The 54,305-nt window shown below is 67.7% G+C and carries 57 protein-coding genes, 2 tRNA genes and 1 pseudogene (2 of these 60 cut by a window edge); 26 read left to right on the top strand and 34 right to left on the bottom strand.

Features of this window, described 5'->3' with window-relative positions; translation table 11 throughout:
• The 4 genes and pseudogenes from LRH25_RS19385 to hrcA all read right to left on the bottom strand — a co-directional run.
• Positions 1-232: pseudogene (locus tag LRH25_RS19385) on the bottom strand (PDDEXK nuclease domain-containing protein); it reaches 802 nt to the left of the window's first position.
• 259 nt (positions 233-491) lie between these two features.
• A tRNA-Ile gene (locus tag LRH25_RS19380) sits at positions 492-568 on the bottom strand.
• Between the two features lie 47 nt (positions 569-615).
• Entirely contained in the window at positions 616-2,676 is a 2,061-nt protein-coding gene (locus LRH25_RS19375) for a secretin GspD/PilQ domain-containing protein (protein ID WP_231011975.1), read from the bottom strand.
• 139 nt (positions 2,677-2,815) lie between these two features.
• A complete protein-coding gene (gene hrcA, locus LRH25_RS19370) occupies positions 2,816-3,844 on the bottom strand; it encodes a heat-inducible transcriptional repressor HrcA (RefSeq protein ID WP_141290085.1) in 1,029 nt (342 codons plus the stop codon).
• 94 nt (positions 3,845-3,938) lie between these two features.
• Here hrcA and LRH25_RS19365 point away from each other — a divergent pair, with 94 nt between their 5' ends.
• Genes LRH25_RS19365 through LRH25_RS19350 form a run of 4 tightly spaced genes read left to right on the top strand, consistent with a single transcriptional unit; the run spans position 3,939 to position 8,127 of the window.
• Complete coding sequence (locus LRH25_RS19365; protein ID WP_141290084.1) at positions 3,939-4,814, top strand: NAD kinase; 876 nt, start codon at positions 3,939-3,941, stop codon at positions 4,812-4,814.
• Between the two features lie 2 nt (positions 4,815-4,816).
• The gene (gene recN / locus LRH25_RS19360; protein ID WP_231011973.1) at positions 4,817-6,529 is read left to right on the top strand and encodes a DNA repair protein RecN; all 1,713 of its coding nucleotides are present in this window, start codon (positions 4,817-4,819) and stop codon (positions 6,527-6,529) included.
• A 58-nt stretch (positions 6,530-6,587) separates the two neighbouring features.
• Positions 6,588-7,475, top strand: coding sequence for an RNase adapter RapZ (gene rapZ, locus LRH25_RS19355; RefSeq protein ID WP_141291520.1), 888 nt, complete (start codon positions 6,588-6,590; stop codon positions 7,473-7,475).
• Between the two features lie 19 nt (positions 7,476-7,494).
• Positions 7,495-8,127 (top strand): LON peptidase substrate-binding domain-containing protein, encoded by a 633-nt coding sequence (locus tag LRH25_RS19350; protein WP_231011971.1) that lies wholly within the window; start codon positions 7,495-7,497, stop codon positions 8,125-8,127.
• A 21-nt stretch (positions 8,128-8,148) separates the two neighbouring features.
• Here LRH25_RS19350 and mutY read toward each other — a convergent pair whose 3' ends face one another.
• From mutY to mutM, 3 genes are all read right to left on the bottom strand, one after another.
• Positions 8,149-9,207, bottom strand: a complete 1,059-nt coding sequence (mutY, locus tag LRH25_RS19345; protein WP_231011969.1) for an A/G-specific adenine glycosylase — start codon at positions 9,205-9,207, stop codon at positions 8,149-8,151.
• An 18-nt stretch (positions 9,208-9,225) separates the two neighbouring features.
• Entirely contained in the window at positions 9,226-11,274 is a 2,049-nt protein-coding gene (locus LRH25_RS19340; RefSeq protein WP_231011968.1) for a dynamin family protein, read from the bottom strand.
• 174 nt (positions 11,275-11,448) lie between these two features.
• Positions 11,449-12,360, bottom strand: coding sequence for a bifunctional DNA-formamidopyrimidine glycosylase/DNA-(apurinic or apyrimidinic site) lyase (gene mutM / locus LRH25_RS19335; RefSeq protein ID WP_231011966.1), 912 nt, complete (start codon positions 12,358-12,360; stop codon positions 11,449-11,451).
• 70 nt (positions 12,361-12,430) lie between these two features.
• Here mutM and LRH25_RS19330 point away from each other — a divergent pair, with 70 nt between their 5' ends.
• The 6 genes from LRH25_RS19330 (at position 12,431) to LRH25_RS19305 (ending at position 17,893) form a co-directional block, all read left to right on the top strand.
• On the top strand, positions 12,431-14,353 hold the full coding sequence (locus LRH25_RS19330; protein WP_141287962.1) for a tetratricopeptide repeat protein: 1,923 nt from the start codon (positions 12,431-12,433) through the stop codon (positions 14,351-14,353).
• A gap of 77 nt (positions 14,354-14,430) precedes the next feature.
• Positions 14,431-14,967, top strand: coding sequence for an outer membrane lipoprotein LolB (locus tag LRH25_RS19325; RefSeq protein WP_141287961.1), 537 nt, complete (start codon positions 14,431-14,433; stop codon positions 14,965-14,967).
• Positions 14,968-14,980: 13 nt separating this feature from the next.
• Complete coding sequence (ispE, locus tag LRH25_RS19320) at positions 14,981-15,955, top strand: 4-(cytidine 5'-diphospho)-2-C-methyl-D-erythritol kinase (protein ID WP_141287960.1); 975 nt, start codon at positions 14,981-14,983, stop codon at positions 15,953-15,955.
• A gap of 39 nt (positions 15,956-15,994) precedes the next feature.
• Positions 15,995-16,071 (top strand) — tRNA-Gln (locus LRH25_RS19315).
• Between the two features lie 137 nt (positions 16,072-16,208).
• The gene (locus LRH25_RS19310; RefSeq protein WP_141287959.1) at positions 16,209-17,171 is read left to right on the top strand and encodes a ribose-phosphate pyrophosphokinase; all 963 of its coding nucleotides are present in this window, start codon (positions 16,209-16,211) and stop codon (positions 17,169-17,171) included.
• A 101-nt stretch (positions 17,172-17,272) separates the two neighbouring features.
• Entirely contained in the window at positions 17,273-17,893 is a 621-nt protein-coding gene (locus tag LRH25_RS19305) for a 50S ribosomal protein L25/general stress protein Ctc (protein ID WP_141287958.1), read from the top strand.
• 83 nt (positions 17,894-17,976) lie between these two features.
• Here the strand turns inward: LRH25_RS19305 and ald are convergent, their stop codons facing one another.
• A complete protein-coding gene (gene ald, locus LRH25_RS19300) occupies positions 17,977-19,089 on the bottom strand; it encodes an alanine dehydrogenase (protein WP_141287957.1) in 1,113 nt (370 codons plus the stop codon).
• A gap of 231 nt (positions 19,090-19,320) precedes the next feature.
• On the opposite strand from ald, the gene LRH25_RS19295 reads away from it, so the two are divergent.
• From LRH25_RS19295 to LRH25_RS19280, 4 genes are all read left to right on the top strand, one after another.
• Entirely contained in the window at positions 19,321-20,745 is a 1,425-nt protein-coding gene (locus LRH25_RS19295; RefSeq protein ID WP_141287956.1) for a pre-peptidase C-terminal domain-containing protein, read from the top strand.
• A 93-nt stretch (positions 20,746-20,838) separates the two neighbouring features.
• Entirely contained in the window at positions 20,839-21,810 is a 972-nt protein-coding gene (locus LRH25_RS19290; protein WP_231011965.1) for a LysR family transcriptional regulator ArgP, read from the top strand.
• Positions 21,807-22,463 (top strand): aminoacyl-tRNA hydrolase, encoded by a 657-nt coding sequence (gene pth / locus LRH25_RS19285; RefSeq protein WP_141284882.1) that lies wholly within the window; start codon positions 21,807-21,809, stop codon positions 22,461-22,463. The genes LRH25_RS19290 and pth overlap by 4 nt, the downstream gene beginning before the upstream one ends.
• Positions 22,464-22,524: 61 nt before the next feature.
• Entirely contained in the window at positions 22,525-23,040 is a 516-nt protein-coding gene (locus tag LRH25_RS19280; protein ID WP_141284884.1) for a hypothetical protein, read from the top strand.
• A gap of 4 nt (positions 23,041-23,044) precedes the next feature.
• On the opposite strand, the gene LRH25_RS19275 is transcribed toward LRH25_RS19280, so the two are convergent.
• From LRH25_RS19275 to hisF, 4 genes are read right to left on the bottom strand one after another with little or no spacing between them, the layout of a single operon-like run.
• Positions 23,045-23,335 carry a YfhL family 4Fe-4S dicluster ferredoxin gene (locus tag LRH25_RS19275; RefSeq protein WP_141284886.1) on the bottom strand — a complete coding sequence of 97 codons (291 nt, stop codon included), beginning with the start codon at positions 23,333-23,335 and terminating at the stop codon, positions 23,045-23,047.
• Between the two features lie 43 nt (positions 23,336-23,378).
• On the bottom strand, positions 23,379-23,885 hold the full coding sequence (gene coaD / locus LRH25_RS19270) for a pantetheine-phosphate adenylyltransferase (RefSeq protein ID WP_141284888.1): 507 nt from the start codon (positions 23,883-23,885) through the stop codon (positions 23,379-23,381).
• A 30-nt stretch (positions 23,886-23,915) separates the two neighbouring features.
• On the bottom strand, positions 23,916-24,569 hold the full coding sequence (gene rsmD / locus LRH25_RS19265; RefSeq protein WP_141284890.1) for a 16S rRNA (guanine(966)-N(2))-methyltransferase RsmD: 654 nt from the start codon (positions 24,567-24,569) through the stop codon (positions 23,916-23,918).
• Positions 24,566-25,348 carry an imidazole glycerol phosphate synthase subunit HisF gene (hisF, locus tag LRH25_RS19260; RefSeq protein ID WP_141284892.1) on the bottom strand — a complete coding sequence of 261 codons (783 nt, stop codon included), beginning with the start codon at positions 25,346-25,348 and terminating at the stop codon, positions 24,566-24,568. Before hisF ends, rsmD begins: the two co-directional genes overlap by 4 nt.
• Before the next feature lie 136 nt (positions 25,349-25,484).
• Between hisF and LRH25_RS19255 the strand changes: the two genes are divergently transcribed.
• On the top strand, positions 25,485-26,063 hold the full coding sequence (locus LRH25_RS19255) for a DJ-1/PfpI family protein (RefSeq protein WP_141284894.1): 579 nt from the start codon (positions 25,485-25,487) through the stop codon (positions 26,061-26,063).
• A 125-nt stretch (positions 26,064-26,188) separates the two neighbouring features.
• Entirely contained in the window at positions 26,189-26,626 is a 438-nt protein-coding gene (locus LRH25_RS19250) for a ribbon-helix-helix domain-containing protein (protein ID WP_141284896.1), read from the top strand.
• On the opposite strand, the gene hisA is transcribed toward LRH25_RS19250, so the two are convergent.
• The 6 genes from hisA to LRH25_RS19220 form a co-directional block, all read right to left on the bottom strand.
• Entirely contained in the window at positions 26,560-27,306 is a 747-nt protein-coding gene (gene hisA, locus LRH25_RS19245) for a 1-(5-phosphoribosyl)-5-[(5-phosphoribosylamino)methylideneamino]imidazole-4-carboxamide isomerase (protein WP_141284898.1), read from the bottom strand. The two genes, LRH25_RS19250 and hisA, sit on opposite strands and share 67 nt — an antisense overlap.
• A 93-nt stretch (positions 27,307-27,399) precedes the next feature.
• Entirely contained in the window at positions 27,400-28,047 is a 648-nt protein-coding gene (gene hisH / locus LRH25_RS19240; RefSeq protein WP_259372421.1) for an imidazole glycerol phosphate synthase subunit HisH, read from the bottom strand.
• 95 nt (positions 28,048-28,142) lie between these two features.
• A complete protein-coding gene (gene hisB / locus LRH25_RS19235) occupies positions 28,143-28,754 on the bottom strand; it encodes an imidazoleglycerol-phosphate dehydratase HisB (protein WP_375140554.1) in 612 nt (203 codons plus the stop codon).
• Between the two features lie 13 nt (positions 28,755-28,767).
• The gene (gene hisC / locus LRH25_RS19230; RefSeq protein WP_141284906.1) at positions 28,768-29,853 is read right to left on the bottom strand and encodes a histidinol-phosphate transaminase; all 1,086 of its coding nucleotides are present in this window, start codon (positions 29,851-29,853) and stop codon (positions 28,768-28,770) included.
• Positions 29,853-30,338, bottom strand: coding sequence for a PIN domain-containing protein (locus LRH25_RS19225; protein ID WP_141284908.1), 486 nt, complete (start codon positions 30,336-30,338; stop codon positions 29,853-29,855). The genes hisC and LRH25_RS19225 overlap by 1 nt, the downstream gene beginning before the upstream one ends.
• Positions 30,335-30,568 (bottom strand): CopG family transcriptional regulator, encoded by a 234-nt coding sequence (locus tag LRH25_RS19220; protein WP_141284910.1) that lies wholly within the window; start codon positions 30,566-30,568, stop codon positions 30,335-30,337. Before LRH25_RS19220 ends, LRH25_RS19225 begins: the two co-directional genes overlap by 4 nt.
• A gap of 110 nt (positions 30,569-30,678) precedes the next feature.
• On the opposite strand from LRH25_RS19220, the gene LRH25_RS19215 reads away from it, so the two are divergent.
• Together LRH25_RS19215 and LRH25_RS19210 are read left to right on the top strand one after the other, a co-directional pair.
• Positions 30,679-30,939: an antitoxin gene (locus LRH25_RS19215; RefSeq protein WP_141284912.1), complete on the top strand. Its 261-nt coding sequence runs from the start codon at positions 30,679-30,681 to the stop codon at positions 30,937-30,939.
• Positions 30,936-31,346 (top strand): type II toxin-antitoxin system VapC family toxin, encoded by a 411-nt coding sequence (locus LRH25_RS19210; RefSeq protein ID WP_211361281.1) that lies wholly within the window; start codon positions 30,936-30,938, stop codon positions 31,344-31,346. Before LRH25_RS19215 ends, LRH25_RS19210 begins: the two co-directional genes overlap by 4 nt.
• 24 nt (positions 31,347-31,370) lie before the next feature.
• Here LRH25_RS19210 and hisD read toward each other — a convergent pair whose 3' ends face one another.
• The 6 genes from hisD to LRH25_RS19180 form a co-directional block, all read right to left on the bottom strand.
• On the bottom strand, positions 31,371-32,690 hold the full coding sequence (hisD, locus tag LRH25_RS19205) for a histidinol dehydrogenase (RefSeq protein ID WP_141284914.1): 1,320 nt from the start codon (positions 32,688-32,690) through the stop codon (positions 31,371-31,373).
• A 15-nt stretch (positions 32,691-32,705) separates the two neighbouring features.
• Positions 32,706-33,344: an ATP phosphoribosyltransferase gene (gene hisG, locus LRH25_RS19200; protein ID WP_141284916.1), complete on the bottom strand. Its 639-nt coding sequence runs from the start codon at positions 33,342-33,344 to the stop codon at positions 32,706-32,708.
• Between the two features lies 1 nt (position 33,345).
• A complete protein-coding gene (murA, locus tag LRH25_RS19195) occupies positions 33,346-34,644 on the bottom strand; it encodes a UDP-N-acetylglucosamine 1-carboxyvinyltransferase (protein WP_141284919.1) in 1,299 nt (432 codons plus the stop codon).
• Between the two features lie 106 nt (positions 34,645-34,750).
• Positions 34,751-35,035: a BolA family protein gene (locus tag LRH25_RS19190; RefSeq protein WP_141284921.1), complete on the bottom strand. Its 285-nt coding sequence runs from the start codon at positions 35,033-35,035 to the stop codon at positions 34,751-34,753.
• A 110-nt stretch (positions 35,036-35,145) separates the two neighbouring features.
• Positions 35,146-35,901, bottom strand: coding sequence for an ABC transporter permease (locus tag LRH25_RS19185; protein WP_141284943.1), 756 nt, complete (start codon positions 35,899-35,901; stop codon positions 35,146-35,148).
• A gap of 35 nt (positions 35,902-35,936) precedes the next feature.
• On the bottom strand, positions 35,937-36,875 hold the full coding sequence (locus LRH25_RS19180) for an ABC transporter ATP-binding protein (protein WP_141284923.1): 939 nt from the start codon (positions 36,873-36,875) through the stop codon (positions 35,937-35,939).
• A 183-nt stretch (positions 36,876-37,058) separates the two neighbouring features.
• Between LRH25_RS19180 and LRH25_RS19175 the strand changes: the two genes are divergently transcribed.
• Positions 37,059-37,313 carry an acyl-CoA-binding protein gene (locus LRH25_RS19175; RefSeq protein ID WP_141284925.1) on the top strand — a complete coding sequence of 85 codons (255 nt, stop codon included), beginning with the start codon at positions 37,059-37,061 and terminating at the stop codon, positions 37,311-37,313.
• A gap of 22 nt (positions 37,314-37,335) precedes the next feature.
• Here the strand turns inward: LRH25_RS19175 and LRH25_RS19170 are convergent, their stop codons facing one another.
• From LRH25_RS19170 to LRH25_RS19160, 3 genes are all read right to left on the bottom strand, one after another.
• A complete protein-coding gene (locus LRH25_RS19170) occupies positions 37,336-37,641 on the bottom strand; it encodes a polyhydroxyalkanoic acid system family protein (protein WP_141284927.1) in 306 nt (101 codons plus the stop codon).
• A gap of 92 nt (positions 37,642-37,733) precedes the next feature.
• On the bottom strand, positions 37,734-38,885 hold the full coding sequence (locus LRH25_RS19165; RefSeq protein WP_141284929.1) for an aminopeptidase: 1,152 nt from the start codon (positions 38,883-38,885) through the stop codon (positions 37,734-37,736).
• A 19-nt stretch (positions 38,886-38,904) separates the two neighbouring features.
• Positions 38,905-40,983 (bottom strand): molybdopterin-containing oxidoreductase family protein, encoded by a 2,079-nt coding sequence (locus LRH25_RS19160; RefSeq protein WP_141284931.1) that lies wholly within the window; start codon positions 40,981-40,983, stop codon positions 38,905-38,907.
• A 243-nt stretch (positions 40,984-41,226) separates the two neighbouring features.
• Between LRH25_RS19160 and LRH25_RS19155 the strand changes: the two genes are divergently transcribed.
• Both LRH25_RS19155 and LRH25_RS19150 read left to right on the top strand, forming a co-directional pair.
• Positions 41,227-42,393 carry an ABC transporter substrate-binding protein gene (locus tag LRH25_RS19155; RefSeq protein WP_141284933.1) on the top strand — a complete coding sequence of 389 codons (1,167 nt, stop codon included), beginning with the start codon at positions 41,227-41,229 and terminating at the stop codon, positions 42,391-42,393.
• A gap of 152 nt (positions 42,394-42,545) precedes the next feature.
• The gene (locus LRH25_RS19150; RefSeq protein WP_141284935.1) at positions 42,546-43,748 is read left to right on the top strand and encodes a M20 aminoacylase family protein; all 1,203 of its coding nucleotides are present in this window, start codon (positions 42,546-42,548) and stop codon (positions 43,746-43,748) included.
• 24 nt (positions 43,749-43,772) lie between these two features.
• On the opposite strand, the gene LRH25_RS19145 is transcribed toward LRH25_RS19150, so the two are convergent.
• Positions 43,773-44,162, bottom strand: coding sequence for a hypothetical protein (locus LRH25_RS19145; protein ID WP_141284937.1), 390 nt, complete (start codon positions 44,160-44,162; stop codon positions 43,773-43,775).
• A 295-nt stretch (positions 44,163-44,457) separates the two neighbouring features.
• Between LRH25_RS19145 and LRH25_RS19140 the strand changes: the two genes are divergently transcribed.
• From LRH25_RS19140 to LRH25_RS19130, 3 genes are all read left to right on the top strand, one after another.
• Positions 44,458-45,066: an isochorismatase family protein gene (locus LRH25_RS19140; RefSeq protein ID WP_141284939.1), complete on the top strand. Its 609-nt coding sequence runs from the start codon at positions 44,458-44,460 to the stop codon at positions 45,064-45,066.
• Between the two features lie 109 nt (positions 45,067-45,175).
• Positions 45,176-45,859, top strand: coding sequence for a DJ-1/PfpI family protein (locus LRH25_RS19135; protein WP_231011963.1), 684 nt, complete (start codon positions 45,176-45,178; stop codon positions 45,857-45,859).
• An 8-nt stretch (positions 45,860-45,867) separates the two neighbouring features.
• Positions 45,868-46,905: a GlxA family transcriptional regulator gene (locus tag LRH25_RS19130; protein WP_231011961.1), complete on the top strand. Its 1,038-nt coding sequence runs from the start codon at positions 45,868-45,870 to the stop codon at positions 46,903-46,905.
• 5 nt (positions 46,906-46,910) lie between these two features.
• Here LRH25_RS19130 and LRH25_RS19125 read toward each other — a convergent pair whose 3' ends face one another.
• The 3 genes from LRH25_RS19125 to tal are packed head-to-tail and all read right to left on the bottom strand — an operon-like array spanning position 46,911 to position 50,150.
• On the bottom strand, positions 46,911-47,588 hold the full coding sequence (locus LRH25_RS19125; RefSeq protein ID WP_231011959.1) for an HAD family hydrolase: 678 nt from the start codon (positions 47,586-47,588) through the stop codon (positions 46,911-46,913).
• 7 nt (positions 47,589-47,595) lie between these two features.
• The gene (gene pgi, locus LRH25_RS19120; protein WP_141285326.1) at positions 47,596-49,200 is read right to left on the bottom strand and encodes a glucose-6-phosphate isomerase; all 1,605 of its coding nucleotides are present in this window, start codon (positions 49,198-49,200) and stop codon (positions 47,596-47,598) included.
• Complete coding sequence (tal, locus tag LRH25_RS19115; RefSeq protein WP_141285328.1) at positions 49,197-50,150, bottom strand: transaldolase; 954 nt, start codon at positions 50,148-50,150, stop codon at positions 49,197-49,199. Before tal ends, pgi begins: the two co-directional genes overlap by 4 nt.
• A gap of 213 nt (positions 50,151-50,363) precedes the next feature.
• On the opposite strand from tal, the gene zwf reads away from it, so the two are divergent.
• Positions 50,364-51,809 carry a glucose-6-phosphate dehydrogenase gene (gene zwf, locus LRH25_RS19110; protein ID WP_141285330.1) on the top strand — a complete coding sequence of 482 codons (1,446 nt, stop codon included), beginning with the start codon at positions 50,364-50,366 and terminating at the stop codon, positions 51,807-51,809.
• A gap of 70 nt (positions 51,810-51,879) precedes the next feature.
• Complete coding sequence (locus LRH25_RS19105) at positions 51,880-52,746, top strand: MurR/RpiR family transcriptional regulator (RefSeq protein ID WP_141285352.1); 867 nt, start codon at positions 51,880-51,882, stop codon at positions 52,744-52,746.
• A gap of 73 nt (positions 52,747-52,819) precedes the next feature.
• Here LRH25_RS19105 and LRH25_RS19100 read toward each other — a convergent pair whose 3' ends face one another.
• The 3 genes from LRH25_RS19100 to LRH25_RS19090 all read right to left on the bottom strand — a co-directional run.
• A complete protein-coding gene (locus tag LRH25_RS19100) occupies positions 52,820-53,095 on the bottom strand; it encodes an STAS domain-containing protein (protein WP_141285332.1) in 276 nt (91 codons plus the stop codon).
• Between the two features lie 6 nt (positions 53,096-53,101).
• Positions 53,102-53,734: an MlaC/ttg2D family ABC transporter substrate-binding protein gene (locus LRH25_RS19095; protein ID WP_141285334.1), complete on the bottom strand. Its 633-nt coding sequence runs from the start codon at positions 53,732-53,734 to the stop codon at positions 53,102-53,104.
• Between the two features lie 104 nt (positions 53,735-53,838).
• Positions 53,839-54,305: the 3' end of an MlaA family lipoprotein gene (locus LRH25_RS19090; protein ID WP_141285336.1), read on the bottom strand. It continues 520 nt past the right edge of the window; 467 of the gene's 987 nt are visible here — the last part of the coding sequence; its start codon lies beyond the right edge, outside the window; the stop codon is at positions 53,839-53,841.

Raw genomic sequence — 54,305 nt, 5'->3', positions numbered from 1 at the left:
TGGCGCTGAAGCTGCGGCCAAAATCGGCCGTCAATTGTCGCGACACCGTCGAGACAATCTCCTCGCCGTAGCCGGCCCGCTGGCCGCCCAGCACCTCGACACGGATGCGCTGGCCGATTCGCCAGTACATCAGGGTCAGGCCGGCATTGACCGCCGCGACGGCCGCGCGACGTGCCTCGTCAATGAGCTGCCGAAGCTCGGCCAGCAGCACGGCTGCATCCGATACCGACATCGGTGTGACAACCGCAGTAGCACCAGGCTTTGGAGGCTCGGCTACTTTGCGTGTGCTCATGTCACCCCTTTGCATGGCCGCCTCTGCGGCATCACCCAGCCAAGGCACTCAGATAGGCATCGATGAATTCGCGTGCCTTCGCTTCCGGTGTCATGCGCCCTGCCCTCCGCTTGGTAGCGTTGGCTCAGGTCTGCGCGTCAGAAAGCAATGGCAACCGAGCTGCCACGGCCGCACGTCACAGCCCAAGCACTGGTGTGAGTGGTAGGCCGTGTTGGACTTGAACCAACGACCAAAGGATTATGAGTCCTCTGCTCTGACCAACTGAGCTAACGGCCCCCTACCGAAGGGGCGCATTGTAGAAGCTGCGGCGGGCCGCTGGCGGGTCACTCGATGCGCCAGCGCCCCGCGTCTGGCGCGAGGGGCATTTCGGGGCCGGGGAGGACTTGCCTGACGTCTTCGGGCAGGGCTTGCTGGTGGGCGCGGATGAGGTCGTAGCGGTCCAGCGAGAGCTTGGTGCTGCTGTCTTCATCGGGCATGACGACCGGGCGGAGGAAGACCATCAGGTTGGTCTTCTTGCGGGTGCGGCTGAGGGTACGGAAGAAGGCGCCGAGGTAGGGGATGTCGCCGAGGACTGGCCATTGGTCGGCGTCGCTGGTGTACGTGTCTTCGATCAGACCGCCAAGCACGATGATCTTGCCGTCGTTGACCATGACCGTCGATTCGATGGAGCGCTTGTTGGTGGCCGGGCCGGCGTTGGTGGTGCCGGGCGTGGTGGTGCTGGAGACGGACGAGGATTCCTGCAGGATGGTCAGGCGGATGGCGCCGTTCGGGCCGATCTGCGGGCGGATGCGCAGCGTGAGGCCCACATCTTTCCTCTCGATGGTCTGGAACGGGCTGGAGCTGGTGGTGGAGGTGTACGAGCCGGTGACAAAGGGCACGTTCTGGCCGACGACGATCTTGGCTTCTTCGTTGTCCAGCGTGATGAGGTTCGCGGTGGACAGGATGTTGGTGCCGGAGGTGGACTGGATGGCCTGGGCGACGGTGGCCAGCGTGATGTCGGTCGTGGTGGCGGCGATGTTGAAGATCTGCTTCCACTGGATGCCCACGTCCATGGCCTTGCTGGCGTCCACCTCGACGACCAGCGACTCGACATAGAGCTGGGCGCGGCGCGTGTCCAGCTGCTCGACGACGGCGCGCAACTGGCGGAACAGCGGCTCGGGTGCGGTGACGATCAGCGAGTTGGTGGCCGGGTCGGCCTGGATGTTGCCGCCGGTGGCCGGTGCCGCGGTGCTGCTGAGCGGCGTGGTGGCGGCCGTGCTGGTGCTGCCGCTGCTGCTTGAGCTGGTGCTCGATGGCGTGCTGGCGTTCAGGCTGGACGAGCCACTGCTGCTGGGGCCGCTGCTGCGCGACTGGGACGAGGCGCCGCCACTGCTGGTGGCGCCCTGCCCGGTCGCGTCGCTGCTGAAGGCGGCGCGCAGCACGGTGGCCAGGCGCGTGGCTTCGGCGTGCTGCAGGTAGATGACGTGCACGTTGCTGCCGGCCAGGCCTGCGGCACCGGGCTGGTCCAGCCGGGCGACGAGCGCGCGGACGGCGGCCAAGCGGGCGGGGTTGGCGGCACGGACCAGCAAGGCGTTGATGCGGCTGTCGGCGACGATGGATGCGGCGCCAGCGCCGCTGCTTGCGCTGGCGTTGCTGCGCTGGGCTTGCGCGCCGGGGGTTGGACTGGCGGATGATGAGCCGCCAGCCTCTTCGCTGAGTCGCTGCACCAGCACGGCCATGTCCACCGCCAGCGCATGCTGCAGCGGGATGACTTCGACGTCGGTGGCGCTGGGCTGGTCCAGCGCGCTGATGATCTGGCCCAGGCGCTGCAGGTTGCTGGCGTAGTCGGTGATGACCAGCGCGTTGTTGCCGGCGCTGACGTTGATGGTGTTGTTCGCGGTGATCAGCGGGCGCAGCACCGGCAGCAGGTTGGCGGCGCTTTCGTAGCTGGGGCGGAAGATCTGCGTCTGCACCGTGTCGCCTGCGCGCGAAGCCCCTTCTACGGAGACGGTGCCGCTCTGCAGCTTGGCATCGGCCTCGGGCAGGATCTTCAACAGGCCGTTGGACTCGATGATGGCCAGGCTCAGGCCACGCAGGCCGGCGACGAAAATGGACAAGGCCTGGGCCTGGCTGACCGGCTGCTCGGTGTAGAGCGTGAGCTTGCCCTTGACGCGCGGGTCGACCAGGATGGGCCGGTTCAGCAGGTCGGCCATCACGCGGGCGGCGGCCTCCACTTCGATGTCGGGGAAGTTCAGCGTGGCCCCGCCCGCGTGCGCGGCCACTTTGGACGAGGCACGGTTGGTGGACGCAGCATGCGAGGCGGCGGCGCCAGCGAGGAGGCAAGCGGCCAGCAGGCACGGCCAGGCGCGCAAGCACGCGGGCCGCGTCATTCCAGAAAGGTTCACAGCAAGGACTTCAGCAGAGCAGGACGGGACAGCGCCGAACAGCGCAGGCCGCGATGCTGGAAGCCTTGTGTCAAGCGCGCTTGTGGCGCCGGTAAGTGCGCAGCAACATGGCTGCGCCGTCTTGCTCAGTGCTGGCTGTTCAGCGCTGGCTCAGGGCGTTGCCGACCAGCTTGGACGTGATGTCGACGATCTGGATCATGCGGTCGTAGGCCATGCGGGTGGGGCCGATCACGCCCAGCGTGCCGACGACGTGGCCGTCGACCTCGTACGGCGCCGAGACCACCGACAGCTCTTCGTACGGCACCACCCGGCTCTCGCCGCCGATGTAGATGCGCACGCCTTCGGCGCGGCTGGAGGTGTCCAGCAAGCGCATCAGCTGGGTCTTCTGCTCGAACAGATCGAACAGCTTGCGCAGCGAGCCCATGTCGTGGCCGAAGTCCTGCACGCCCAGCAGGTTGCGCTCGCCGCTGACGATGACCTGGTCCTCGTTTTCGGCCAGCGCCTCGGAGCCTGCCTTCACCGCCGCATGCATCAGCACGCCAATCTCGCCGCGCAGCACTTCGACCTCGCCTTGCAGCCGCTCGCGGACTTCCTCCAGGCTGAGGTTTGCGTAGTGGGCGTTGAGGAAGTTGGTGGCCTCTATCAGTTCGCCCTGGCTGTAGTCGTGCGCGGTGAACAGCACGCGGTTCTGCACGTCGCCATCCGGTGCGACCAGGATCACCAGCACCCGCTTGTCGCCCAGGCGCATGAACTCGACGTGGCGGAACACGCTGGCCTTGCGCGGCGCGGTGACCACGCCGACAAAGCTCGACAGGTTGGACAGCAGCTGCGCGGCCTGGGCGATCACGCGCTGCGGCTGGTCCGGCTGCAGCTGGCCGCGGGCGGCGGCAAATTCGGAGGCGCTACCGGCCAGGTCCAGCGGGCGGGCAGTGAGCATGGTGTCGACAAACAGCCGGTAGCCGCGGGCGGTGGGAATGCGGCCGGCAGAGGTGTGCGGGCTGATGATCAGGCCGGCGTCTTCCAGGTCGGACATGACGTTGCGGATGGTCGCGGGCGACAGCTCCAGACCTGAGGCTTTGGAGAGCGTGCGCGAGCCCACGGGCTGCCCGTCGGCAATGTAGCGTTCAACCAGGGTTTTCAGCAGTGATCGGGCGCGATCGTCGAGCATGTTTTTCATTGTACGGACATGCACTTGTGCAGGGCGCCAACGAGGGCAGCCCAGGGGGTCTCACAGAAGGGCGTGTGGTGTAATTCTTCGCACCATGCCAACCCGTTTTCGCCACGCCGCGCTGATAGGCAAGTATCAGGCCCAGGGCATCCGACCGATGCTCGAAGCCATTGCCGACTTCCTGGGGCGCCAGGGCTTGGAAGTCTCGATCGACCACGAGACCGCGCACAACACCGACTGGACCGAACACACGGCCTTGAGCCCGGCAGAGATCGGCGCGCAGTGCGACATTGCGGTGGTGGTGGGCGGCGACGGCACCATGCTGGGCATTGCCCGCGAACTGGCAGCGCACAACCTGCCGCTGGTCGGCATCAACCAGGGCCGGCTGGGCTTCATCACCGACGTGCGCCTGAGCGACTGGGCCGAGGCACTGGGCCCCATCATCCAGGGCGACTACGAAGAAGAGCGGCGCGCGATGATCGAAGGCGCCGTGTGGCGCGACGGCGCGACCATCTTCGAAGGCCTGGCGCTGAACGACGTGGTGGTGAGCCGAGGTGCCACGTCCAGCATGGTCGAGCTGCGGGTGGACGTGGGCAGCGACTTCGTCGCCAACATGCGCGCCGACGGCCTGATCCTGGCATCGCCCACCGGTTCCACCGCCTATTCGCTGTCGGCCGGCGGGCCCATCCTGCACCCGTCCATCGGCGGCTGGGTACTGGTGCCGATTGCCTCGCACACCTTGTCGAACCGGCCCATCGTGCTGCCGGACTCTCAGGAAGTGACCATCACCATCGTGGCCGGGCGAGACGCGAGCGCCAGCTTCGACATGCAAAGCCTGGCCAGCCTGCTGCACGGCGACCAGGTGCGCATGCGCCGCTCGTCGCAGATGGTGCGCTTCTTGCACCCGCGTGGCTGGAGCTACTACGCCACGCTGCGCCGCAAGCTGCGCTGGTACGAAGGCACGGTCTGATCATGCTCAAGCACCTGACCCTGAAGGATTTCGTGATCGTCAGCGAGCTGGACCTCGCGTTCGATGGCGGTTTTTCCGTGCTGACCGGCGAGACCGGCGCCGGCAAGTCCATCCTGATCGACGCGCTGCAGCTCGCGCTGGGCGCCCGGGCCGAGAGCCAGATGGTGCGCGAAGGCGCTTCGCGCGCCGAAATCACCGCCGGCTTCGACTCACCCGCCTCGCTCGCCGCCTGGCTGGAAGAAGCCGGCTTCGAGCAGGACGACGACCTGCTGCTGCGCCGCGTGGTGGACGCCCAGGGCAAGAGCCGCGGCTTCATCAACGGCAGCCCGGCCACCGCCAGCCAGCTGCGCGAAGTGGCCGAACACCTGGTTGACATCCACGGCCAGCATGCCTGGCAGGGCCTGACCAAGCCCGCCTCGGTGCGCGCGCTGCTGGACCAGCAGGCCGGGGCAGACACCACGCCGGTGGCCCGCGCCTACGCCGCCTGGAAAGCCGCGGCCGACGCGCTGGCGCAAGCCCGCGAACACCAGGGCGAGCGCGAGGACGAACGCGAACGCCTGCAGTGGCAGCTCGGGGAGCTGGACAAGCTGTCGCCCGGAGAGACCGAATGGCCGGAGCTGAACCACGAGCACCAGCGGCTGGCGCACGGCCAGGCGTTGATTGAGGCTGCGCACCAGGCCGGCCAGTGGCTGGAAGAAGACGAGGCCAGCGCCGCGCGGCTGCTGGGCAAAGCCTTGAATTCACTGCAAGCCGTCAGCGACTACGACGAGCGGCTGGCACCGGTGATCGAAGGGCTGCACAGCGCCAGCGTGCAACTGGACGACGCCACGCACACCTTGCAGGCCTACCTGGGCCGCGCCGAGCTGGACCCTTCCCGCCTGGGCGAGCTGGACAGCAGGCTCTCGGCCTGGATGGGCCTGGCCCGGCGCTTTCGCCGCCAGCCCGAAGACCTGCCGGCGCTGCGCGAGGAATGGCGCGCGGCGCTGGCACAGCTCGAAGCCGCAGCCGACCTGCAAGGCCTGGAACAGCGTGTGCAGCAGGCCGAGCAGCAATGGCGCGAACAGGCCAGCACGCTGAGCCGCGCCCGCCAGCAGGCTGCCGGGCCGCTGGGCCAGCGCGTGACGGCAGCGATGCAGCAGTTGGGCATGGCCGGCGGCAAGTTCGAGGTGGCGCTGCTGCCGCAGGACACGCCGCAGGCCTTCGGGCTGGAGACGGTGGAATTCCTGGTTGCCGGGCATGCCGGGAGCGCGCCTCGGCCGCTGGCCAAGGTCGCCTCGGGCGGCGAGCTTTCGCGGCTGGCGCTGGCGATTGCCGTGACCACAGCGCAGCGCCGCGGCAGCGCGCCCAAGACTGCGGCGACAGACCTCAACCCCAGCACGCTGATCTTCGACGAGATCGACTCCGGCGTGGGCGGCACGGTGGCCGACGCCGTCGGCCGGCTGATGAAGCAGCTGGGCCAGAGCGTGCAGGTGCTGGCCGTGACCCACCTGCCGCAGGTGGCGGCATGCGCGGACCAGCACTTCGTCGTCGCCAAGGCCACGCGCCAGGGCAGGACGCACAGCCAGGTCACGCCCGTGAGCGGCGAGGCACGAGTGGCCGAGGTCGCGCGCATGCTGGGTGGCGACAAGCAGTCTGGCACCAGCCTGGCGCATGCGCAGGAGCTGATCAACCAGGCGGTGGCCGAGGCGGCACCGCGCGCGGCGCGCTTCCGCTGAGATGGCCATGAACGATTTGCCCGACCCGTCCGAGGACGATGTGGTGCCGGTGCCGGTCATGCCACCGGCATTGGAAGAGCGCGAGGTGGTGCTGGTCACTGGCATTTCAGGCTCGGGGAAGTCGGTCGCGCTGCATGCGCTGGAAGATGCCGGCTACTTCTGCGTGGACAACCTGCCGCCCGAGCTGCTGCGCGACTTCATCCGCGTCGAGCGTGGCCACGGCGTGCGGCGCATGGCGATTGCGGTCGACGTGCGTTCGGCCAATTCGCTGCCGGTGCTGCTGCCCACACTGTCGGCACTGAAGGCCGAAGGCGTGCGGGTGCGCAGCGTGTTCCTGAACTCGCACACCACCGCGCTGGTGAAGCGCTTTTCCGAGACCCGCCGGCCGCACCCGCTGAGCAAGCCGCTGGAAGGCGGCGACGACCCTCACCGTGCGCTGGTGGACGCGATCGAGCTGGAGCGCAACCTGCTGGCCGACCTGCGCGAGCAGTCCACCGTGCTGGACACCAGCGAACTGCGCCCGGCCCAGCTGCGACTGTGGGTGCGCGACCTGGTGGGTGCGACCAGCAGCCGGCTCACCCTGGTGTTCCAGTCCTTTGCCTTCAAGCACGGCGTGCCGCTGGACGCGGACCTGGTGTTCGACGTGCGCGTGCTGCCCAACCCGTTTTACCTGCGCGAGCTGCGGCCGCTGACCGGCCAGGACGCGCCGGTGGCGGCCTACCTGCGCGAGCAGCCCGAAGTGCTAGAGATGATGAGCCAGATCGAGGCCTTTGTGCGGCGCTGGCTGCCGGCCTTCGAGCAGGACCAGCGCAGCTACCTGACGGTGGCCATTGGCTGCACCGGTGGCCAGCACCGCTCGGTGTTTTTTGTCGAGACGCTGGCGCAGCGTTTCGCCGACCAGGTGGCCACGCTCAAGCGCCACCGTGAACTCGACGCGCGCAGCTAGGCGCGCCACACCAGAACCAATGCCTTTTCCGACCCAGGACCTGCCGCTGTTCCCGCTGCAGTCCGTGCTGTTTCCCGGGGGCCGGCTGGCCCTGAAGATCTTCGAGGCCCGTTACCTGGACCTGATCAGCCGCTGCCTTCGCGAGGGCACCGGCTTTGGCGTGGTGGGCCTCAGCCAGGGCAGCGAAGTGCTCCAGCCAAGTCAGGCCGGGCAGCCGGTGCGTTTCGAGCCCGTGGGCGTGCTGGCCCGGCTGCAGGCGGCCGAGGCCGAAGGCACCAACCTGCTGAAGATCTGGTGCGAAGGCGGCCCGCGTTTCAAGCTGCTGGGCGACGCCGTGCAGCAGCAAGGCCTGTGGGTGGCACCGCAGGTGGCCTGGCTGGACGATGACCTGCCCACGCCGCCGGGCGATCGATTCGCCGAAGCCGCCGCCGCGCTGGGCCGCGCGCTGGACGCGCTGGAGGCCATGCAGCCGCCGGTGCCAGCGCTGGCCCAGACCCCACGCCGGCTGGAGGACGCCGGCTGGGTGGCCAACCGCTGGTGCGAGCTGCTGCCGATCAGCCGCGTGGCCAAGCAGAAGCTGATGGAACTGGACGAGCCGCTGACCCGGCTGGGCCTGGTGGACGATTTCCTGCGCAAGCAGAAAGTGATCTGAAGCGCGCGATCTGACCGGAAGTCAATCCGGCCGCAGCAACTTGCGCACCGGCGTTGGCAGCCCATAGCTGGGCAGCTCTTCCATCGCCACCCAGCGCCCGGTGGGCCACTTCAGCGGCAAGGCCTGGGCCAGCGGCGAGCGCTCGGGCAGGCTGGCGCGCACGGGGCTCAGTGCCCAGTCGAAGTGCGTCAGCACATGCGAGATGGTGGGCAGCGGCTCGCCCTCGCCAGGCCCGTCCGCCAACCAGGCTTGCAGCGTGGCCACGTCCTCGAATTCCGGCAGGCTGAACAGCCCCGCCCACACGCCCGTGTCCGGCCGCTGCTGCAGCCACACTGCGTTGCCCTGCTGCAGCCACAGCAGCGCATGCGCACGCTTGCTGCGCTTGAGCTTGCGGGTCTTGACCGGGTAGTCGGTTTCCCGGCCCTCGCGGTGGGCCACGCACAGCGTTTCCCACGGGCACAGCAGGCAGGCCGGCGAGCGCGGCGTGCAGACGGTGGCGCCCAGGTCCATCAGGCCCTGGGTGTAGGCCGTCATGTCTTCACCGGCCGTGGGCAGCATGGCATCGGCTTCGGTCCACAGCAGGCGCTCGTTGCGCGGTGACGAGAGGTCTTCGCCAAAGCCCAGCGCGCGGCTCAGCACGCGCCGCACGTTGCCGTCCATGATGGACACGCGCTCGCCGTAGCAGAACGCAGCCACCGCCGCAGCGGTGCTGCGGCCGATGCCGGGCAAGGTTTCGAGCAGCGCGGCGGTGGGCGGGAAAGCGCCGCCGAAGTCGCGCATCACGGCCTGGGCGCAGCGGTGCAGGTTGCGGGCGCGGCTGTAGTAACCCAGGCCGGCCCACAGTGTCAGCACATCGTCCAGCGGCGCGGCGGCGAGTGCGGCGACATCGGGGAAACGGTCCAGGAAACGCTGGTAGTAGCCCAGCACGGTGCTGACCTGGGTCTGCTGCAGCATGATTTCCGACAACCAGACGCGGTAGGGGTCACGCGTCTGCTGCCAGGGCAGGTGGTGGCGGCCGTGCTGGCGCTGCCAGTGGATCAGCGCAGGGGCCAGCGCCGCGGCATCATTGACGTCAGGCAAGGGAGATGTCAGTCCGGATCAGTTGGCTCTTGCCGCGGTGCCGGGCTGCCAGCCGTCGGTCGTGATCATCTGCATGCCGGCATCGTCCTCGGCCGCTTCAGGCTCGAAGCTGGGGCCTTGCTCGGCGCGGCTGCGCAGCGCCGAAGCCAGCGAATACGCACGGTCCACCAGCTCCAACAGCTTGGCGTCCTGGTTCTCCACTTCGAGCAGGCGCTGCTCCAGCTCGCCGGCCGCGCTCTGGATGCGCTCCAGCGATTCGCGGCGGCGCTTGAAGCTGCGGCGCCGCTCGCGGAACTGGCCGTCGATCTGGCCGGAGGCCGCCTGGTTCCAGGCCTCGATCTCGCCGCTGGCGTTCTCGAAGATCACGCGCAGCTTGGAGACCAGCATGCGCTGGAACTGTTCGCTGAAGGCCGTGGAGTTCAGCCGCATCGAGCGGGTGACGCTGAAGTAGCGGCCGTAGCTGCGCTCGATCAACATCAGCTCCTGCTTGAACGGCGACAGCTCGGGCGCAGGCGACGGCACCAGCGAAAAGCCGAACTCGGTGTTGAGCTGGGTGAACAAGGCGTTCAGCATCTGGCCGGCTTCGGCGCACAAGGCCGTCGCCTGGTCCAGCTGTGCCGACAGGCGCTGGCAGAGCTTGGCGAAGGCCGCGCGGGCGCGCAGGTTGAACCAGCCGCTGCCGATGGCCTGCTGCAGCTCGGCGACGGCATCGCGAACACGGTCTGCGTCCAGCGCCTTCAGCGCGCTGCGCTGCAGGCGGGCGTGCACCGTGCGCAAGGCGGTCAGGCGAGCGGTGCAGCGCTCGAACTCGGCCGTGTCGGCATGCACACGTTCGAGCATCTGCGTGACGCGGCCGGCGCTTTTGCCGCGCAGGCCGCGCAGTTCCAGCATCTGCTCGGCGTTGTGGCGGCGCTGGTCGCGCAGGCGGCGAGTAGAGTGTTCCAGCAGCGACTGCACGCCGCTGATCACGGCGCGGGCCAGCACACGCTGGCGCTGCGGCAGCAGGTCGGCATTCAACGCCGCTTCCAGGATGGGCAGGCGGCTGGCTTCCAGGCCGGCGGCGTCGCCCTGCAGGCGCGCACTGAGGGCCTGGCGGGCCGACACCGGGAACACGCGTTCGCGCGGAATGCCCAGCGTCTGTGCGGTGCTCACGCGCTGGCGCTCGATGATGGCCAACTGCTCCTGCGGCGTGGCCAGCGGGTCGGCCAGCGTGTCCATCTTGTTCAGCACGACGAAGCAGGCCAGGCCCTGGCCGCCCAGGTGGTCGGTCCAGATGTCCAGGTCGGAGCGGGTCACGCCTGTGTCTGCCCCCAGCACGAACAGCGCGGCATGGGCGCTGGGCAGCAGGCCCAGCGTCAGCTCGGGTTCGGTGCCGATGGCGTTCAGGCCAGGCGTGTCGATCACCACCAGCCCGCGCTGCAGCAGCGGGTGCGGGTAGTTGATGACGGCGTGGCGCCAGGCGGGGATCTCGACCAGGCCGTCTTCGGTGGTCGGCGGGTTGTCGGCGGTGTGCTCCTCGGACCACAGGCCCAGCGCCTGCGCCTCGTCGCGGCTGACCTTCTGGGTGTAGGTGACCTGCTGCAGCGAGGCGGCCAGTGCGTCGGGGTTGCTCGGGTCCAGTGGGACGCGGTGCCATTTGTCGCGCTGGTCGCACCATTCGGCCAGCGTGGCCTTGTGGCGCCGGGTCGCGATGGGCAGCAGGTCCAGCGTCGGCAGCTCGGCGCCGTCCCAGGACAGCTCGACCGGGCACATCGTCGTGCGACCCGGCGTGGCCGGCAGGATGCGGCGGCCGGCGTCGGCAAAGAAGATGGCGTTGATCAGCTCGCTCTTGCCGCGCGAGAACTCGGCGACAAAGGCGACCACCAGCTTGTCGGTGGTGAGCCGCCGGCGCAGCGCGACCGAAGCCGCCGCCGCCGAAGGCGCCAGCAGGTCGCTGTGGGCCAGGAAGCTTTCCAGCCGGGCCAGCTCGCCTTCCAGCGCCAGGCGCCAGTCGGCCAGTGCGTCCAGCCCGGGCACAAGCGACGGTTGCATGTCCAGGCGCTGGGAGGGAGTGGCGGAGGTGAGCATCGGCTTGGGGCGGGCAGTCTTGCGTCGGTGTGACGGCGGTGGCGACGGTAGCTTTGGGATGCTAGCGCGAAATGCCCGGCAACTGCCTTGCAACACCGGGCTGGCGCCGCTGTTTCTCGCAGGCGGGTCGCCCGACGGTAGGCGATGGCACCTCAGCGGCGGTCTGCGGCAGATTCAGCGGCGTTGGCAGCCGGCGCAGAAATAGGTGGCGCGCTGGCCTTGCATGATGCGCTGGATGATGCCGCCGCAGCGGCTGCAGGCCTCACCGGCCCGGCCATAGACCCGCGCCCGGCCCTGGTACTGGCCAGTGCTGCCGTGGGCGTCCTTGAAGTCGCGCAGCGTGGAGCCGCCAGCGTCAATCGCCTCGGCCAGCACCTGACGCACAGCCGCCAGCAGCCGCCCGGCGCGCAGCGGGCCGATGCGGGCGGCGGGCGTGCGGGGGTCGATGCCAGCTTCGAACAAGGCGTCGCTGGCGTAGATGTTGCCGGCGCCGACGACGATGTCGCCCGCCAGCAGCACCTGCTTGATCGGCGTGCGCCGGCCACGCAGCGCGGCGTGGAAATCCGCGGGGCCGAAGGTGGTGTCAAAAGGTTCCACGCCCAGCCCGGCCAGCAGCTTGGCGGCCGGCGCCATGTCCAGCGCGGGCGACCAGACGACGGCGCCGAAGCGGCGCGGATCGGTCAGCCGCAGCACACCGCGTTCGGTGGTGATTTCGGCGTGGTCGTGCTTGCCGGCCGGGCCGGGCGCCTCGGTGAAAGACAAGGAGCCGGACATGCCCAGGTGCCACAGCAGCCCGCCGGCGCTGGCGCCATCCCGGGGAAGCGCAGGGCCGCCCCAAGTTTCCCCATCCCCCGCGGGGGGCGGGCTGGGCGCAGCCCGGTCCTGGGGGCTGTCAGATTGCATCAGCGGCAGCCAGAGGTACTTGCCGCGCCGCTGCCAGGTGCCGGCAGTGAGGCCGACCAGCGAGGCGGGCGCGACGCCCAGCGGCCAGCGCAGCGGTTTGCCCATCTGCATGGCCAACACGCGGGCGCCGGCCATGCCGACCAGGCTGCGCCGCGTGACTTCCACCTCAGGTAATTCCGGCATGGGGGCCATTATCGGCAGCAATCCGGGCTTGACAGGCCGACACTAGAATCCTTCGGACTTTGGAGAAAAGATGAAGCTTCGTCCTGCCCGCCCGGTTTCCCGTCCCTCTACGGGTGTTCCGGCCTCTCCTGGTCTGCGTGCCTGGGCCTGGCTGGGTGCCGGGCTGCTGGCTGCCCTGCCAGCGCTGGCGCAGAACCGCAACGTGCCGGCCGATGCGCCACCGCCGGCTTCGGCACCCGCCTCCAGCCCCGAAGAAGCCGCGGCGCAGCCTGAGCCGGTGAACAACTCGCTGCTCGACGCGCCGATGTTCTACCAGCTGCTGATCGGCGAGATGGAAGCCCAGGCCGGGCGCGGCGGCAATGCCTTCGAGGTGATCCTGGACGCCGCGCGGCGCTCCAAGGACAGCGTGCTGTTCCAGCGGGCCATCGAGATCGCCGTGCAGGGCCGCTCAGGCGACCGTGCATTGGTCGCAGTGGAAGCCTGGCGCGCCACGCTGCCAGGCTCCACCGAGGCGGTGCGCACGCAGGTGCAGCTGCTGGTGGCGCTGGAGCGGCTGGATGAGCTGGCCGAGCCGCTGAAGCTGCTGGTCGAACAGGTGCCGCCGGAAGAACGCTCGGCGGTGATTGCCGGTGTGCCGCGCTTCCTCGGTGGTGCGCACGACAAGGCCGCGGTGCTGGGCTTGAGCGAAACAGCGCTGGCGCCGTTCGTCAACGCCGAGGGCACCCGCACGGCATCGCGCACCGCGCTGGGCCGGCTGGCGCTGGCGGCGGACCAATCCGAAAAAGCGCTCGGCCTGATGCGCCGCGCCAATGAAGACGACCCGAGCGCCCCCGGCCCCATCCTGCTGGCGCTGGACCTGATGGCCAGCCAGCCGCCGGCCGAGGCCGTGGTGCGTGCCTACCTGGCCCGGCCGGACGCGCTGGCCGCGCTGCGCCTGGCCTATGTGCAAGCGCTGGACCAGCGCCAGCGCATTGGCGAGGCAGTCGACCAGCTGAAGCTGGCACTGGCCCAGCAGCCAGAAACCTCACAGGCCTGGCTGACGCTGGGTGCCTACCTGGTCGAGCTCGGTGAACCGAAGGAAGCCATCAAGGCCTTGATCCGCTTCCTGGACAGCGCCGACGTGAAACGCGATGCAGCCGAGCGCGCCGCCAACGCCGGCCAGCAAGCCGCCACCACGCCCGCCGTCGGCGACGATGACGAGGACCACGAGGACCGGGCGCAGCGCCGCATCGACTACGCCTACCTGTTGCTGGCCCAGGCCAACGAACAACTGCGCCAGTACCCCGAGGCGCTGGGCTGGCTGGACAAGGTCGACCCGGATCGCAGCGACCTCGCACTGGTCAGCCGCCGCGCTTCGTTGATGGTGCACCAGGGTCAGCTCGACGCCGCCCGCAAGCTGGTGCGCGAAGCGCCGGTGCGCGGCACGCTGGAGCCGCGCACCCGCGTGCTGGCCGAATCGCAGCTGCTGCAGGAAGGCAATCGCTGGCAGGCGTCGTACGACCTGCTGCTGGGCGCCGTGCGCGCCGCGCCGGAAGACAGCGTGCTGATCTACGAACTGGCGATGACCGCCGAGCACCTCAAGCGCTACGACGACATGGAAGCGCTGCTGCGCCGCGTCATCACGATCAAGCCGGACGATGCCCACGCCTACAACGCGCTGGGCTACTCGCTGGCCGAGCGCAATGTGCGGCTGGACGAGGCCCAAACCCTGGTCGACAAGGCCGCGTCGCTGGCACCGGACGATCCTTTCATCACCGACAGCCTGGGCTGGGTGGCCTTCCGCCGCGGCGACACCGCCAGCGCGCTGCGCCTGCTGCGCCAGGCCTACAACGCCCGGCCACACGTGGAAGTGGCCGCGCACCTGGGCGAGGTGCTGTGGGCCGCCGGCCAGCGCGACGAAGCGACCCGCGTCTGGCGCGAAGGCCGCTCGCGCAACGGCAGCGACAACGAAGTGCTGCGCGACACCTTGCAGCGGCTCAAGGCCTCTTTGTGAGAGCCCCCAGACCTGCCGCTTCGCGTCAGGCCCCCCGAGGGGGTCAAGAAAACTCGGGAACGGCCCTTCGTTTCCTTGTGAGCCCGGCACCCTCCGGGCTGCGCCGCGCATGCCTGCTGGCCGCGATGGTGCTGGCGGGCTGCGTGAGCGCCCCGCCCGCGCCACCCGATCTCGGGCCCATCACCACCGGCCGCATGGTCGTGCGGGTGGCCGCCACGGCCAACCAGATCGCCAAGGCCGAAAATGCAGCGTTCGAGCTGGCTGGCACCGAACAACAAGGCCAGCTGAAGCTGCTGAGCCCGCTGGGCACGGTGGTGGCCGATGCGCACTGGCAGGCCGGCCAGGTCACGCTGCAGACCGGCGATGGCACGCGCCAGTTCGAATCGATGGAAGCGCTGGCCAGCGAAACGCTGGGCGAGGCGATTCCGCTCGGTGCGCTGCTGCACTGGCTGGCCGGCAAACCCTGGCCGCAGGCACCTGCCCAGCCCACCGCGCAAGGCTTCGAGCAGGCCGGCTGGCTGATCGACACCTCGGCGCTGGCCAACGAAGGCCTGCTGCTGGCCCGTCGCCCGGCCGCGCCAGCGCTGGAATTGCGCGTGAAGCTGGACCGCTGACCCCCGTTTTCGCATGAGCCTCCAATCGCTTTACGACTTACCGGCACCGGCCAAGCTGAACCTGTTCCTGCACATCGTCGGCCGGCGTGCCGACGGCTACCACTTGCTGCAGTCGGTCTTCCTGCTGATCGACTGGGCCGACACGCTGCACCTGGAACGCCGCACTGACGGCCTGCTGCGGCGCCATGACCTGACGACACCGCTGCCCGCGGACGACCTGTGCATGAAGGCCGCACGCGCGCTGCAGAAGGCCAGCGGCTGCACGCTGGGCGCCGACATCTCGGTTGCCAAGCAGCTGCCCTCGGGCGCAGGCATGGGCGGCGGCAGCTCGGACGCCGCCACCGTGCTGCTGGGCCTGAACCGGCTGTGGCAGCTCGGCTGGTCGCGTGCGCGACTGCTGGCGCTGGGCGCGACACTGGGCGCCGACGTCCCGTTTTTCGTTGGCGGGCACAACGCCTGGGTCGAAGGCATTGGCGAGCTGCTGACGCCCACGGCCCTGCCGGAACTGGAAAATGCCCACTGGGCCGTGGTCAAACCAAGCGCATCCATCGCGACCCCAGAAATTTTTTCCAGCCCTGAGCTGACACGCGATACAAACACTGCTACAGTAGCGGGCTTACTTGCTGACATTGAGCAGCGACGAAAAACAGACGAAAGTCAGCTGGGCAACCAGCAAACTGCGAGTCCATTTTTCGGCCGCAACGATCTGCAGCCTGTGGCCGAGGCCTTGTGCCCGGACGTGGGACGCGCAGGCCGCTGGCTGGATCAGCGCTTCGGCAACAGCCGGATGACGGGTTCAGGCAGCGCAGTGTTTGCGCAGGCCGGCAAGTACGAGAATTTTGGAAAAGGCGCAGGAAATTCACCTGTGGCGACCGGGCTGAATGGCCAGGTTCTGGGAGATGATGTCTTTCAGGATTTGCCAAACGGTTGGGTGGGTCGAATGTGCCGCGGTTTGCCGCATCATCCGCTGGTCGGGTGGGCAGACTGAAAAGGTTTGAGGGTGTGACCGTCAGGTCATGTCCTGTGTAGGGGAGTCGCCAAGTTGGTCAAGGCATCGGATTTTGATTCCGACATGCGAGGGTTCGAGTCCTTCCTCCCCTGCCAAATATTGCTTGTTCCGCGAACGCCGCGGATGCCTACTGCGCCTTCGGGCGCAGTTTGTGTTTTCAGAGCCTGCGTCCGCGCAGGTCTTGCCAGCATCTCTTCTGCCCGTGCCGCCTGCCCACCCTGGAGCCAATGACGTGCTGTTCAACACCGTCCTCTTCACTGGCAACGCCAATCCCGTCCTGGCCAAGGAGATCGCAACGCACCTGGGTGCGGAGCTTGGCAAGGCGTCCATCGGCCGCTTCTCAGATGGTGAAGTCACCGTCGAGATCCAGCAGAACGTGCGCGCCCGGGACGTCTTCGTCGTGCAGTCCACCTGCGCGCCGACGAACGAAAACCTGATGGAACTGCTGATCATGGTCGATGCGTTGAAGCGCGCCAGCGCGCGCCGCATCACCGCCGTGATCCCCTACTTCGGCTATGCCCGCCAGGACCGCCGCCCGCGCTCGACGCGCGTGCCGATCTCGGCCAAGGTCGTGGCCAACCTGCTGGAAACCGTGGGCGTCGAGCGCGTGCTGACGATGGACCTGCACGCCGACCAGATCCAGGGCTTCTTCGACATCCCGGTCGACAACATCTACGCCTCGCCGGTCCTGCTGACCGACGTGAAGTCCAAGAACTACAACGACCTGGTCGTCGTGAGCCCGGACGTGGGTGGCGTGGTGCGCGCCCGTGCGCTGGCCAAGCAACTGGGCTGCGACCTGGCCATCATCGACAAGCGCCGCCCGAAGGCAAACGTGTCGGAAGTGATGCACGTGATCGGCGAGATCGATGGCCGCAACTGCGTGATCATGGACGACATGATCGACACCGCCGGCACGCTGGTGAAGGCAGCCGAAGTGCTGAAGGACCGTGGCGCCAAGCACGTGTTTGCCTATTGCACGCATGCGGTGTTCTCCGGCCCGGCCATCGAGCGCATCAAGGGCTCGCACCTGGACGAAGTCGTCATCACCAACACCATTCCGCTGAGCGAAGCCGGCCAGGCCTGCAAGAAGATCCGCCAACTGTCGGTAGCCTTCCTGTTTGCCGAGACGATCCGCCGCATCTCGGACGGTGAGTCGGTGACCTCTTTGTTCTCGGAACAAAACAACAACTTCTGATCGCGGCCTCCGGGCTTCGATCCGTTTCGTGGCAGCCCCCGGGCTGCCTTTTTCGAATGGGGCAGCCTGGTCGCGGGCGCCCCGACTCATTGGAGAGATTCATGCAATTCACCGCTTTTGAGCGCAATCTGCAGGGGACCGGAGCGAGCCGCCGCCTGCGGAGCGCTGGCAAGGTTCCCGGCATCGTGTTTGGTGCCGGCACCCCCACCATGATCGAACTCGATCACAACGCCCTGTACTTCGCCCTGAAGAAGGAAGCTTTCCACTCGTCCATCCTGACGATGGAACTGGCCGGCGCGACCACCAAGGTCCTGCTGCGCGACTTCCAGATGCACCCGTGGAAGCAGCAAGTCCTGCACGTGGACTTCCAGCGCGTGGACGAAACCACCCGCCTGCACAAGAAGGTGCCGCTGCACTTCTCGGGCGAAGAAAACTCGGTGGCTGTGAAGACCGACAAGTGCGTGGTCAGCCACGTCCTGACCGAAGTCGAGATCGAATGCCTGGCCGTTCAGCTGCCGGAATTCATCGCCGTGGACCTGAACGGTCTGGTCAAGGGCAAGAGCCTGCACGTGTCTGACCTGGTCCTGCCGACCGGCGTCAAGGTCGTCACGCACGGCAAGAAGGATCCGGTCCTGGTGTCCGTCGCCGAGCCCAAGGTCGAAGAAGAAATCATCGTCGCCCCCGTGGTCGTCGAAGACAAGAAGGGCAAGAAGAAAAAGTGATCCCCTGCGGGATCCGCAACTTCTTCGGCTCGCCGACAAAAAGCCCCGCACTGCGGGGCTTTTTTCATGGGCGGCCGGCTGACTCAGAGCAGCGTATCGGCATGCGTCATTGGCAGGTTCAGCGCTGCAGCCACCGGCGCGCAGGTGACCTTGCCAGCGGCCACGTTCAGGCCGGCCTTCAGGTGCGGGCTCTCGCGCATCGCCTGCTGCCAGCCCAGATCGGCCAGCGCCAGGCCATGGCCGATGGTGGCGTTGTTCAGCGCGAAGGTCGAGGTGCGGGCCACGGCGCCGGGCATGTTGGCCACACAGTAGTGCACCACGTCGTCGACCACGAAGGTCGGCTCGGCATGCGTGGTGGCATGCGAGGTCTCGAAGCAGCCGCCCTGGTCAATGGCCACATCCACAAGCACCGCGCCCTTTTTCATGCAGCGCACCATCGGCCGGGTCACGAGCTTGGGCGCCGCGGCGCCGGGGATCAGCACGCCGCCGATCACCAGGTCCGACTCCAGCACCTTTTCCTCCAGCGCCTGGGCGCTGGAATACAGCGTCTTGATGCGGTTGCCGAACACCAGGTCCAGCTGGCGCAGCCGCTCGACGTTCTTGTCCAGCACCGTGACCCGCGCGCCCAAGCCCACGGCCATCTGCAGCGCGTGCGTGCCGACCACGCCCGCGCCAATGATCAGCACGTGCGCCGGCTCCACGCCCGGCACGCCGCCCAGCAGCACGCCCATGCCGCCCTTGGACTTTTCCAGGTGCGCAGCACCCGCCTGGATGCTCATGCGGCCAGCCACCTCGCTCATCGGCGCCAGCAGCGGCAGGCCGCCTTGCGGGCCGGTGATGGTCTCGTAGGCGATGCAGATGGCGCCGGAGCGCAGCAGCGCGTCGGTCTGCTCCGGGTCCGGTGCCAGGTGCAGGTAGGTGTAGAGGATCTGGCCTTCGCGCAGCATCGCGCACTCGGCCGGCTGCGGCTCCTTGACCTTGACGATCATCTCGGCCCGGGCGCAGACCTCGGCCGCGTCCTTCAGCAGCGTGGCGCCAGCGGCAGCGTAATGCTCGTCCGCCAGGCCGATGGACGCGCCCGCGCCACTCTGCACGAACACCTCGTGCCCGCGGGCCGCGAACTCGCGCACGCTGGCCGGCGTCAGGCCGACGCGGTATTCATGGTTCTTGATTTCCTTGGGTACACCGACACGCATGGCTTGTCTCCTATGTTTGTGTTGGGATGAAGGCCCATTTGGAAACAGCCGGGCGCGCTTGACCAGCGGCATTGCCAAGTCTCCAGCCGCATTAGCGGCGCTGATGCAGCGCTGCGCGCTCCGGCGCTGTTTCTCTTCGATGCAAATTTCCCTCGCGATGCGGGGCTGCGCAAGGCGCTGCGGTGGCTAGCATCGCCGACCTATCCACCCCACACAAGACAAGGACATTGCATGCGCCGCCCGACCCTTCGCTCCGCCGCCCTGACGGCCACCGCCCTGCTCTGGCTGATCCAGCCGGCAGCGGCCGCCACGGCAGAGCGAACCAGCTTCCCGCGCCTGGAGCTGGCCGAAGCCGATGCTTCCGGCCAGCGCGCCATCGACCTGCTCGGGTCCAGGCTGGATGAAGTGGCCGCCTGGTACCGCCGCAGCCCTCAGGCCTTCCGCGAAATGCTGCTGCGCGACCCGCTGATGCGCCTGGACCGCCACGGCCGGCTGTACGCCGTTGACGAGCTGGAAGCCCCACTGATCGCACCGGCGGAAGAAGCCAGCCTCGCCGCCACCGCCACGCCCACCACGCTGGACAAGACCTTCAAGCTGCACAGCCTGAAAGGCGCCAAGCGCATGCTGTACCTGGACTTCAACGGCGCCACGCTGACCGGCACCGCCTGGAACAGCAACGGCAACACACTGACCGCCCAGCCCTTCGACATGGACGGCAACCCGGGCACGTTTTCCGATGCCGAGCTGGAACGCATCCAGTACATCTGGCAGCGCGTGGCCGAAGACTACGCCCCCTTCGGCATTGACGTGACGACCCAGGAGCCGGCCGCCGACAAGCTGACCCGCGCCAGCACCGACGACCAGATCTACGGCAGCACTGTGGTCATCACGAACAACAGTGGTGTCTACAACTGCTCCTGCGGCGGCGTGGCCTACGTGGGCGTGTTCGACAACGTGGGCGACTTCTACAAGCCCGCGCTGGTGTTCTGGAACATGCTCGGCCCGAGTGGCGAGAAGTACGTGGCCGAGGCCATCTCGCACGAAGCCGGCCACAACCTGGGCCTGAGCCACGACGGCAATGCCACCAGCGGCTACGACACCGGCCACGGCAGCGGCGCCACCGGCTGGGCCCCCATCATGGGCGCGGGCTACTACCAGCCGGTCACGCAGTGGAGCATCGGCGAATACAGCAGCGCCAACAACCAGGAGGACGACCTCGCGGTGATCGCAGCCAACGGCGGCACGCTGCGCAAGGACGACCACGGCAACACCACCGCCAAGGCCACGCCGCTGACCGTCACCGCCAATGGTGTGACGCTGACCGTGTCCGGCCAGGGCGTGATCGAGCAGCGTGGCGACAAGGACGTGTTCTCGTTCACCGCCGGCGCCGGTCCGGTGTCCATCACCGTCTCGCCGGACAGCCGCGCGCCCAACCTGGACGTGCTGGCCAAGCTGATAGACGTCAATGGCACGCTGCTCTTGAAGTCCAACCCTGTGGACGCGCTGGGCGCGACGCTGAGCTTCACGCTGCCGGCTGCCGGCACCTACTACCTGCTGATCGACGGCATCGGCTTCGGCGATCCGCTCACCAACGGCTACAGCGACTACGCCAGCATTGGCCAGTACAAGATCAGCGGCACCGCACCGGCGCCCTGAGTCCCGCGCCCGGCACTGCGGGCAACACCTCTGCAGGCGCGGCAGCGACGCCGCTACATTAGCCAGACTGATGAACGCCCTGTCCCGCCTGAGATGAACGTCCTGGACCCTGCCGGCCTGGACTGCCTGGCCGCGCTGGCCGAGGCCGGCAGCTTCGAAAAGGCCGCGCAGTTGCTGGCCATCACCCAGTCGGCCGTGTCGCAGCGGCTGCGCTCGCTGGAGAGCCACGTTGGCCACCTGCTGGTGGTGCGGGCCCGGCCACTGCGGCTGACCGAGCCCGGCAAGGTGCTGCTGCGCTACGCCCGGCAGATGCAGGCGCTGCGCGCCGACGCGGCACGCGAGCTGGGCGCCACGCTGGGCCGCGAGGAACGGCTGCCGATCGCCGTCAACGCCGACAGCCTCGCCACCTGGGTGCTGCCCGCGCTGGACCCGCTGGTGCGCGCCGGCCAGCGCCAGGGCTACGGCGTGGAGTTGATCGTCGACGACCAGGACTTCACGCACGACTGGCTGCGCCAGGGCGAGGTGCTGGGCTGCGTCAGCACCGTCTCGCAGGCCTTGCGCGGCTGCGCCTGCCTGCCGCTGGGGCGCATGCGCTATGTGGCCGCAGCCAGCCCAGCCTTCATTGCCAAGGCCCTGCCGGGCGGGCTGCACGCCGGCAACTTCGCCCACCTGCCCTTCATCGTCTTCAACCGCAAGGACGACATGCAGGCGCAGTGGGTCTCGCAAGCCTTCGGCGTGCGCGAGCCGCGGCTGCAAGAGCGCTACGTGCCCAGCAGCGAAGCCGGCGCACGCGCCGCGGCCATGGGCTGGGGCATTGCGGTGCTGCCGGAGCTGCTGGCCAGGCCGATGATGGACGACGGCCGGCTCACACCGCTGAAGCCAGAGATCACGCTGGATGTGGCGCTGTACTGGCACCAGTGGAAGCTCAGCGCCGAGCAAGGACTGGAGCCAGGCGCAGACCAGTCCTGGGGGCGCTCCCCTGCCAGCCTGATGGACCAGATCGGCCATGCGCTGCTGCAGGGTGCGGGCGCCGTGCTGGCACCACCGGATAATGCCACCCCATGATTCGACTGATCGTGGGCCTGGGCAATCCTGGGCCGGAATACGAAGACACCCGGCACAACGCCGGTTTCTGGTGGGTGGACCAAGCCACGCGCCAGCTGGGCGGCAGCCTGCAGCCGGACCGGGCCTACCACGGCATGGTCGCGCGGGTGAACGGCGCGGCGGCAGATGGCAGCCCGGTGTGGCTGTTGCAGCCCATGACCTACATGAACCTCTCGGGCAAGTCGGTCGCGCCGCTGGCGCGCTTCTTCAAGATCCTGCCCGGCGAGATCCTGGTCGTGCACGACGAGCTGGATGTTCCGCCCGGCCAGATGAAGCTGAAGCTGGGCGGCGGCAATGGCGGCCACAACGGGCTGAAGGACATCCAGGCCCAGCTCGGCAGCGGCGACTTCTGGCGCCTGCGGCTGGGCATTGGCCATCCGGGCGTGAAAAGCGAAGTCGCGGCCTATGTGCTGCGCAAGCCGCCGCAGGCCGAACGCGATGGCATCGAAAAGATGATCGACGACTCGCTGGCCACGCTGCCGCTGATGCTGGCCGGCAGCATGGACAAGGCGATGGCCAAGATCCACGCCAAGCCGCCCCGGCCCAAGCCGCCGCGCCCCGAACCGGCCGCACCGAAACCCGAACTGGCCGCACCCCCACCTGTGGGTGAATGACAGCCCGCCGGCGCCACGAAAGAATCGATCGCTGAGGGATGTCAAAAAAGGGAGGACAGAGATGCACACCGGATGCTCGAAGGCGCTGGCCCTCGCGGCCAGCCTGCTGGCAGTTGCCGGCGGCAGCCAGGCCGCGATGATTTACCGCTGTGGCCAGACTTACCAGCAAGTGCCTTGCGAAGGCGGCAAGGCCTTGAACACCGCGCCGGCGCCCAGCGAGGAACAGCGCCGCCAGGCGCAGGAACGCGCAGACGCCGAGCAGCGGCTGGCCAACGACATGGCCGAGGACAGGCACCGCCAGGAAGCGGCGGACGCCAAGGCCCGCGCGAAAGACGAAGCCGCCTCCGAGCGTGAGCGCAAAGCCGCCGCCAAGTCCGCCAGGAAGGACGCCGAAGCCAGCGAGCAAGTTGTGCTGGCCTGCCCTAGCCCGGTCTACGTGGAACTCGCCCCAGGCGAGAAAAAGAAGGCAGGCAAGTCGAAGTCAGGCTGCCCGGCGGTCATCTACGTACCGGCACCGGCCAAGCCCGCGGCTTCGGCTGCCGTGGTCGCACAGCAGCCTGCGCCCAAGAAGAAGTAGATCTTCAGCTCTGCGAGCCCGCCGGCAGCGGCTCACCGGGCCGCAGCGCCAGCGCCACCAGGTTCAGGTACTTGCGGTGCAACTGGTCCTGGGTTTCGACATGCTCCGGATTGACCGGGATGCACTCGACCGGGCAGACCTGCACGCACTGCGGCTCGCCGAAGTGGCCGACGCATTCGGTGCACTTGGCCGGGTCGATGACGTAGTAGAGCTCGCCCATCGAGATCGCCTCGTTGGGGCATTCGGGCTCGCAGACGTCGCAGTTGATGCACTCGTCGGTGATCATCAACGCCATTTCATCGCTCCCGGGCGGTCATTGTGCGGATCGCCGTGCGGTTTCATGCGTCCTTCGTTCGGGCGACCCGTTCCTTGAGACGCTCCAGCACCGAAGGTGCCACAAACTTGGAGACATCGCCGCCGAGGGTGGCAATCTCGCGCACAAAAGTACCGCTGACGAACTGGTACTGGTCGCTGGGCGTGAGGAACAAGGTCTCGACGTCGGGCATCAGCTGGCGGTTCATGCCGGCCATCTGGAACTCGTATTCGAAGTCGCTGACCGCACGCAGCCCGCGCACGACGACGCGGCCGCCCTTGTCGACGACAAAGTCGCGCAGCAGCCCGCTGAAGGGAATCACTTCGACGTTGGGATACGGCCGCGCCAGCTCGGTCGCAATGTCCAGCCGCTCTTCGGCGGAGAACATCGTGCGCTTGTGGTGGCCGGCGGCGACCGCGAGGATCAGCCGGTCGAACAGCTTGCTGGCCCGGCGCATCAGGTCCTGGTGGCCCAGCGTCATCGGGTCGAAGGTACCGGGGTAGACGGCGGTGACGGGGGGGGTGGCGCTCATCGGGTCAGTCCTTCAAGGCAAAAGACGGCTTCAGGCGGGCTGCTCGGCGACACGCTGCAGCAGCGCATGGTGCACCGCGCCGGCACGGCCCTGGCGGTACAGCACAAGACCGTCCGGCAGCGGCTCGGCCAAGGCTTCGCCGGACTCGACGTAGACAAAACCATCCGGCACCACGACACGCGCGGCAGCCAGCAAGGCCGGCGCCAGCAGCACGCTGTCGAACGGCGGATCCAGCAGCACCAGCTCCAGGCTTTGTGGCGCCGCGCCGCGCAACCAGGCCAGCGCATCACCGCGCTGCACGCGGAGCACGGCTTCGGCCTTGAGGCGGATGCGCGAGGCATTCAAGGAGGTGACCAGCGCCGCGTCCTGCTCCATCAGCAGCACTTCGGCTGCGCCACGCGACGCGGCCTCGAAACCCAGCGCGCCGGTGCCGGCAAAAGCGTCCAGCACGCGCCATCCGCTCAGGTCCTGGCCCAGCCAGTTGAACAGGGTTTCGCGCACGCGGTCAGGCGTGGGCCGCAGGCCAGGCTTGTCGGCCACCGGCAGCAGGCTGCGCCGCCATTGGCCGCCGACGATGCGCACCTCGTGCCTTGCATTCGGCGCGCCTTTGGCAGCCGCCTGCTTGGGGGATGCGGCAGGCGGTTTGCCGCCCTTTGAAGCGGACTTGGTCACCGGGGGCTTCATGCGGGCCTCACTGGCACGCCGGCCCGCGCCAGCTGGGCCTTGGCCTGGCCGACGGTGAACTCGCCGTAATGAAAGATGCTGGCCGCCAGCACCGCGTCGGCACCGCCGATCTGGATGCCTTCGACCAGGTGCTCCAGCGCGCCGACGCCGCCGGAGGCGATCACCGGCACAGGCACGGCGTCGGAGACTGCGCGGGTCAGCGCCAGGTCGAAGCCGCTCTTGGTGCCGTCGCGGTCCATGCTGGTCAGCAGGATCTCGCCCGCGCCCAGCGTCGCCATGCGGCTGGCCCATTCGACGGCATCCAGCCCGGTGTTCTTGCGCCCGCCATGGCTGTAGACGTCCCAGCCCGGGCCTTTGGCAGCCAAATCCTCGCCCACGCGGCGCTTGGCGTCGATGGCGACGACGATGGCCTGCGCGCCGTACTTGTCGGACGCGTCGCGGATGACCTGCGGGTTGGCGATGGCGGCCGAGTTGAAGCTGACCTTGTCGGCGCCGGCATTCAGCAGCCGCCGCACGTCTTCGACCGCCCGCACGCCGCCACCCACCGTCAGCGGAATGAAGACCTGGGACGCGACCGCCTCGATGATGGGCAGGATCAGATCCCGGCCGTCGCTGGTCGCGGTGATGTCCAGGAAGGTCAGCTCGTCGGCGCCCTGCTCGTTGTAGCGCGCGGCGATCTCGACCGGATCACCGGCATCTCGCAGTTCGACGAAGTTGACGCCTTTGACGACACGGCCGCCGGTGACATCGAGACACGGAATGATTCGTTTGGCCAGCATGGGCCGGATTGTCGCCGATGCCTCGCAAACCAGCGGCCGGGCGGCGACACAACCGGCTATTACCCGCCGCGGCTTCCGGGCGCGAAAAATGGCTGTCACCAGCCACCGGCTGGCCCCTCATTCCAAGGAGACGACAATGGCCAAGAAGATCCTGATGCTGTGCGGCGACTACGGCGAAGACTACGAAACCATGGTGCCCTTCCAGGCACTGCAGGCCGTGGGCCACACGGTGCACGCGGTGGCGCCGGACAAGAAGATCGGGGAATCGGTGATCCTGGCGATCCATGACTTCGAAGGCGCGCAAACCTACAGCGAAAAGCCCGGCCACCGCTTCGCGCTGAACGCGAATTTCGCCGACGTGAAGCCCGAGCAGTACGACGCGCTGGTGATCCCCGGCGGCCGTGCGCCCGAATACCTGCGCATGAACGCCCGCGTGGTCGAGATCACCCGCCACTTCCTGAAGGCCGACAAGCCCATCGCCGCGGTCTGCCACGGCGCGCAACTGCTGGCCGCCACCGGCATGATCAAGGGCCGCATCATTTCGGCCTATCCGGCCTGCCAGGTGGAAGTGGAACTGGCCGGTGCCGAGTACAAGGGCATTGCGATGGACGCGGCCGTCACCGACCGCAACCTGGTCACCGCACCAGCCTGGCCGGCACACCCGGCCTGGATCTCGCAGTTCCTCACCGTTCTGGGCACCCGCATCAGCCTGTGAAAACGAGCTGCCGGCCTGCTGACCCGCCGGCCGGCAGGGACCCGATTGAAGCGATGCGGCGGCCGGCGTAGAGTGCTTCTCGCCGGCCCTTCATGGCCTGGCGCGCTTCAACAAAGGGTTCATCGATGTGCGAGATCTTCATCGGCGCCGATCCCGAGGGCTATGGCAGCCGCACGCGTTCGGTGCGGCTGCATGGCGTGGTCACCAGCATCCGGCTGGAAAACCTGTTCTGGGACGTGCTGAAAGAGATTGCCGGGCGCGACGGCATGGGCGTGGTGCAGCTGATCGAAAAGCTCTATGACGAGCTGATCGCCGCCCGCGGCGAAGCCGGCAACTTCGCTTCGTTCCTGCGGGTCAGCGCCTTGCGCTACGAGGCGCTGCTGGCGCACCAGGGCATTCCGGCGGACACCAGCGTGCCGATCCGCACGCTGAACCCGCAGCAGGTGCTGCAGGCCCTGCCGCCGCACTGGCGCGGCAGCAGCTCAGCGGCGGGTGTTCAGGCCACGTCCTTCAGCGCGTCGGCCCGGGCTTGCGCGGCGGCAAAGTCCAGCGCACCGGTGTAGATCGAGCGGCCGCAGATCACGCCTTCCACGCCTTCGCTTTCGACGGCGCAGAGCGCGTCGATGTCGGCCATGCCGGCCAGACCGCCGGAGGCGATGACCGGGATGGTCAGCGCCTGCGCCAGCTTCACCGTGGCATCGATGTTGATGCCGGTCAGCATGCCGTCGCGGCCAATGTCGGTGTAGATGATGCCTTCGACGCCGTAGTCCTCGAACTTCTTCGCCAGGTCCACGACCTCGTGGCCGGTCAGCTTGCTCCAGCCATCGGTCGCCACCTTGCCGTCCTTGGCGTCCAGGCCAACGATGATGTGGCCGCCGAAGGCCGAGCAGGCGTCGCGCAGGAAACCGGGGTTCTTCACCGCGGCGGTGCCGATGATGACGAAGCTCAGCCCGTCATCCAGGTAGCGCTCGATGGTGTCCAGGTCGCGGATGCCGCCGCCGAGTTGCACGGGGATGTCGGCGCCCACCTCTTTCAGGATGGCCTTGATCGCGCCCTCGTTGATTGGCTTGCCGGCAAATGCGCCGTTCAGGTCCACCAGGTGCAAGCGCCGGGCGCCGGCCTCCACCCAGCGTCTGGCCATTGCGGCCGGGTCTTCGCCAAAGGTGGTGGAAACATTCATGTCGCCTTGTTCAAGGCGAACGCATTGACCGTCTTTCAGATCGATCGCGGGGATCAGCAGCATGGCTCCGTGAGCACGAGTGAAGAATCGAAGCGGGATCCCGGGGGCGCAGGATGGCCACCTCCGGGTGCGGACCGGGACTGGCCCAAAGGCCAGTCAGGGGATCCAGTGCAGGAAATTGCGGTAAAGCGCCAGCCCGTGGGCCGCGCTCTTCTCTGGATGGAACTGCGTGGCAAAAATATTATCGTCAGCGACGGCGCAGGTAAAGCGTTCGCCGTAATCGGCCGCACCCGCGATGTGGCGCGAGGCTGACGGCGCCGCATAGTAGCTGTGCACGAAGTAGAAGTACGCACCGTCCGGCACCCCGGCCCAGATTGGGTGCGCCGCCCCGTCATGCGCCTGCTGCCAGACCTGGTTCCAGCCCATTTGCGGCACCTTGTAGCGGCTGCCGTCGGGTTGCAGGCGACCCGCAAGCTCGAAGCGATGCACCTGCCCCGGGATCAAGCCCAGCCCCGGCGTGTCCTGCTCGTCTGAATGGTCCAGCAGCATCTGCATGCCCACGCACACGCCCATCAGCGGCTTGCTGCGCGCGGCTTCCAGCACGGCCTCCTGCAGGCCCGAGTCGCGCAGTTCGCGCATGCAGTCACGCATCGCCCCCTGGCCCGGCAGCACCACGCGCTCAGCGGCACGCACGTCTTCGGGACGCGAGGTGACGATCACGTCGAAACCGCTGTCGGCAGCGACATGCTGCACCGCCTGCGAAACCGAGCGCAGGTTACCCATCCCATAGTCCACGACCGCCACTGTTCTGGCCCCTCGACGAACGGGTACGTTCGCCGATCCCCCGAGGGGATGCGGGCCGGCTTGGGACGGCCCGGCGCTCGGCCGGCTTTGCGCACTCACAGCGTTCCCTTCGTGGATGGGATGACGCCGGCCGAGCGCGGATCCAGCGTCATCGCCATGCGCAGCGCGCGGCCGAAAGCCTTGAAGATGGTCTCGCACTGGTGGTGCGCGTTGTGGCCCTTCAGGTTGTCCACGTGCAGGCTGACCAGCGCATGGTTGACGAAGCCCTGGAAGAATTCGAAAGCCAGCTGGGTGTCGAAGGCGCCGATGCTGCCCGAGGTGAACTTCACGTCCATCGCCAACCCCGGGCGGCCGGAAAAGTCGATCACCACGCGCGACAGCGCCTCGTCCAGCGGCACGTAGCTGTGGCCGTAGCGGGTCAGGCCGCGCTTGTCGCCCACCGCCTGGGCCACCGCCATGCCCAGCGTGATGCCCACGTCTTCCACCGTGTGGTGGCCGTCGATGTGCAGGTCGCCTTTGGCTTCGATGTCCAGGTCTATCAACCCGTGGCGGGCGATCTGGTCCAGCATGTGGTCAAAAAAACCGATGCCGGTGGCGAGCCTGGCCTGGCCGGAGCCATCCAGGTTCACGCGCACGCGGATCTGGGTTTCCTTGGTGTTGCGCTGGACCTCGGCAATGCGGGCGGGGGTGTCGCTCATCGGGCTCATGGGTTTGGAGGGGTCAATCTTGCAGTGCTTCGCGCAATGCCGCCAGCATCAACTGGTTTTCTTCCGGCGTGCCTACGGTGATGCGAAGGCAGTTGGCCAGCAGCGGATGCAGCGCCGAAACGTTCTTGACCAGGATCTTGCGCGCTTTCAGGCCATCAAACGTCTTCTTCGCGTCCGGCACGCGCACCAGCACCATGTTGGCTTCACTCGGGAAGGGCTGCAGCCCGGGCATCGCGCCCAGCGCCGCAAAGATCATCTCGCGCTCGGCGCGGATCACCGCGGCCTGGCGCGCGTATTCATCGGCATGTTCCAGCGCAAACAGCGCCGCCTCGCAGTTCAGCACGCTGATGTTGAACGGCGGGCGCAGCTTGTCAATCTCGGCGATCAGCGGCTGGCGGCCGATCAGATAGCCGATGCGCACGCCCGCCAGGCCGAACTTGCTCATCGTGCGCATCAGCAGCACGTGGTCATGGCGCTTGAGGCGGTCCAGTGAATCGCGCGAGGCGAACGGCTGGTAGGCCTCGTCCATCACCACCAGGCCGGGCGCGGCCTCGATGATGGCCTCGATGACATCGTCGTCCCACAGGCTGGCCGTCGGGTTGTTCGGGTAGGCCAGCCAGACCAGTGCCGGCTGATGCTCTCGCACGGCGGCCAGCATGGCCGGGCCGTCGAGCTGAAAGTCGGCCGTCAGCGGCACGCCGACGAACTTCAGCCCCTGCAGCTTCGCGCTCATCTCGTACATCACGAAGCCCGGCAGCGGCGCCAGCACCACGTTGCCCGGCACGTCGGCCGCCAGTGTCAGCAGGCTGATCAACTCGTCCGAACCGTTGCCCAGCATGATGTCGTTGCCGGCCGGCATCTGCGCATGCCTGGCCAGTTCAGCCCGCAGCACCTCGCCACGCTCGGCCGGATAGCGGTTCAGCGCGACCTCGGCCAGCCGCTCGCCCAACTGGCGGCGCAGGTCCGCGGGCAGGCCAAACGGGTTCTCCATCGTGTCCACCTTGACCATGCCGGCGCTGGGCTGCACGGCGTAGCCATGCATGCCTTGCACGTCGGCACGGAGGTAGCGGGTCATGCGGTTGGGCAGGGAAGCGGTCATCAGGCGAGGTCCTTGGCCCAGGCGGGGGCTGGCGCATCCAGCAGCTCGGGGCCGACGAGGAAGGGGTTGACGATCATCACGCCGTCGATCAACTGATCCTGCGGCATGTCTTCGGACAGCACATAGCGGCAGCCCTGGTGCTGGGCCGATGCGACGATCAAGGCGTCCCAGTAACCCAGCCCGTAGCGGCTCTCGATCGCCCAGGCGGTTTCCACCGTGGCCTGGTCGGCCGCCCAGGGTTTCCAGTGCTGGTAGCGGCGCACCACGGCACGCGCATCGCCGGCCGCATTGGCCGACGAGAACTTCTTGCGGGCGTGGAAATAGAACTCGTTGAGCACCTGGGTGCTGACGCGGCCGCAGCGCCGCGTCCAGCAGGCGGCGATCCAGGCCCGCGCCAGGTCGCGCTTGGCCGGGTCCAGGTCATCCACCGCGTGCAGCAGCAGGTGACTGTCGATCAGCACGGTGACCGGCGGCGGGCTGCTCATTCAGCACCCCGGTCCACCGGCGCCTGCCGCTTCGGGTACTCGCCGTCCGACTTGCCGAAGCTTTCGAAGTCCAGCACCTCGCGCATCGCCCGCACATAGGCGTCGTCATGCCGCATCTTCTCGGCCAGCATCTCGCCAATCAGGCGAGAGACGCTGGTGTTGCGCCTAGCCGCTTCCATGCGCGCCCAGTCGGCCACCGCATCTTCCATCGTGACGGTCACGTTTTTCATCGCGAACAAAGAATAACACGAAGTTCGTGTTGCACGAAGTTCGTGGTACCCAACTTGCCAGAAGACCCGGCGAAGATCAGAATACACACATCCCTGTACACACAAACATCATGAGCACCTTGGCCAGCCGCGTCTTCATGAATGGCAACAGCCAAGCGGTGCGCATTCCGCAGGAATTCCGGCTCGACACGCAGCGTGTGGAAATCACCCGCACCGCCAATGGCGACCTGCTGATCCATCCGCTTCCCGAAGCGAGGGGCCAGGCCTTGCTGCGGGCGCTCGATGGCTTCGACGCCGACATGGCAGATGCCCTCGCCGCTGCCGTGGCGGACGACACGCCGCAACCCGTGCAGGAGCGGGAACCACTGTGACCCGCTACATGCTGGACACCAACATCCTGATCTACCTGATCAAGCACAAACCTGCGTCGGTGGTGGAACGGGTCAATGCCTTGGCGAGCGAAGACAGCCTGTGCATGTCCTTCGTCACCTGGGCCGAATTGCTCAAGGGGGCCGCAGGTAGCCAGCGCGCGGCCGAGGTGCGACAGCGGCTGGAGGCCCTGGCGCGGGAAGTGCCGGTGCTGCTGGGCTTGCAGCCCAGCCTTTGCGATCACTACGCGACCCAGGCCTTGCGGCTGAAGCTTGCAGGCACGCCGATTGGTGCCAATGACCTGTGGATTGCCTGCCATGCGCTGAGCGAAAAGGCCACGCTGGTGACCAACAACCTGCGCGAGTTCGAGCGCGTCGAAGGCCTGACGCTGGAGAACTGGGCGGCTTGAATTGCCCGCTGGCCGATCAACGCATCAGCGCTTGATCAGCCGCATCTCCGCCGCCCGAGCGTGGCCTTGCAGCCCTTCGCCATAGGCCAGCTCAGCCGCGATCACGCCCAACACCTGCGCGCCCTGTTCGCTCACCTCGATCAGGCTGCTGCGCTTCTGGAAGTCGTAGGTGCCCAGCGGGGACGAGAAGCGGGCGGTGCCGGACGTGGGCAGCACGTGGTTCGGGCCGGCGCAGTAGTCGCCCAGGCTTTCGCTGGTGAAGGCGCCGAGGAAGATGGCGCCGGCGTGCCTGAGCAGCGGCTCCCAGCGGTGCGGGTCGGCGCTCGACACTTCCAGGTGCTCGGGCGCGATGCGGTTGCTGATCTCGCAGGCTTCTTCCATCGAGCGGGTGTGGATCAGCGCACCGCGGCCTTCGAGGCTGGCGCGGATCACGGCCTGGCGCGGCATTTCGGGCAGCAGGCGTTCGATGGCGGCGCGCACCTGGGCCAGGTAGGCGGCGTCCGGGCACAGCAGGATGGATTGCGCAAGTTCGTCGTGCTCGGCCTGGCTGAACAGGTCCATCGCGACCCAGTCGGCCGGCGTCGTGCCGTCGGCCAGCACCAGGATCTCGCTGGGGCCGGCGATCATGTCGATGCCGACCTGACCGAAAACGCGGCGCTTGGCACTGGCGACATAGGCGTTGCCGGGGCCGGTAACCTTGTCGACGCCGGGGATGGTTGCGGTGCCGTAGGCCAACGCGGCCACGGCCTGTGCGCCGCCCACGGTGAACGCGCGGTGCACGCCAGCCACGTAGGCGGCGGCCAGCACCAGCGGGTTCTTTTCTCCGCGCGGTGTGGGCACCACCATGATGATTTCGCCGACGCCTGCCACATGCGCCGGAATCGCGTTCATCAGCACCGACGATGGATAGGCCGCCTTGCCGCCGGGCACGTAGATGCCCACGCGGTCCAGCGGCGTGACCTTCTGGCCCAGCAGCGTGCCGTCTTCGTCACGGTACTGCCAGCTCCGGCCAGAGGCTTGCAGTTGACGCTCGTGGTAGCTGCGCACACGTGCTGCGGCAGCTTGCAGTGCACTGCGTTGCGCGGGCGTGATGGCCTCGAATGCGGCCTTCAGCTCTTCTCGCGTGAGTTCCAGTTCGGCCACAGATGCGGCCTGCACGCCGTCGAAGCGCGCGGTGTATTCGAGCACCGCAGCGTCGCCTCGCTTTTGAACGTCCGCCAGGATCTCGGCCACGCGCTGCTCGATGGCCGCATCCGCATCGGCCGACCAATGGCGCAGCCGGGCGAACTCGGTTTCGAAGTCGGCGGCGGTGGTGGCGAGCTGGCGCAGGTTCAAGGCGGACATGGCGGCGGAAGAGGATCAGGCAGGAATGGCAGCGGCGAAGGTATCGATCAGCGGGCGCAGCAGGTCGCGCTTGAGCTTCAGCGCGGCCTGATTGACGACCAGGCGCGAGGAGATGTCCATGATGCGTTCGACCTCGACCAGGTGGTTGGCCTTCAGCGTCGAGCCGGTCGAGACCAGGTCGACGATGGCGTCGGCCAGCCCCGTCAGCGGCGCGAGCTCCATCGAGCCGTAGAGCTTGATCAGGTCCACGTGCACGCCCTTGTCGGCAAAGTGCTGGCGGGCGACTTCGGTGTACTTGGTGGCCACGCGGATGCGCGAGCCTTGCTTGACCGCGCTGGCGTAGTCGAAGTCGTCGCGCACCGCGACGCTCATGCGGCACTTGGCGATGTTCAGGTCCAGCGGCTGGTACAGGCCTTCGCCGCCGTGCTCCAGCAGCACATCCTTGCCGGCCACGCCTAGGTCGGCGCCGCCGTACTGCACGTAGGTCGGCACGTCGGTGGCACGCACCAGCACCACGCGCACGTCGTCGCGGTTGGTCGGCAGGATCAGCTTGCGGCTTTTCTCGGGATCTTCTGTGACCCGGATGCCGGCGGCGGCGAGCAACGGCAGCGTCTCTTCGAAAATGCGGCCTTTGGAGAGTGCGAGGGTCAGCATGTCAGGACACTCGTTCAATGTCAGCGCCGATGCCGCGAAGCTTGGCTTCCATGCGGTCGTAGCCGCGGTCCAGGTGGTAGATGCGGTCCACCGTGGTGTCGCCATCGGCCACCAGGCCGGCGATGACCAGGCTGGCCGAGGCGCGCAGGTCGGTCGCCATCACGGCGGCGCCCGAGAGCTGAGCGACGCCGGTGACCATCGCGGTGTGGCCGTCGACCGTGATCTTCGCGCCCAGCCGCATCAGCTCGTTGACGTGCATGAAGCGGTTCTCGAAGATGGTTTCGCTGATGTTGGCAGCGCCTTCGGCCACGCAGTTCACGGCCATGAACTGGGCCTGCATGTCGGTCGGGAAGGCTGGGTATTCGCTGGTGCGGAAGCTCACGGCCTTGGGCCGAGCATCGGCCTGAACGCGGATCCAATCCTGGCCAGACGTGATGGTGGCGCCAGCTTCGCGCAGCTTGTCGATCACGGCGCCCAGGTGGTCGGCACGGGCGCTCTTCAGCGTCACGTCGCCACCGGTGGCAGCCACGGCGCAGAGGAAGGTGCCGGCTTCGATGCGGTCCGGGATGATGCGGTGACCTGGCACGCCGCCGGTGACAGGCGCATGCAGCTTCTCCACGCCCTGGATCACGATGCGGGCGGTGCCGTGGCCTTCGATCTTCGCGCCCATGGCGATCAGCATCTCGGCCAGGTCGGGGATCTCCGGCTCCTGCGCGGCGTTTTCCAGCACCGTCTCGCCTTCGGCCAGCACGGCGGCCATCAGCAGGTTCTCGGTGCCGGTCACGGTGACCATGTCGGTGGTGATGCGGGCACCACGCAGCCGTCGCTGGCCATTTGCATTCAGCGGCGCCTGGGCCTTGATGTCGCCATGCTCGACGAGGATCTCCGCGCCCATCGCCTGCAGGCCCTTGATGTGCTGGTCCACCGGCCGCGAGCCGATGGCGCAGCCGCCCGGCAGCGACACGGTGGCGGTGCCAAAGCGCGCCAGCAGCGGGCCCAGCACCAGGATGGACGCACGCATGGTCTTCACCAGCTCATAGGGCGCGACGGTGGTGCTGATCTGGCTGGCGTCGATGCGCACCTGGTCGGTGGCGGTGTCCGAACGTTCGGCGGTGGCGCCCAGCTGGCGCAGCACCTTCAGCGTGGTCGCCACGTCCTGCAGCTTGGGCACATTGGTCAGCAGCACCGGCTCGGGCGACAGCAGCGCGGCGCACAGCTCGGGCAGCGCGGCATTCTTGGCGCCGGAGATCAGCACCTCGCCCTGCAGGCGGCGGCCGCCGCGGATCAGAAGTTTGTCCATGATGGTGGGGTCTCGTAAGGCGGGCGCGCTGCTGGGGGCAGACCGGCCGCATCGCCTGCGCGACGCCACCAACGTCTGCCCGCGGCCAGCTGGCCCGCGGGCAGGTTCAATGGCGGTGTTCGGCGGGCGCTTGCAGCCCGGCTGCGGGGCCAAGTGCGGCCCATTCGGCGGGGGTCAGGGTCTTCATCGACAGGGCGTGGATCTCCGCCCGCATGCGGTCCCCCAGTGCCGCGTACACGCGCTGGTGGCGGCGCACGCGGGGCAGCCCGTCGAATTCGGCGGACACGATGGTGGCGTAGAAGTGCTGGCCGTCGCCCTGCACTTCCAGGTGCTCGCAGCCAAGTCCGGCGGCGATGTACGCGTGCAACTGGGCGGGGGTGGGATTGGCCATGATGGGTTCGATTATCGCCGAACGAAGGAGGGAGAGGTTCCGGCGCAGGGCCGCCCCAAGCCGGAACGCGCCCCTCGGGGGCAGGAGTGCAGCGACTGGGGGGCTGGCGTTCAGTTGCGTAGCTTGTAGCCGGACTTCAGCAAGCGCAGCGTGAGGGCCGAGACGGCAATGAAGGCGCCGCCGACCACGGCCAGGCTGATCCACGGCGAAACGTCGCTGACGCCAAAGAAGCCGTGACGGAAGCCGTCGATCATGTAGAAGAACGGGTTGAAGTGGCTGATCACCAGCCACACGCTGGGCAAGGACTGCACCGAATAGAAAACCCCGGCCAGCATGGTCATGGGCATCACCAGGAAATTCTGGAAGGCGGCCATCTGGTCGAACTTCTCGGCCCAGAGCCCGGCGATCAGCCCCAGTGCGCCCATCAAGGCCGCACCCAGCACCGCAAACACCAGCACCCACAGGCCGTTGACCAGCCCTGGCGGCGAGAACCACACTGTCACCACCAGCACGCCGGCACCCACGGCCAGGCCGCGCACGATGGACGCACCGACATAGGCCAGGAACCAGGCCCAGTGCGACAGCGGCGAAACCAGCAGGAACACCAGGTTGCCGGAGATCTTGCTCTGGATCAGGCTGGACGAGGTGTTGGCAAAGGCGTTCTGCAGCACGCTCATCATCACCAGGCCTGGAATCAGGAACGCGGTGTAGCCGACGCGGCCGTAGACCAGCACATGGTCCTGCAGCGCATGGCCGAAGATCAGCAGGTACAGCACGGCGGTGAGCACCGGCGCACCCACGGTCTGGAAGGCCACTTTCCAGAAGCGCAGCACTTCCTTGCGGAACAGCGTGCCGGTGCCGTCCAGCAGGTGCGGCCGCGGCGGCAAGGTGTCGACCGGCTTCATACGGACACCTTCAGCGCCTGGGCGCTCGGCACGCCATCGGTTTTCATGATGTTCAGGAACACGTCTTCCAGATCGGCGCGGCCGATCTCCAGGTCTTCCACCCGCACGCCCGCAGCACGCAGCCGGGCCAGCACCGTTTCCACTTCGCTCGCGTCGCGCGCGGCGATCTGCGCGATGCGGCCGGTCACGCGCGCCTGCGTCGCCAGCTCGGGCGGCATCGCGTCGTCGGTCTTGAAGCGCAGCATGGTGACGGCCGTGGCGGCCAGCAAGTCGGTCGTGCGCTCCAGTGCCACCAGCTTGCCAGTCTTCAGCATGCCGATGCGGTGGCACAGCGCCTCGGCTTCTTCGAGGTAATGCGTGGTCAGCAGCACCGTGGCGCCCTCTCGGTTCAGCTGGGCGACGAAGTGCCACAGCGTCTGGCGCAGCTCCACGTCCACGCCAGCGGTGGGCTCGTCCAGCACGATGACCGGCGGCCGGTGCACCAGCGCTTGCGCCACCAGCACCCGGCGCTTCATGCCGCCCGAGAGCTGGCGCATGTTCGCATGGGCCTTGTCGGCCAGGCCCAGGCCGGCGAGCAGCTCGTCGATCCAGTCGTCGTTGTCCTTCACGCCGAAGTAGCCGCTCTGGATGCGCAGGCATTCGCGCACCGAGAAAAACGGGTCGAACACCAGTTCCTGCGGCACGATGCCCAGCGCCCGGCGCGCCCGCGCATAGTCGTCCACCACGTCGTGGCCCATGACCTTGACCCGGCCTTCGGTTGCGCGGGCCAGACCGGCAAGGATGCTGATCAGCGTGGTCTTGCCGGCGCCATTGGGCCCCAGCAAGCCGAAGAATTCGCCCTGCGCGATGTCGAAAGACACCCCATCGAGCGCACGAAATGCACCGCGGGCGCCTTGGTAGGTCTTCGCGACGCCCTGGAAGGAGACAGCTGGCATGGGGCGCGATTGTAGGGAGCGGCGGCAAAGGCCCGCGTCCGGCAGGGGGCCGGCTTTTGTGCAAGCCGCGCGGCCCGGAATTTGGCCGCTTCGGTCACCGGGCCGCGAGGGCTGCGTCGTTAAGATCCGGCGCGTCCAACGCCTGCGAAAAATCGCCGGCGGTCCAGCCAAAAGGAGAACCCGATGTCCGATCTCAAGACCGAATTCGAAACCGCGGTGGCGGAAAGCAAGCAACTGCCGGAAAAGCCGGACAACATGACGCTGCTGAAGATCTACGCGCTGTACAAGCAGGCCAGCAGCGGCGACGCCGATGGCGACCGCCCCGGCATGACCGACTTCGTCGGCCGCGCCAAGTGGGATGCCTGGCACAACCTCAAGGGCCAGACACCCGAGCAGGCAATGCAGGCCTACATCGACCTGATCGAATCGCTGAAGTGATTCAGCCAGGCTGACAGCGGGATCAGCCCTTCGCGGCTTCCTTGGCCAGCGCGGTGTCCAGTTGCTTGCAGGCCTCGGCCTCGATCTGGCCGGCGAAGGGCTTGAACAGGAAGCCGAGCTTGGCGTTCAGCTCGAAGGCGTCACCGCTGACCAGCATCTCGCCGCTCACGCCGGCGCGGCTGAAGCGCAGCACGTCCTGCGCCTCGCCAGCCGCCAGCTCGCACTTCACGTCGAACTTCTTCTCGGCGTGTTCGGCCCATTTCTTGGCCACGGCGCGGGCGCGGGCCAGGCCCAGTTGGTGTTCGCGGCGAATCTTCAAATCGGACATGGCGTTGGCGAAGTCTTGACGTAGCGGGGCGCGCCAGGCGGCGCGCAACAGCCTGGATTGTCACCGCTGCGGCCCCTTTGGGAACGCAAGCGTCACGAAGGCTCGCTTGCTGCGCCCTGCTCTGGCGTGGCATCCGGCACGGCTTGGCCCGGCGGAAGCAACGCCTTGATGGCCGCGTCGCGCTCGGCGCGCGGTTGCTTGGCCAGGGCCTTGACGGCTGCGTAGAAGCGCGGGAAGTCGTGCCCCTCACGCTCGAACAAGGCCTCGAAGGCTGGCACCAGTCCGAAGTAGGCCGCCTGCACGCCCAGCGAGGCGTTGTTCAGCTTCTCGAAGAACAGGTCGTAGCCGGCGTAGCCATGCCAGCGCTCGGCCTTGGCCTGCGCATATTCGGCGCGCAGCGCGGCCATCAGCTCGGCCTTGCGGGCGCGCTTGCCGTCGTCGTCCAGGCTGCTCTTGTAGAGCGCATCCAGCGCCTGGCGGGTGCGGTTGACCATGGCCCGCATGTCTTCGCGGCGACTGTTCAGCGTGGCGTACTGGTCGCGTGCCTGCTGGCTGGCATGGGTGCTGAGCCAGCGTTCGCCGCCCAGGCGCTCGACCGAGGTGGCGAAGGCCTCGTTGAACGAGGTGTCGCCCGGCGCGTAAGCCACCTGGTGCGCGAGTTCATGGAAGATCAGCCGCGCCAGTTCGCCTTCGGGCCATTGCACGAAGGTGTTCAGCAGCGGGTCGCCGCCCAGCCACTCGGTCTTGCCCAGCGTGGAATACGCTGGCACCGGGTAGACGGCCACTTCCAGCCCCTCCTCGCGCAGCGGCTGCGCGGCGGCCTCGGCCGTGTCCAGTGCGTAATAGCCGCGGTAGCCCACGCAGCCGACGATGGGGAAACACCAGGTGCGCAGCTTCAGCGACAGCTCGGGCGCCGCGACCACGTTCCACACGGCGGCCGGTCGCTTCAGATCCGCATAGCTGCGGTAGCTGTGGTTGTCCGGCAGCTTGAGTTCGGAGACGGCGTAGTCCCGCAGGCGCTGGGTCAGCGCCAGGCGCTCCTTCAGCGCCGCCGAAGTCTGCGCATCGGCGATCACGTCGCCCACCGGCCGCGCGCTGGTGATCAGCGAGACATGGCCTTGCGCCGACTGCAGCAGGTAGCCGATGGAACTGCAGCCGCTGGTGACGCAGACCGTGCCAGCCGCCAGCACAACCACGCCCACCAAAGAAGCCGTGCTCACCGCCAGCCACCTGCCCCAGCGCATCCTTGAGCTGCCTGGGCGCTCACGCCGCCACGGGCAGCGCGGCGACCTCGACCAGGCAGTCGTAGAAGCTCGGGCCGCCGCCCAGGTCGGTCAGGCCCTGGTGGGTCAGCTGGTTGACGTTGGTGCCGTTGCGACCCAGCTTGCGCCACCACACGCCCAGGCCATGCACGACCCCAGGCCGCGCGCGCGGGCTGACCTTCAGCAGGCAGTGGTGCTCGCCGCGGTCGTTGAAGACCTTGACCATCGAACCATCGGCAAGGCCGCGCGCCGCGGCATCACCGGCGTGCATCTCCAGCAGCGGCTCACCTTCGATGGCACGCAGGCTCTTGACGTTGACGAAGGTGGAGTTGAGGAAGTTGCGCGCCGGCGGCGAGATCATCGCCAGCGGGAAGCGGGCGGCCAGCTCGGGCGTGCTGCGCGCGCTTTCGTGGTTGGGCACGAAGTCCGGCAGCGGCAGGCCGGGTACGGTGGCGCGTGCGCGGCCACTGGGCGTGGCGAAACCGCCTTCGGCAAACGGCGCCTCGGGCAGGTCCAGCTTGAGCCAGCCGTCCCGGCGCAGGCGCTCGAAATCGACCGAAGGGACCAGCGCCTGCCGGGCCAGGGTCAGGTCGTCGTCGGCAAAACAGGGTTCGTCGAAGCCCATCTTCGCGGCCAGCTGCCGGAAGATCTCGGCGTTCGAGCGGGCTTCGCCAGCCGGCGCCAGCGCTGGCTCGTTGATCAGCAGATAGGTGTGGCCGTAGCTGGTGTGCACGTCCCAGTGTTCGAGTTGCGTGGTGGCGGGCAGCACGTAGTCCGCGTTGTCGGCGGTGTCGGTCAGGAAGTGCTCCAGCACCACGGTGAACAGGTCCTCGCGCTGAAAACCGGCGACGACCTTGGCCGAGTCCGGCGCCACCGCGACCGGGTTGCTGTTGTAGACGATGACCGCCTCGACCTTCGGGCCAAATGCGGCCGAGCCGGGGTTCAGCAGATCGTCGCCGATGGTGCTCATGTTGATGGTGCGCGGCTGGCGGCCAGCCAGCAGGTCCGGGCGTTCCAGCACGGCATCGTTGCGCACGCGCTTGAACCAGCCCGAGGCAGACAGCAGCAGGCCACCGGCGCGATGCTTCCAGGCGCCGGTGAGACAGGGCAGCAGCGCAATCAGGCGCACCGCATTGCCACCGCCTCGCACGCGCTGCATGCCGTAGTTCAGGCGGATCGCCGCAGGCGCGGTGGTGCCGTAGTCGCGCGCCAGGCCGCGCACTTCGTCTGCCGCCAGCCCGCAGGTTTCGGCCGCGCGCTCAGGCGGCCACTGCAGCGCGCGCTCGCGCAGCTCGGGCCAGCCTTCCACGTGTTTCGCGAGGTAGTCATGGTCCAGCCAGTCGTTGACGATCAGCTCGTGCATCAGGCCCAGCGCCAGCGCACCGTCGGTGCCGGGCATCAGCGCGATGTGCTGGTGGCACTTCTCGGCGGTTTCGCTGCGGCGCGGGTCGATGGCGATCAGCTTGGCCCCGTTGCGCTTGGCGGCCTGCGCGTAAGTCCAGAAGTGCAGGTTGGAGGCGATGGAGTTGCTTCCCCAGATCAGGATCAGCCTGCTCTCGGCGAAATGTTCCAGGTGCATGCCCATCTTGGCGCCGTAGGTCTGCAGCAGTCCCTCACCACCGGCGGCGGCACAGATGGTGCGGTCGAGGCGGGACGCGCCGAGCCTGTGCCAGAAGCGCGAGGCCATGCTCTCGCCCTGCACCAGGCCCATGGTGCCGGCATAGCTGTAGGGAAGGATGGCTTCGGGGTCGCGCGCGGCAATCGCTTTCAGACGGCCGGCAATGTCGCTCAGCGCCTCGTCCCAGCTGACCGGCTCGAAACGGCCTTCCCCCTTGGCGCCGACGCGGCGCAGCGGCTGCAGCACCCGCTCCGGGTGCGTGACACGCTCGACGTAACGCGAAACCTTGGTGCACAACGCGCCGTGGGTGGTGGGATGGTCCGGGTCGCCCTGCAGGCGCACGACACGCTCGCCTTCCAAAGTGACGCGGATCGCGCAGGTGTCCGGGCAGTCGTGGGGGCAGGCCGCGTGCACCACGCGCACTGCGGCAGCCGGGTGGGTGGCAGTCGTCTGATCGCTCATTCTTGAATCATGTCACAGGCCTCACCAGGACCGCGAAGGTCGCCCCCCCAAGGCAAAGCCAGGGTCAACCAGGTCACGCGGCCGCTGAAGCGGCGATGGAAAAACCGCTTTTCCGCGCAATAAGTCCGGCTCACTCTTGTAACAATGCAGCAGTCATTGATCGAGCCTGTCAATCCGGGATTGCACCGGCCGATGTCTTTTTCGTTGGGCCTTGCCCATTCCTCAGCTCAAAGAGCACAAAACATGAATTCCGATTCATCTGTCAAGCCGCGCCTGCACGGCTGGTCGCGCCGGCATGCGCTGCAATCGCTGGCCGCCTTTCCCGCCGCCACCCTGCTGCCCTCGGCGCGCGCCGACAAGGACAACCGCCTGATCCTCGGCCAATCGGCCGCGTTCAGCGGCCCAGCCGCGCAACTGGGCATGCAGATGAACCTGGGCGCGAAGCTGTATTTCGACCAGGTCAACGCCAGCGGCGGCGTCAATGGCCAGACCATCGAGCTGCGCACGCTGGACGATGCCTACGACCCGGTTCGCTGCAAGGCCAACACCGAAAAATTCATCGCCGACAACGTGTTCGCGCTGTTCGGCTACGTCGGCACGCCGACCTCGCTGGCGGCGATGCCCTTGGTCAACGAATCGAAGATGCCGTTCTTCGCACCGTTCACCGGAGCCCCGGCGCTGCGCGAGCCGTTCAGCCGCAACGTCTTCCACGTGCGTGCCTCGTACGACGACGAGACGGCCCTGATCGTCAAGCAGATGACCTCGTTTGGCCTGAGCAAGATCGCCGTCTTCCGCCAGAACGACAGCTACGGCCAGGCCGGGCTGGACGGCGTGAACAGAGCCTTGAAGACACACAACCTGCAGCCTGTCGCGGTGGGCACGGTGGAGCGCAACAGCGTGGACGTGGACGCCGCGGTCAAGGCCATCGTCGCCGCCAAGCCGGACGGCGTGGTGCAGATCAGCGCCTACAAGAGCTGCGCCGCCTTCATCCGCGCCGCGCGCAAGGCCGGCTACGGTGGCACCTTCTACAACGTCTCCTTCGTCGGCACGCAGGCGCTGGCGGACGAACTGGGCAAGGAAGCACTGGGCGTGGTCGTCAGCCAGGTCATGCCCTTCCCCTTCTCGACCACCACGCCGATCTCCCGCGAGTACCTGGACGCCGTGAAAGCCGCCGGCAATGACGCAAAGCCGAACTACTCCAGCATGGAAGGCTTCCTGGCGGCACGGGTGTTCGTCGAAGGCCTGAAGCGCGGCCGCGCCAACACCCGCGACGGACTGACCACCGGCCTGGAATCGCTGCAGAACGTCAACTTCGGCGGCTTCAACCTGAACCTTGGCGCGCGCGACCACGTCGCCTCGAAATTCGTCGAGCTTTCGATGCTGACCGAGAACGGGGCCGTCAGAAGATAGATGAGATGGGCACCCGGCCTCGCGGGTTGGCGGGGCCGCTTGGGGCGGCCCGGCGCCGGCCCCGCAGCGCCAACGCATCCGTCGCCCGCCACGGCAAGTCGGGTATGCGTCACAGGGCTAACATCGCGTGAACCCTGACAGCGGAACGCGCCATGCCCCTGATCTCCGACCTGCTGCGAGATGCAGACGAATTCACCGCGCTGCGACGCGACATCCATGCGCACCCGGAGCTGTGCTTCCACGAGGAACGCACTTCCGACCTGGTGGCGCGCAATCTGACCGCCTGGGGCATTCCCATTCACCGCGGCCTGGGCAAGACCGGTGTCGTCGGCATCCTGAAAAACGGCAGCAGCGAACGCGCCGTCGGCCTGCGCGCCGACATGGACGCGCTGCCGATGACCGAGCACAACACCTTCGCGCATGCCAGCAGGCACGCCGGCAAGATGCACGCTTGCGGCCACGACGGCCACACCGCGATGCTGCTGGCCGCGGCCAAGCACCTGGCCCGCAACCGCGACTTCGACGGCACCGTCTACCTGGTCTTCCAGCCAGCGGAAGAAGGCGGCGGCGGTGCGCGCGAAATGATCAAGGACGGACTGTTCGAGCGCTTCCCGATGGATGCGATCTACGGCATGCACAACTGGCCGGGCCTGCCCGAGGGCAGCTTCTCGGTCTGCGACGGGCCCATCATGGCCTCCAGCAACGAGTTCAAGATCGTCATCACCGGCAAGGGCTCGCACGCGGCGCTGCCTCACAACGGCATCGACCCAGTACCGGTCGCCTGCCAGATGGTGCAGGCCTTCCAGACCATCGTGACGCGCAACAAGAAGCCGACCGATGCGGCGGTGATTTCGGTGACGATGATCCACACCGGCGAGGCCACCAACGTGGTGCCGGACACCTGCGAGATCCAGGGCACGGTGCGGACGTTCACCGTCGGCGTGCTGGACATGATCGAGCAGCGCATGCGCGAGATCAGCGAGCACACCGCCGCAGCCTTCGGTGCGAAGGCTGCGTTCGAATTCCACCGCAACTACCCGCCGACCATCAACCACACGGCCGAGGTGGCGCAGCTGCGCGAAGCCATGCGCGAGACGGTGGGGGCCGAAAACACGCTGGACTTCGACCCGACCATGGGCGCGGAAGACTTCAGCTTTTTCCTGATGGAAAAGCCGGGCGCGTATTTCATGATCGGCAATGGCGAAGGCGAGCACCGGCGCGGCTACGCCGGCCACGACCTGAGCCTCGGGCCGTGCACGCTGCACAACCCGAATTACGACTTCAATGACGCACTGATCCCCAAGGGCGCAGCGCTGTGGGTCAACCTGGCCAAGCGGGCGCTGGCCGCCCGCTGACCAGCTTGACCAAGCCGGTGGACCTCAGGCAGTCAACGAAATGCTGCCGCTGACGGCCATCGATTCGGCGTCCGGCGGCGTCGGGTCCTGGTTCACGATCGGGCCGCCGGTGGTCGAGCCATGGCCGCGCTGCTCGCGAGCCGACTTGATCGCATCGGCCGCGATGGCCTTGGCGCCGTCGATGTCGCCTTTGGCCAGGTCCTTGCCCAACTGCGCAAACGCGCTGTTCGGGTCCCAGGTGGCGCCTTCGGGCGGGTTCTTCAGGATGTCGGCATAGGCCTGCTTGGCGCCTTCGATGTCGCCCTTGCGCAGCGACTTGCCGAGCTCGTGGAAACTCATGGCGGTCTTGCCGGACACGCCGGCGGCAGAAAGGGCTTGCGCTGCAGCGCCAGTGCCGATCGAGGAGAGATTCATCTTGGACTCCCAACGTGGCACAGCCTCACCGCCCGGCGGGCAATGCCAAGACGTGCCAGACCTTGACTATCGGCGGGCTCGCCGGCACCAAAGCGCAGATCAGGCCGTGTTCCGCCGGTCAGTTCGTCACAGACAGGCTGCCGACAGCTCCCAGCAGGCCGGCAATGCGGCTCGAAGAACAAACCGGGTGCCATCTGAAGTCCTGAAATGACCGCAACAGGTCCAGCGGCGGCCTTGGTTGCCTTCCATGACGAATGGAATATTCGGATGTACGCTTCCCACGGAGAAATATCCCATGTCCTCTTTTGACACCACCCGAACCGCCCTGCTGCTCATCGACGTGCAGGCCTCGTTCCCCGCACGGCCCTACTGGCAGGATCGTGAACTGCCGGCCTACCTGGACGCCACCCGCCGCCTGCTGGCCGGCTGCCAGGCCCAGGGCATCCCGGTGGTGCAGGTCTTCCACAGCGACGGCCCGGAGGGCCCCGACAACCCCTTCGCGCACGCCAGTGGCCTGGTGCGCCCGCTGGACGGCCTGCCCGCCTACACCCCGGCACTGCGCGTGGACAAGCACCGCCACAGCGCACTGGTCGGCACCGGGCTGGGCGACTGGCTGCGCGCGCAAGGCATTGGCCGGTTGATCGTTGCCGGCATCCGCACCGAGCAGTGCTGCGAGACCACGACGCGCCACGCCAGCGACGAAGGCTGGGAAGTGGACTACGTGACCGAGGCCACGCTGACCTTCGACATGCAAACCCCCGCTGGCACCGTGCTGAGCGCCGCGGCAATCTACGAGCGCACCGAGACCGTCCTGGCCGGCCGCTTCGCGACGATCTGCAGCGTGGACCAGGCCCTGGCCCGCGCCGCCCAGGCAGCACGCAACGCAGAAGCGAGGGCTGCATGAGACTGCCCACGCCAACCTGCAGCACGCGGGCCGAGCGCCGGGCCGCTCCCAAGCCGGCCCGCATCCCCTCGGGGGATCGGCCGACGTATTCGACGGCCGAGGGGCAGTCATGATTCGCGTGTTGCTGCTGATGTTCGACGAGGTCGAGCTGCTGGACTTCGCCGGGCCTTATGAGGTGCTGACCACCGCGAACCGCATGGCCGACCGACTGGCAGCCGGCGAAGCGCCGCTTGTCGACGGTCGATCCCGTCCGCTGCAGCTGCCGCGCTTCGAGCTGGTGACGGCCTCGCCAGACGGCAAGCCGGTGCAGGCCCGCGCGGGCCTGCCGCTGCAGCCGCAATACCGCCTGGTCGACGCGCCAGCCTGCGACTGGCTGCTGGTGCCCGGCGGCGTGGTGGGTGCCTTGCTGGCCGACGCGCCGCTGCTGGTCGAGTTGCAGCGCCGCGCGGGCGCGGCCAGCTGCGTGGCCTCGATCTGCACTGGCGCACTGGTGCTGGCGGCCGCAGGCGTGTTGCAGCACTGTGAAGCCACCACGCACTGGGAAGACCTGGCCGACCTGGCGCGGTTGCAACCGGACCTGACACTGCGGCCGGATTTGCGCTGGGTCGACACCGGCCGGGTGCTGACCTCGGCGGGCATTGCCGCAGGCATCGACCTGAGCCTGCATCTCGTGCGGCGCGCCGGCGATGCCGCGCTGGCGGGCCTTGGGCCAGACAGTGCCGGCACCGTGTGGGCTCGCCGCACCGCGCGCCAGCTCGACACGCCGTGGCGCGACGATCCGCTGCTGTCCTGAAGCACCACATGACCCCATCCGCACCACGCCTGCCCACCATCGGCCTGCCCAGCGCACCGCCAGTCCAGGTGCTGTTCATCGTACTGCCGGACACGCTGCTGCTGGACCTCGCCGGCCCGGCCGAGGCCTTCCGCCTGGCCAACCAACAACTCGCCAGGCGCGGCCTGCCAGCGGGGTTCGACATGCGTTTCGCGGGGCCCGAAGCGGCGGTCACCTCATCGGTCGGCCTCGGGCTGGCCGCACTGTCGCCACTGCCCGAGCAACTCACCTCGCCCACCTGGGTCGTGCTGCTGGGCCGGCCAGGCGACGCGCTGCAGGTCGTGCGCCACCAGGGCGCCTGGCTGGCCACGCGCGACTGGCTGGGCCGCGTGCTCGCGCCTGCGCTGGCCGTCCCGGGCACTGAACACCGGCTGCTGACCGTTTGTGTGGGTGCGCTGCTGGCGGCCGATGCCGGCCTGCTCACCGAGCGCCAGGTCACCACCCATCACGAGCTGCTGGCCGACCTGGCGCTGATGGCACCCGGCGCCCGCGTGCTGCCCAACCGCGTGTTCGTGTGCGACGGTCCGGTCTGGAGCAGCGCCGGCATCACCGCCGGCATTGACCTGGCGCTGCACCTGATCGCCGAACGCCAGGGCGAAGGCCTGGCCTCGGCCGTCGCGCAAGTCATGGTGGTGTTCCACCGCCGCGGCAGCGAAGACCCGGAACGCTCGCCACTGCTGGCTGGCCGCCGCCACCTGCATCCCGCCGTGCACGCGGTGCAAAACGCAGTGGTCGACGCCCCCGGCGAAGACTGGACCCTGGACCGCATGGCCGCCCTGGCCCATGTCACGCCTCGCCACTTGTCGCGGCTGTTCCAGCAACACGCCGGCCTGTCGCCGCGCGAGCACGTGGAGCAAGTGCGCCTGGCGCTGGCAGTGGAAGCCAGGGCCGCCGGCCTGGCCGGCAAACAAGCGGCCGCGCTGGGCGGCTTCAGTTCGGAACGGCAGTGGCGCAGGGCACGTCAGCGGTCGGCATCACCGGCGACTGCGAAGCGGGCGCCAGCGTAAGCGGTTCAGGCATGCGCCGCGCTACCGGCAGACAAGCCCTCAGCCGGGTCCAGCAAGCCACGCGCCTGCAGGTCCAGTCCCAGTTGCTCGGCACTGGTGAACAACACGGCAGGCAGGCCCAGCGCGTTGGCGGCAGTGAGGTTGATCGGGTGATCGTCGATGAACAAGGCTTGCTCGGGCCGCAGGCCGAAGCGCGTCAGCGCGAGTTTGAACACTTCAGCGTCTGGCTTGCCCATCTTCACCTCTGACGAAAACACGCCGTCTTCGAACCAGCCGAGGAAGTCGTGTGTGCGGCGCAGGTGTTCGGCATACGGGGCCGGCATGTTGGACAGGAAGAACAGCCGGTGGCCGGCCTCTTTGAGCGCACGCAGCACGGCCACAGTGCCGGGTTGGGGCGTCAGGTAACCGGGCACCGCGTCAACCACGGCCCGCACTTCCGCTTCCGCCAGATCGGTGCGGGCCGCGATGCGCCGAACAAGCTCGGCAACGTCGATCAAGCCGCTGTCGAACGCGCCCCAGTCGCCCTCGTACTGCTGGAAGAACTGCAGCTTCCAGTGTTCGGCATCGGCGGCATTGCGAACGCGGTCCGCCAGCACCAGGGCCAGCAGTTCGGCCGGGTTCCAGCGGAACAGCACGCCACCGAAGTCAAAAATGACGGCGGGCCTGACCGCGGATTCAGCCACGTCCAATTCAGCCACGCAGCTTGGCCAGCAAGCCGGCGGTGGAGCCGTCGAGGCCGGCAGCATCGCCGCTGCCAAAACGTGGCAGCAGTTGGCTGCACAAGGCCTTGCCCAGCTCCACGCCCCATTGGTCGAAGCTGTTGATGCCCCAGATCGCGCCGCTGACGAACACGCGGTGTTCGTACAGCGCGATCAGCGCGCCCAGGGCACTGGGCGTCAAGGCGTCCAGCATCAACGTGCTGCTGGGCCGGTTGCCGGGGAAGCTGCGGTGATGGGAGAGGACTTCGCGGTCCAAGGTCTTGGACGCGGTGGGGGCGGACTCGGTGGCCGCTTCGGCCGCGGTCATGCCTAGCATCAGCGCCTGGCTCTGGGCCAGGCAGTTGGCCAGCAGCTTGGTGTGCAGGTCCGCGTGCGGATGGCTGGGCGTTTTCACGGCGATGAATTCGACCGGGATCACATCGGTGCCCTGGTGCAGCATCTGGAAGTAGGCGTGCTGGCCATTGGTGCCAGGCTCGCCCCAGACGACCGGGCTGGTGCCATAGGGCAAGGCCTGGCCGGCCATGTCCACGCACTTGCCGTTGGACTCCATTTCCAGCTGCTGCAGGTAGGCCGGAAAGCGCTTCAAGCCCTGGTGGTAGGGCGCGACCGAGCGGCTGGTGAAGCCGTGGAAGTTGCGGTACCAGACGTCCAGCAGGCCGAGCTGGACCGGCAGGTTGTCGGCCAGCGGGGCTTCGGCGAAGTGGCTGTCCATCGCGTGCGCACCGGCCAGGAAGGCGCGGAAGTTTTCGCTGCCAATGCCAATGGCGATCGGCAGGCCAATGGCGCTCCAAAGCGAATAACGCCCGCCGACCCAGTCCCAGAAACCGAAGGTCTCGGTGACGCCGAACTTGGCGGCGGCTTCGAGGTTGGTGGTGACGCCAACGAAGTGCTTTGCAATGTCCTGCCCGCCCTGGGCGATGAACCATTCGCGGGCGACCGCGGCGTTGGCCATGGTCTCCTGCGTCGTGAAGGTCTTGGACGCGATGATGAACAGCGTGCGCTCGGGGCGCAGCTGGGACAGCACCGGCGTGATGTCGTGGCCGTCGACGTTGGAGACGAAGTGCAGCCGCAGCCCCGGGTGCGAATACGCCTGCAGCGCCGGCATCGCCATCTGCGGGCCGAGATCCGAGCCGCCGATGCCGATGTTGACGATGTCGGTGATGCCGCTGGTCGCCACATCCCGCACGCGCTCGGCAAAGGCCAGCATGCGGTCCAGCACCTCGTGCACCTCGGCGCTGAACAGGCCCTGGCCACGCGGGGCGCGCAGCGCGGTGTGCAAGACAGCCCGGCCTTCGGTGCTGTTGATCGGCTCGCCGGCCAGCATGGCATCCCGCCGCGCGGGCAATTGGCAAGCTTCGGCCAGTTCGACCAGCAAGCGGCGCGTGGTCGCGTCCCACCGGTTCTTGGACAGGTCGGCAAACACCTCCGGCGCCTGCACGCTGAACCCTGCGAAGCGGCCAGCGTCACGGGCAAAGGCTTCGCGCAGGTCGAGGCCGCGGCCATGGGCCTGGAAGTGGCCTTGCAGCGCCGTCCAGGCAATCGTCTGGTCGCAGCGGGGGGCGGCGGCTGCGCTCATTGCAGGCCCACGATCAGCTGGTCGAGCTTGGCAGCGTCCACGGCAAAGGCGCGGATGCCTTCGGCCAGCTTCTCGGTGCCCATCGCGTCCTCGTTGAGCGCGTAGCGGAAGCTGCTTTCCTGGTAGCTGACGGCGTGCAGATCGGTGGCAGCCTCGGCCAGGGCCGGCGTGAGCGCGGCCTGCAGCGGCGCGTCGCTGGCCTGCAGCTGGGCCAGCAGGTCCGGGCTGATGGTCAGCAGGTCGCAGCCGGCCAGCGCAGTGATCTGGCCGACGTTGCGGAAGCTCGCGCCCATGACCTCGGTCTTGATGCCGAACTTCTTGTAGTAGCGGTAGATGTGGCTGACCGAGCGCACGCCGGGGTCGTTGGCGCCAGCCATCGCGGCCTCGTCCCAGCTGGCTCCGGCCTGCTTTTTGTACCAGTCGTAGATGCGACCGACGAAGGGCGAGATCAGCTGGATGCCGGCTTCGCCGCAGGCCACGGCCTGGCAGAAGCTGAACAGCAGCGTCAGGTTGCAATGGATGCCGGACTGCTCCAGCGCCTTGGCCGCCTGGATGCCTTCCCAGGTCGCGGCGATCTTGATCAGCACGCGTTCGCGGGCAATGCCGGCAGCCTCGTACAGGCCGATCAGGTAGTGGGCACGGGCGATGGTGGCCGCGGTGTCGAAGGACAGGCGGGCGTCGACTTCGGTCGAGACCCGGCCCGGCACGACCTTCAGGATCTCCAGGCCGAAGCGCACCAGCACCTGGTCGACGATGCGGTCCAGCGGCTCGCCGCGGTGCGCGGCGACGGTGTCGCGGAGCAGCGGCGCGTAGTCCGCGTTTTGCACGGCCTTCAGGATCAGCGAAGGGTTGGTGGTCGCGTCGCGTGGCGCGTATTGCGCCATCTGCTTGAAGTTGCCGGTGTCGGCAACGACGGTGGTGAAAGCCTTGAGTTGGTCGAGCTGGTTCATCAGAGGGGCCGACGCGCGAAGGGCGCGCCACGGCAGTTGCAATTAGACCGCGATTGCGTGACGCGGCAAGTACGTTTCGGTTACGTTCCGACGCTGTGGACGCATGCAAGACAGGTGCCGCCAGCCGGTCCTGGCCTCCCTGGCAGGCCGGATTGACCGGTCCAAGAAACTCATGCATCATGAACCAGGTAATTAAATTACACATCCACTCCCATGTCTTTCGACCTCGTGTTTTTTGGCGGCACCGGCGACCTCACCTGGCGCAAGCTGATGCCCGCACTGTTCCAGGCCTTCCGTCATGGCAAGCTGCCAGCCGGCGGCCGCATCCTGGCGGTGGCGCGAGATGAACGCAGCGACGACGATTACCGCAGCTTCATCAAGGAGCGCTTCGCCGAAGTCGAAAGCTCGAAGCGGCCGAGCGATGAGGAGTTCGCCCGCTTTGCCGACCTGCTGCATTACCGGCGCATGGACCTGTCCAAGCCCGAGGACTACGCCGGCCTGAAGCAATGGCTGGACGCGCGCAGTGCCGAAACCGTGGTGCTGTACCTGGCGACCAGCCCGTACCTGTTCCCGGTGATCTGCGAACAGCTGGGCGCTGCCGGGCTGAACGAAGAACGGGTGCGCGTGGTGCTGGAAAAACCGTTGGGCCACGACCTGGCGAGCGCGCAGGAAATCAACCGCGTGGTGCGCTCGGTGTTCAACGAGCGCCAGGCCTTCCGCATCGATCACTACCTGGGCAAGCCTTCGGTGCAGAACCTGATGGCGCTGCGTTTTGCGAATGCGCTGTTCGAGCCGCTGTGGCGCCGCGAGAGCATTGCCAACATCCAGATCACGCTGGCCGAGTCCATCGGCGTGGGCACGCGCGGGGACTTCTACGACCGCACCGGTGCGCTGCGCGACATGATCCAGAACCATGCGCTGCAGTTGCTGACGATGATCGCAATGGAGCCGCCGTCGACCAACGACGCCGACGCCATCCGCGACGAGAAGCTCAAGGTATTGAAGTCCCTCAAGCCCTTCACGCCCGACAGCGTGACGCGCGACGTGCTGCGCGGCCAGTACAAGGCCGGCACGGTGGACGGCAAACCGGTGCCCGGCTACCTGGACGAAGTGAAGGTGCCGAAAAACAGCAGCTGCGAAACCTTCGTGGCGCTGCGCACCGAGGTGCAGAACTGGCGCTGGGCCGGCGTGCCCTTCTACCTGCGCACCGGCAAGCGGCTGGCCGCACGGGACGCACAGATCGTCGTCAACTTCCGCCCGGTGCCGCACCCGATCTTTGCCAGCAACGGCCGCGCGAACAAGCTGGTGATCAACCTGCAGCCGGAAGACGGGCTGGAGCTGCACCTGCTGGCCGCCAAGGGCTCCGGCCCGGCCGAGCAGTTGGCGCCGGTGTCACTGGACCTGGACTTCGACAAGGCCTTCCCCTCCGAGCGAGTGGGCGCCTACGAACGCCTGCTGCTGGACGCGATTGCCGGTCGGCTGAACCTCTTCGTGCGCAGCGACGAGCAGGAACAGGCCTGGCGCTGGGTCGAGCCCATCCTGGACGCCTGGGAGGGCAACCCCAGCGACCTGAAGACCTACGCCGCTGGCGGCTGGGGCCCCGCTGCAGCGAGCGCATTGGTCGCGCGAGACGGTTTCGCCTGGGCCGAAGAGCAGTGATCTGAAAAGAGGTGAGGACATGCCGATGAACCTCGCCCAACCCGAGCCACAGCTAACCAGGTCACCCATCATGCTGGACCGCATCCGAGCCTCCATCCCTGCGCTGCCGCCCGCCGAGCAGCGGGTCGCCAAGCTGGTGTTGCAGGACCCGCGCAGCTTTTCGTCGATGCCGGTGGGCGAGCTGGCCGAGCGCTCGCATGTCAGCAAACCGACCGTGGTGCGCTTCTGCCGCAGCGTGGGCTATGACGGGCTGGCCGACTTCAAGCTGAAGCTGGCCGGCACGGTCAACGAAGGCGTGCCGTTTGTGCACCGTTCGGTGGATGAGGATGACAAGCCGGGTGACCTGATCGTCAAGGTGATCGACAACGCCGTGGCGGCGATGCTGAAGTACCGCAATGACGCGACCAGCCACGCTTTCGAGCGCGCACTGGTCGCGCTGACGACGACGGCGCAGGCCAAGGGCCGGGTCGAGTTCTACGGCGTGGGCAACTCCGGCATCGTAGCCCAGGACGCGCAGCACAAGTTCTTCCGCCTGGGCGTCAACGCCGTGGCGATGAGTGACGGTCATGTGCAGATCATGAGCGCGACGATGCTGAAGGCCGAGGACTGCGCCGTCATCATCAGCAACTCGGGCCGCAGCAAGGACCTGATCGACGTGGCCGAGATCGCGCTGCGCAAGGGTGCGACGCTGATCGTCATCACCGCCAGCAGTTCGCCGCTGGCCCAGCTGGCGCAGAACCAGAACCAGATCCTGCTGGCGGCCGACCATCCGGAAGACTACGACCGCTACAGCCCAATGGTCTCGCGCATGCTGCACCTGATGATCATCGACATCCTGACCACTGGCGTGGCCCTGCGCCTGGGCCAGGCCCAGCGGCCGGTGCTGCAGGAGATCAAGCGTAACCTGCGCATGCGGCGCTACGCGCAGCCGGAATAGCGCAGGCCCGAAAGGCACAACGGCCGCACGAACCTGAGGTCCGCGCGGCCGTTGGCCGTTTGGAACAGCAAACTCAGTGCGCCTGCAGCCCCAGCAGGTCCTGCACACCGTACAAGGTGGCCAGCTCGACCAGCCGGGCCGGCGCGTTCAGCACCGCGAAGCGCCGCTGCTGGGCCTCGGCACTGCGCCGGCAGGCCAGCAGCACCGCCAGCGTGGCTGAATCGATGTGCGTCAGCGCAGCGGCGTCCACCTCGATCACCGGCTCGGTGCTGGCTGCGATCGCGGGCGTCAGCGAGGCCAGCGTGGCGCGCGCTTCACGCAGCGTCAGGTGGGCGGGCAAGGCAATCATGCGAGATCAGCCCTTGGAACCGGCTGCCGCCTTGTTCTTCTCGGCCAGCTTGGCGATCAGGCCATCGACGCCGCTGGTGCCGATTTCCTGCGCGAAGCTGCTCTTGTACTGCTCGACCAGCCAGACGCCCAGCACGTTGACGTCATAGATCTTCCAGCCCGCAGCCGTCTTCTCCAGCCGGTAGTCCAGCTGGATCGGCTCGCCCTTGCCCTTGATCTCGGTGCGCACGACGACTTCGGTGTCTTCGGCCGCAGCGCGATAAGGCTTCAGGCCCACGGTCTGGTCCCTGACCTGGGTCAGCGCGCCAGCATAGGTGCGCACCAGCAGGATCTTGAACTCGTCCTGCAGGCGCTTTTGCTGTTCCGGCGTGGCGGTGCGCCAGTGGCGGCCCACGGCCGAGGCGGTCATGCGCTGGAAGTTGACGTTGGGCATCACTTTCGCGTCGACCAGGGCAACGATCTTGCTGACGTCGCCAGCCTGGATCGCCTTGTCTGACTTCACCGTGTCGATGACCTCGGTGGACAAATCCTTGATCAGCGCATCGGGCGCGGTGGCTTGGGCGAACACGGCGGTGGAGACGAGGGCCGAGGCGGCCACGGTGATCACGATTGCGGCGCGCGGGAACAGAGCGAACGACATGCCTGGATTTCCTTTCAGCGGGCGGACAGCCCGGTCAGTGCTTGCAGTCAACGCCCGGGCCCGGCTTCCAGCCGACGCGAGAGACGTGACGAGTTGTGTGTGCCTCAGGGCTTGGCCGGCACAGGTGCGCCATCGGCGTCGCTGTCGTCCGGCTCTTCCGGCGGGTTGCCGTCGTAGACCTGGTTGCGGCGGCGGGCCAGGTAGGCGTCGCGCAGGAAGCTGTACTTGTCGAGCGCGATCGAGTCCAGCATCTGGCCCGCGTCCAGCAGCGACGCGCGGGTGCTGATCACGTTCAACACGCCGACGCCCAGCGACACGTTCGAGTCGTCGATGAAATAGGTCGGGCCGAAGTAGATGTTGGCCGGCGTCGCGGCCGCGTCGCGCACGGTCGACGGGCCGAGCAGCGGCAGCACCAGGTACGGCCCCGGCGGCACGCCCCAGCGGCCCAGCGTCTGGCCGAAATCTTCACTCTGACGCTCCAGGCCCATGTCGGTGGCCGGATCAAAGATGCCGCCCATGCCGATGATGGAGTTGCTCAGCACCCGCATCGTCATGCGCGCCGTGCCCTCGA

It is taken from the genome of Ideonella azotifigens (assembly GCF_021043325.1).
In the GTDB taxonomy this organism is placed as follows: Bacteria; Pseudomonadota; Gammaproteobacteria; order Burkholderiales; family Burkholderiaceae_C; genus Ideonella; species Ideonella azotifigens.
Note: the sequence above shows the minus strand (reverse complement) of the source record. Positions and strands in the feature narration are given on the sequence as shown.

Excerpts from the sequence above, each read along its gene's own strand:
- hrcA (WP_141290085.1), bottom strand. The coding sequence starts at position 3,844 with ATGCTCGACGATCGCGCCCGATCACTGCTGAAAACCCTGGTTGAACGC.
- LRH25_RS19365 (WP_141290084.1), top strand. The coding sequence starts at position 3,939 with ATGCCAACCCGTTTTCGCCACGCCGCGCTGATAGGCAAGTATCAGGCC.
- recN (WP_231011973.1), top strand. The coding sequence starts at position 4,817 with ATGCTCAAGCACCTGACCCTGAAGGATTTCGTGATCGTCAGCGAGCTG.
- rapZ (WP_141291520.1), top strand. The coding sequence starts at position 6,588 with ATGCCACCGGCATTGGAAGAGCGCGAGGTGGTGCTGGTCACTGGCATT.
- LRH25_RS19350 (WP_231011971.1), top strand. The coding sequence starts at position 7,495 with ATGCCTTTTCCGACCCAGGACCTGCCGCTGTTCCCGCTGCAGTCCGTG.
- LRH25_RS19340 (WP_231011968.1), bottom strand. The coding sequence starts at position 11,274 with ATGCTCACCTCCGCCACTCCCTCCCAGCGCCTGGACATGCAACCGTCG.
- mutM (WP_231011966.1), bottom strand. The coding sequence starts at position 12,360 with ATGCCGGAATTACCTGAGGTGGAAGTCACGCGGCGCAGCCTGGTCGGC.
- LRH25_RS19330 (WP_141287962.1), top strand. The coding sequence starts at position 12,431 with ATGAAGCTTCGTCCTGCCCGCCCGGTTTCCCGTCCCTCTACGGGTGTT.
- ispE (WP_141287960.1), top strand. The coding sequence starts at position 14,981 with ATGAGCCTCCAATCGCTTTACGACTTACCGGCACCGGCCAAGCTGAAC.
- LRH25_RS19305 (WP_141287958.1), top strand. The coding sequence starts at position 17,273 with ATGCAATTCACCGCTTTTGAGCGCAATCTGCAGGGGACCGGAGCGAGC.
- ald (WP_141287957.1), bottom strand. The coding sequence starts at position 19,089 with ATGCGTGTCGGTGTACCCAAGGAAATCAAGAACCATGAATACCGCGTC.
- LRH25_RS19295 (WP_141287956.1), top strand. The coding sequence starts at position 19,321 with ATGCGCCGCCCGACCCTTCGCTCCGCCGCCCTGACGGCCACCGCCCTG.
- LRH25_RS19290 (WP_231011965.1), top strand. The coding sequence starts at position 20,839 with ATGAACGTCCTGGACCCTGCCGGCCTGGACTGCCTGGCCGCGCTGGCC.
- pth (WP_141284882.1), top strand. The coding sequence starts at position 21,807 with ATGATTCGACTGATCGTGGGCCTGGGCAATCCTGGGCCGGAATACGAA.
- LRH25_RS19280 (WP_141284884.1), top strand. The coding sequence starts at position 22,525 with ATGCACACCGGATGCTCGAAGGCGCTGGCCCTCGCGGCCAGCCTGCTG.
- LRH25_RS19275 (WP_141284886.1), bottom strand. The coding sequence starts at position 23,335 with ATGGCGTTGATGATCACCGACGAGTGCATCAACTGCGACGTCTGCGAG.
- coaD (WP_141284888.1), bottom strand. The coding sequence starts at position 23,885 with ATGAGCGCCACCCCCCCCGTCACCGCCGTCTACCCCGGTACCTTCGAC.
- rsmD (WP_141284890.1), bottom strand. The coding sequence starts at position 24,569 with ATGAAGCCCCCGGTGACCAAGTCCGCTTCAAAGGGCGGCAAACCGCCT.
- hisF (WP_141284892.1), bottom strand. The coding sequence starts at position 25,348 with ATGCTGGCCAAACGAATCATTCCGTGTCTCGATGTCACCGGCGGCCGT.
- LRH25_RS19255 (WP_141284894.1), top strand. The coding sequence starts at position 25,485 with ATGGCCAAGAAGATCCTGATGCTGTGCGGCGACTACGGCGAAGACTAC.
- LRH25_RS19250 (WP_141284896.1), top strand. The coding sequence starts at position 26,189 with ATGTGCGAGATCTTCATCGGCGCCGATCCCGAGGGCTATGGCAGCCGC.
- hisA (WP_141284898.1), bottom strand. The coding sequence starts at position 27,306 with ATGCTGCTGATCCCCGCGATCGATCTGAAAGACGGTCAATGCGTTCGC.
- hisB (WP_375140554.1), bottom strand. The coding sequence starts at position 28,754 with ATGAGCCCGATGAGCGACACCCCCGCCCGCATTGCCGAGGTCCAGCGC.
- hisC (WP_141284906.1), bottom strand. The coding sequence starts at position 29,853 with ATGACCGCTTCCCTGCCCAACCGCATGACCCGCTACCTCCGTGCCGAC.
- LRH25_RS19225 (WP_141284908.1), bottom strand. The coding sequence starts at position 30,338 with ATGAGCAGCCCGCCGCCGGTCACCGTGCTGATCGACAGTCACCTGCTG.
- LRH25_RS19220 (WP_141284910.1), bottom strand. The coding sequence starts at position 30,568 with ATGAAAAACGTGACCGTCACGATGGAAGATGCGGTGGCCGACTGGGCG.
- LRH25_RS19215 (WP_141284912.1), top strand. The coding sequence starts at position 30,679 with ATGAGCACCTTGGCCAGCCGCGTCTTCATGAATGGCAACAGCCAAGCG.
- hisD (WP_141284914.1), bottom strand. The coding sequence starts at position 32,690 with ATGTCCGCCTTGAACCTGCGCCAGCTCGCCACCACCGCCGCCGACTTC.
- hisG (WP_141284916.1), bottom strand. The coding sequence starts at position 33,344 with ATGCTGACCCTCGCACTCTCCAAAGGCCGCATTTTCGAAGAGACGCTG.
- murA (WP_141284919.1), bottom strand. The coding sequence starts at position 34,644 with ATGGACAAACTTCTGATCCGCGGCGGCCGCCGCCTGCAGGGCGAGGTG.
- LRH25_RS19190 (WP_141284921.1), bottom strand. The coding sequence starts at position 35,035 with ATGGCCAATCCCACCCCCGCCCAGTTGCACGCGTACATCGCCGCCGGA.
- LRH25_RS19180 (WP_141284923.1), bottom strand. The coding sequence starts at position 36,875 with ATGCCAGCTGTCTCCTTCCAGGGCGTCGCGAAGACCTACCAAGGCGCC.
- LRH25_RS19175 (WP_141284925.1), top strand. The coding sequence starts at position 37,059 with ATGTCCGATCTCAAGACCGAATTCGAAACCGCGGTGGCGGAAAGCAAG.
- LRH25_RS19170 (WP_141284927.1), bottom strand. The coding sequence starts at position 37,641 with ATGTCCGATTTGAAGATTCGCCGCGAACACCAACTGGGCCTGGCCCGC.
- LRH25_RS19165 (WP_141284929.1), bottom strand. The coding sequence starts at position 38,885 with ATGCGCTGGGGCAGGTGGCTGGCGGTGAGCACGGCTTCTTTGGTGGGC.
- LRH25_RS19160 (WP_141284931.1), bottom strand. The coding sequence starts at position 40,983 with ATGAGCGATCAGACGACTGCCACCCACCCGGCTGCCGCAGTGCGCGTG.
- LRH25_RS19155 (WP_141284933.1), top strand. The coding sequence starts at position 41,227 with ATGAATTCCGATTCATCTGTCAAGCCGCGCCTGCACGGCTGGTCGCGC.
- LRH25_RS19150 (WP_141284935.1), top strand. The coding sequence starts at position 42,546 with ATGCCCCTGATCTCCGACCTGCTGCGAGATGCAGACGAATTCACCGCG.
- LRH25_RS19145 (WP_141284937.1), bottom strand. The coding sequence starts at position 44,162 with ATGAATCTCTCCTCGATCGGCACTGGCGCTGCAGCGCAAGCCCTTTCT.
- LRH25_RS19140 (WP_141284939.1), top strand. The coding sequence starts at position 44,458 with ATGTCCTCTTTTGACACCACCCGAACCGCCCTGCTGCTCATCGACGTG.
- LRH25_RS19135 (WP_231011963.1), top strand. The coding sequence starts at position 45,176 with ATGATTCGCGTGTTGCTGCTGATGTTCGACGAGGTCGAGCTGCTGGAC.
- LRH25_RS19130 (WP_231011961.1), top strand. The coding sequence starts at position 45,868 with ATGACCCCATCCGCACCACGCCTGCCCACCATCGGCCTGCCCAGCGCA.
- pgi (WP_141285326.1), bottom strand. The coding sequence starts at position 49,200 with ATGAGCGCAGCCGCCGCCCCCCGCTGCGACCAGACGATTGCCTGGACG.
- tal (WP_141285328.1), bottom strand. The coding sequence starts at position 50,150 with ATGAACCAGCTCGACCAACTCAAGGCTTTCACCACCGTCGTTGCCGAC.
- zwf (WP_141285330.1), top strand. The coding sequence starts at position 50,364 with ATGTCTTTCGACCTCGTGTTTTTTGGCGGCACCGGCGACCTCACCTGG.
- LRH25_RS19105 (WP_141285352.1), top strand. The coding sequence starts at position 51,880 with ATGCTGGACCGCATCCGAGCCTCCATCCCTGCGCTGCCGCCCGCCGAG.
- LRH25_RS19100 (WP_141285332.1), bottom strand. The coding sequence starts at position 53,095 with ATGATTGCCTTGCCCGCCCACCTGACGCTGCGTGAAGCGCGCGCCACG.
- LRH25_RS19095 (WP_141285334.1), bottom strand. The coding sequence starts at position 53,734 with ATGTCGTTCGCTCTGTTCCCGCGCGCCGCAATCGTGATCACCGTGGCC.